Annotated in this window: 46 protein-coding genes, 2 tRNA genes and 1 riboswitch (2 of these 49 only partly in view); of the genes, 17 read left to right on the top strand and 31 right to left on the bottom strand. The window is 72.6% G+C overall.

Translation table 11 applies throughout. The annotated features are described in order from the left end of the window. Together ACTWO6_RS00525 and ACTWO6_RS00520 are read right to left on the bottom strand one after the other, a co-directional pair. Positions 1-1,136, bottom strand: the start of a protein-coding gene (locus tag ACTWO6_RS00525; protein ID WP_446217668.1) for a BTAD domain-containing putative transcriptional regulator. 2,002 nt of this gene lie to the left of the window's left edge; only the first 1,136 of its 3,138 coding nucleotides appear in the window; its start codon is at positions 1,134-1,136; its stop codon lies off the left edge, out of view. A gap of 883 nt (positions 1,137-2,019) precedes the next feature. Further along, a tRNA-Gly gene (locus ACTWO6_RS00520) sits at positions 2,020-2,093 on the bottom strand. 256 nt (positions 2,094-2,349) lie between these two features. Between ACTWO6_RS00520 and ACTWO6_RS00515 the strand changes: the two genes are divergently transcribed. Further along, positions 2,350-3,333: a zinc metalloprotease gene (locus ACTWO6_RS00515; protein ID WP_446217667.1), complete on the top strand. Its 984-nt coding sequence runs from the start codon at positions 2,350-2,352 to the stop codon at positions 3,331-3,333. 69 nt (positions 3,334-3,402) lie between these two features. Here ACTWO6_RS00515 and ACTWO6_RS00510 read toward each other — a convergent pair whose 3' ends face one another. After that, a complete protein-coding gene (locus ACTWO6_RS00510; RefSeq protein WP_446217666.1) occupies positions 3,403-3,963 on the bottom strand; it encodes a pyridoxamine 5'-phosphate oxidase family protein in 561 nt (186 codons plus the stop codon). Between the two features lie 78 nt (positions 3,964-4,041). Here ACTWO6_RS00510 and dcd point away from each other — a divergent pair, with 78 nt between their 5' ends. Together dcd and ACTWO6_RS00500 are read left to right on the top strand one after the other, a co-directional pair. Further along, positions 4,042-4,626 carry a dCTP deaminase gene (gene dcd / locus ACTWO6_RS00505; protein ID WP_446217665.1) on the top strand — a complete coding sequence of 195 codons (585 nt, stop codon included), beginning with the start codon at positions 4,042-4,044 and terminating at the stop codon, positions 4,624-4,626. Positions 4,627-5,261: 635 nt separating this feature from the next. Further along, positions 5,262-6,464, top strand: a complete 1,203-nt coding sequence (locus ACTWO6_RS00500) for a low temperature requirement protein A (protein WP_446217664.1) — start codon at positions 5,262-5,264, stop codon at positions 6,462-6,464. Between the two features lie 695 nt (positions 6,465-7,159). On the opposite strand, the gene ACTWO6_RS00495 is transcribed toward ACTWO6_RS00500, so the two are convergent. Then, positions 7,160-8,146, bottom strand: a complete 987-nt coding sequence (locus ACTWO6_RS00495; protein ID WP_446217663.1) for a C40 family peptidase — start codon at positions 8,144-8,146, stop codon at positions 7,160-7,162. A gap of 61 nt (positions 8,147-8,207) precedes the next feature. Then, positions 8,208-8,343: riboswitch (cyclic di-AMP (ydaO/yuaA leader) on the bottom strand. A gap of 231 nt (positions 8,344-8,574) precedes the next feature. Here ACTWO6_RS00495 and ACTWO6_RS00490 point away from each other — a divergent pair. Continuing rightward, positions 8,575-10,611, top strand: coding sequence for an N-acetylmuramoyl-L-alanine amidase (locus tag ACTWO6_RS00490; RefSeq protein ID WP_446217662.1), 2,037 nt, complete (start codon positions 8,575-8,577; stop codon positions 10,609-10,611). A gap of 64 nt (positions 10,612-10,675) precedes the next feature. On the opposite strand, the gene ACTWO6_RS00485 is transcribed toward ACTWO6_RS00490, so the two are convergent. The 5 genes from ACTWO6_RS00485 to ACTWO6_RS00465 all read right to left on the bottom strand — a co-directional run bounded on the left by ACTWO6_RS00485 (position 10,676) and on the right by ACTWO6_RS00465 (position 17,157). Then, the gene (locus ACTWO6_RS00485) at positions 10,676-11,677 is read right to left on the bottom strand and encodes an NlpC/P60 family protein (protein ID WP_446217661.1); all 1,002 of its coding nucleotides are present in this window, start codon (positions 11,675-11,677) and stop codon (positions 10,676-10,678) included. 179 nt (positions 11,678-11,856) lie between these two features. Next, complete coding sequence (locus ACTWO6_RS00480) at positions 11,857-12,861, bottom strand: hemolysin family protein (protein WP_446217660.1); 1,005 nt, start codon at positions 12,859-12,861, stop codon at positions 11,857-11,859. Then, a complete protein-coding gene (locus ACTWO6_RS00475; protein WP_446220864.1) occupies positions 12,854-14,161 on the bottom strand; it encodes a hemolysin family protein in 1,308 nt (435 codons plus the stop codon). Before ACTWO6_RS00475 ends, ACTWO6_RS00480 begins: the two co-directional genes overlap by 8 nt. 167 nt (positions 14,162-14,328) lie before the next feature. Then, positions 14,329-16,527: a heterodisulfide reductase-related iron-sulfur binding cluster gene (locus tag ACTWO6_RS00470; protein WP_446217659.1), complete on the bottom strand. Its 2,199-nt coding sequence runs from the start codon at positions 16,525-16,527 to the stop codon at positions 14,329-14,331. Positions 16,528-16,893: 366 nt separating this feature from the next. Then, positions 16,894-17,157, bottom strand: a complete 264-nt coding sequence (locus ACTWO6_RS00465; protein ID WP_091126805.1) for a cell division protein CrgA — start codon at positions 17,155-17,157, stop codon at positions 16,894-16,896. A gap of 230 nt (positions 17,158-17,387) precedes the next feature. Between ACTWO6_RS00465 and ACTWO6_RS00460 the strand changes: the two genes are divergently transcribed. Genes ACTWO6_RS00460 through ACTWO6_RS00445 form a run of 4 tightly spaced genes read left to right on the top strand, consistent with a single transcriptional unit; the run spans position 17,388 to position 21,121 of the window. Further along, the gene (locus tag ACTWO6_RS00460) at positions 17,388-18,194 is read left to right on the top strand and encodes a DUF881 domain-containing protein (RefSeq protein WP_446217658.1); all 807 of its coding nucleotides are present in this window, start codon (positions 17,388-17,390) and stop codon (positions 18,192-18,194) included. Beyond that, positions 18,191-20,185: a class E sortase gene (locus tag ACTWO6_RS00455; RefSeq protein WP_446217657.1), complete on the top strand. Its 1,995-nt coding sequence runs from the start codon at positions 18,191-18,193 to the stop codon at positions 20,183-20,185. Before ACTWO6_RS00460 ends, ACTWO6_RS00455 begins: the two co-directional genes overlap by 4 nt. 2 nt (positions 20,186-20,187) lie before the next feature. Then, the gene (locus ACTWO6_RS00450; protein ID WP_446217656.1) at positions 20,188-20,466 is read left to right on the top strand and encodes a hypothetical protein; all 279 of its coding nucleotides are present in this window, start codon (positions 20,188-20,190) and stop codon (positions 20,464-20,466) included. A gap of 4 nt (positions 20,467-20,470) precedes the next feature. Further along, a complete protein-coding gene (locus ACTWO6_RS00445) occupies positions 20,471-21,121 on the top strand; it encodes an aminodeoxychorismate/anthranilate synthase component II (protein WP_446217655.1) in 651 nt (216 codons plus the stop codon). Between the two features lie 147 nt (positions 21,122-21,268). On the opposite strand, the gene pknB is transcribed toward ACTWO6_RS00445, so the two are convergent. Genes pknB through ACTWO6_RS00410 form a run of 7 tightly spaced genes read right to left on the bottom strand, consistent with a single transcriptional unit; the run spans position 21,269 to position 30,144 of the window. Next, entirely contained in the window at positions 21,269-23,074 is a 1,806-nt protein-coding gene (gene pknB / locus ACTWO6_RS00440; protein ID WP_446217654.1) for a Stk1 family PASTA domain-containing Ser/Thr kinase, read from the bottom strand. Further along, positions 23,071-24,420 (bottom strand): protein kinase domain-containing protein, encoded by a 1,350-nt coding sequence (locus ACTWO6_RS00435; RefSeq protein WP_446217653.1) that lies wholly within the window; start codon positions 24,418-24,420, stop codon positions 23,071-23,073. Before ACTWO6_RS00435 ends, pknB begins: the two co-directional genes overlap by 4 nt. A gap of 1 nt (position 24,421) precedes the next feature. Then, positions 24,422-25,936, bottom strand: a complete 1,515-nt coding sequence (locus ACTWO6_RS00430; protein WP_446217652.1) for a peptidoglycan D,D-transpeptidase FtsI family protein — start codon at positions 25,934-25,936, stop codon at positions 24,422-24,424. Next, on the bottom strand, positions 25,933-27,420 hold the full coding sequence (locus ACTWO6_RS00425; protein WP_446217651.1) for an FtsW/RodA/SpoVE family cell cycle protein: 1,488 nt from the start codon (positions 27,418-27,420) through the stop codon (positions 25,933-25,935). The genes ACTWO6_RS00430 and ACTWO6_RS00425 overlap by 4 nt, the downstream gene beginning before the upstream one ends. A 28-nt stretch (positions 27,421-27,448) precedes the next feature. After that, positions 27,449-28,864: a PP2C family protein-serine/threonine phosphatase gene (locus ACTWO6_RS00420; RefSeq protein WP_446217650.1), complete on the bottom strand. Its 1,416-nt coding sequence runs from the start codon at positions 28,862-28,864 to the stop codon at positions 27,449-27,451. Next, positions 28,861-29,346 carry an FHA domain-containing protein FhaB/FipA gene (locus ACTWO6_RS00415; protein WP_074315675.1) on the bottom strand — a complete coding sequence of 162 codons (486 nt, stop codon included), beginning with the start codon at positions 29,344-29,346 and terminating at the stop codon, positions 28,861-28,863. The genes ACTWO6_RS00420 and ACTWO6_RS00415 overlap by 4 nt, the downstream gene beginning before the upstream one ends. A 6-nt stretch (positions 29,347-29,352) precedes the next feature. Further along, the gene (locus tag ACTWO6_RS00410; protein ID WP_446220863.1) at positions 29,353-30,144 is read right to left on the bottom strand and encodes an FhaA domain-containing protein; all 792 of its coding nucleotides are present in this window, start codon (positions 30,142-30,144) and stop codon (positions 29,353-29,355) included. A gap of 210 nt (positions 30,145-30,354) precedes the next feature. Between ACTWO6_RS00410 and ACTWO6_RS00405 the strand changes: the two genes are divergently transcribed. From ACTWO6_RS00405 to ACTWO6_RS00390, 4 genes are all read left to right on the top strand, one after another. Continuing rightward, a tRNA-Leu gene (locus ACTWO6_RS00405) sits at positions 30,355-30,440 on the top strand. 107 nt (positions 30,441-30,547) lie between these two features. After that, complete coding sequence (locus ACTWO6_RS00400) at positions 30,548-31,621, top strand: NAD-dependent epimerase/dehydratase family protein (protein ID WP_446217649.1); 1,074 nt, start codon at positions 30,548-30,550, stop codon at positions 31,619-31,621. Beyond that, on the top strand, positions 31,618-32,424 hold the full coding sequence (locus ACTWO6_RS00395) for a WecB/TagA/CpsF family glycosyltransferase (protein ID WP_446220862.1): 807 nt from the start codon (positions 31,618-31,620) through the stop codon (positions 32,422-32,424). Before ACTWO6_RS00400 ends, ACTWO6_RS00395 begins: the two co-directional genes overlap by 4 nt. A 233-nt stretch (positions 32,425-32,657) precedes the next feature. Continuing rightward, the gene (locus ACTWO6_RS00390) at positions 32,658-33,257 is read left to right on the top strand and encodes a hypothetical protein (RefSeq protein ID WP_446217648.1); all 600 of its coding nucleotides are present in this window, start codon (positions 32,658-32,660) and stop codon (positions 33,255-33,257) included. Here the strand turns inward: ACTWO6_RS00390 and ACTWO6_RS00385 are convergent. From ACTWO6_RS00385 to ACTWO6_RS00375, 3 genes are all read right to left on the bottom strand, one after another. Beyond that, complete coding sequence (locus ACTWO6_RS00385; RefSeq protein ID WP_446217647.1) at positions 33,225-33,626, bottom strand: hypothetical protein; 402 nt, start codon at positions 33,624-33,626, stop codon at positions 33,225-33,227. The two genes, ACTWO6_RS00390 and ACTWO6_RS00385, sit on opposite strands and share 33 nt — an antisense overlap. A 171-nt stretch (positions 33,627-33,797) precedes the next feature. Further along, positions 33,798-34,019, bottom strand: a complete 222-nt coding sequence (locus ACTWO6_RS00380) for a DUF397 domain-containing protein (RefSeq protein ID WP_446217646.1) — start codon at positions 34,017-34,019, stop codon at positions 33,798-33,800. After that, a complete protein-coding gene (locus tag ACTWO6_RS00375) occupies positions 33,989-34,870 on the bottom strand; it encodes a helix-turn-helix domain-containing protein (RefSeq protein WP_446217645.1) in 882 nt (293 codons plus the stop codon). The genes ACTWO6_RS00380 and ACTWO6_RS00375 overlap by 31 nt, the downstream gene beginning before the upstream one ends. 631 nt (positions 34,871-35,501) lie before the next feature. Between ACTWO6_RS00375 and ACTWO6_RS00370 the strand changes: the two genes are divergently transcribed. Further along, positions 35,502-35,786: a hypothetical protein gene (locus ACTWO6_RS00370; RefSeq protein WP_446217644.1), complete on the top strand. Its 285-nt coding sequence runs from the start codon at positions 35,502-35,504 to the stop codon at positions 35,784-35,786. A 100-nt stretch (positions 35,787-35,886) separates the two neighbouring features. After that, positions 35,887-36,330 carry a hypothetical protein gene (locus ACTWO6_RS00365; RefSeq protein WP_446217643.1) on the top strand — a complete coding sequence of 148 codons (444 nt, stop codon included), beginning with the start codon at positions 35,887-35,889 and terminating at the stop codon, positions 36,328-36,330. Between the two features lie 3 nt (positions 36,331-36,333). Here the strand turns inward: ACTWO6_RS00365 and ACTWO6_RS00360 are convergent, their stop codons facing one another. Further along, on the bottom strand, positions 36,334-37,104 hold the full coding sequence (locus tag ACTWO6_RS00360) for a PASTA domain-containing protein (protein WP_446217642.1): 771 nt from the start codon (positions 37,102-37,104) through the stop codon (positions 36,334-36,336). Positions 37,105-37,204: 100 nt separating this feature from the next. Then, entirely contained in the window at positions 37,205-37,888 is a 684-nt protein-coding gene (locus ACTWO6_RS00355; protein WP_446217641.1) for a PASTA domain-containing protein, read from the bottom strand. Positions 37,889-38,008: 120 nt separating this feature from the next. On the opposite strand from ACTWO6_RS00355, the gene ACTWO6_RS00350 reads away from it, so the two are divergent. Then, positions 38,009-39,367 carry a hypothetical protein gene (locus ACTWO6_RS00350; RefSeq protein WP_446217640.1) on the top strand — a complete coding sequence of 453 codons (1,359 nt, stop codon included), beginning with the start codon at positions 38,009-38,011 and terminating at the stop codon, positions 39,365-39,367. A 106-nt stretch (positions 39,368-39,473) separates the two neighbouring features. Here the strand turns inward: ACTWO6_RS00350 and ACTWO6_RS00345 are convergent, their stop codons facing one another. Both ACTWO6_RS00345 and ACTWO6_RS00340 read right to left on the bottom strand, forming a co-directional pair. Next, the gene (locus tag ACTWO6_RS00345; protein ID WP_446217639.1) at positions 39,474-40,952 is read right to left on the bottom strand and encodes a glutamate--cysteine ligase; all 1,479 of its coding nucleotides are present in this window, start codon (positions 40,950-40,952) and stop codon (positions 39,474-39,476) included. A gap of 262 nt (positions 40,953-41,214) precedes the next feature. After that, the gene (locus ACTWO6_RS00340) at positions 41,215-41,796 is read right to left on the bottom strand and encodes a YceI family protein (protein WP_446217638.1); all 582 of its coding nucleotides are present in this window, start codon (positions 41,794-41,796) and stop codon (positions 41,215-41,217) included. 101 nt (positions 41,797-41,897) lie between these two features. On the opposite strand from ACTWO6_RS00340, the gene ACTWO6_RS00335 reads away from it, so the two are divergent. Further along, positions 41,898-42,407, top strand: a complete 510-nt coding sequence (locus tag ACTWO6_RS00335) for a MarR family winged helix-turn-helix transcriptional regulator (RefSeq protein ID WP_446217637.1) — start codon at positions 41,898-41,900, stop codon at positions 42,405-42,407. 259 nt (positions 42,408-42,666) lie between these two features. Here the strand turns inward: ACTWO6_RS00335 and ACTWO6_RS00330 are convergent, their stop codons facing one another. From ACTWO6_RS00330 to ACTWO6_RS00295, 8 genes are all read right to left on the bottom strand, one after another. Next, positions 42,667-45,258, bottom strand: coding sequence for an ATP-binding protein (locus ACTWO6_RS00330; protein WP_446217636.1), 2,592 nt, complete (start codon positions 45,256-45,258; stop codon positions 42,667-42,669). 130 nt (positions 45,259-45,388) lie between these two features. Further along, positions 45,389-46,543, bottom strand: a complete 1,155-nt coding sequence (locus ACTWO6_RS00325) for an acyl-CoA dehydrogenase family protein (RefSeq protein WP_446217635.1) — start codon at positions 46,541-46,543, stop codon at positions 45,389-45,391. Between the two features lie 76 nt (positions 46,544-46,619). Next, entirely contained in the window at positions 46,620-48,152 is a 1,533-nt protein-coding gene (locus tag ACTWO6_RS00320; protein WP_446217634.1) for an acyl-CoA carboxylase subunit beta, read from the bottom strand. A gap of 345 nt (positions 48,153-48,497) precedes the next feature. Further along, on the bottom strand, positions 48,498-49,421 hold the full coding sequence (locus ACTWO6_RS00315; RefSeq protein WP_446217633.1) for a hydroxymethylglutaryl-CoA lyase: 924 nt from the start codon (positions 49,419-49,421) through the stop codon (positions 48,498-48,500). Positions 49,422-49,533: 112 nt separating this feature from the next. Continuing rightward, positions 49,534-50,901, bottom strand: coding sequence for an acetyl-CoA carboxylase biotin carboxylase subunit (locus tag ACTWO6_RS00310; protein ID WP_446217632.1), 1,368 nt, complete (start codon positions 50,899-50,901; stop codon positions 49,534-49,536). 112 nt (positions 50,902-51,013) lie between these two features. Beyond that, positions 51,014-51,640 (bottom strand): TetR/AcrR family transcriptional regulator, encoded by a 627-nt coding sequence (locus ACTWO6_RS00305; RefSeq protein WP_446217631.1) that lies wholly within the window; start codon positions 51,638-51,640, stop codon positions 51,014-51,016. A gap of 78 nt (positions 51,641-51,718) precedes the next feature. Beyond that, positions 51,719-54,571 (bottom strand): hypothetical protein, encoded by a 2,853-nt coding sequence (locus ACTWO6_RS00300; RefSeq protein ID WP_446217630.1) that lies wholly within the window; start codon positions 54,569-54,571, stop codon positions 51,719-51,721. Positions 54,572-54,578: 7 nt separating this feature from the next. Further along, a complete protein-coding gene (locus ACTWO6_RS00295; RefSeq protein WP_446217629.1) occupies positions 54,579-56,366 on the bottom strand; it encodes an HSP90 family protein in 1,788 nt (595 codons plus the stop codon). A 113-nt stretch (positions 56,367-56,479) separates the two neighbouring features. Here ACTWO6_RS00295 and ACTWO6_RS00290 point away from each other — a divergent pair, with 113 nt between their 5' ends. Continuing rightward, positions 56,480-57,366 carry the 5' portion of an MFS transporter gene (locus ACTWO6_RS00290; protein ID WP_446217628.1) on the top strand. Its footprint extends 385 nt past the window's final position, so the window shows 887 of its 1,272 coding nt (coding positions 1-887); its start codon is at positions 56,480-56,482; its stop codon lies off the right edge, out of view.

Genomic DNA, 57,366 nt, shown 5'->3' with positions numbered 1-57,366 from the left:
CGATGGGCGAACGCCGCCGCGGACTCGATCACGTGCTCGCAGTTGTCCAGGATCAGCAGCGCCTCCCGCTCGCGGATCGCGGCGATGAGCCGATCCGTCAGATCCGCGTTCGGTGCCCCGCCGAGCAGAGCATCCCGCAGGCCGAGCCCGGCGAGCGTCGACTGCGCCACGTCACCGTCCGCGCCGATGGCTGCCAGCTCCACCAGCCAGGCCCCGTCCGGCAGGTCGCCGAGCAGCGTGCGCGCGGTTTCCGTGGCCAGCCTGGTCTTTCCCGACCCGCCCGGCCCGATCAGAGTGGTGAGCCGATGGTCGGCGACGAGTTCGCCGACCGCGGCGACATCAGCGTCCTTGCCGACGAAGCTGGTCAGCTCGGCCCGCAGGTTGGTCTTCCGCTCCTCCTCCCGCCGTCCCAACTCGCCCCGCAGCAGCGCGACGTGCAACGCGGACAGCTCCGGTGAGGGGTCGACGCCCAGCGCGTCGGCCAGGGCTTCTCTCGTGCGCTGGTACACCAGCAGCGCGTCGGTGTTGCGACCGGCCGCGGCGAGGGCGCGCATCAGCGCAGCGACCAGCCGTTCTCGCACCGGATGCGCGGCCACCAGGTCGGTCAATTCGGTGACCAGCTTCACACCGTGGCCGAGGCTGATCTCCGCGTCGAACCGATCCTCCATGGCGGTCAGGCGTAGCCCCTCGAGCCGGGTGACCGCCGCGTCAAACGCTGCACTATCGGGCAGACCGACGTCCTGCATGGCGGCACCGCGCCACAATGCGAGGGCCCCGCGCAGCAGCCGTACTCGCTGTGGATCCTCGTCATTGCGGGCCTGGCCGACGAGGCGTTCGAACCGCACGGCGTCGACAGCGTCGGGTTCCACCGTCAACCGGTAGCCGTCCGTCTGCCCCTCGACCGACCCCTCCGGCAGCGCCTTCCGCAACCGGGAAACCAAGCGTTGCAAGGCATTCGCCGCGTCGGCGGGCGGGCGCTCACCCCAAATCCAGTCGACCAGCGTCGCCTTCTGGACCACGCGACCAGGTTCGAGCGCGAGGGCGATCAACAGCCCGCGCAACCGGGCGCCCGGCACGTCGGCTAAGACGCCGTCGTCCGCGCGAACCTCGAATGGTCCAAGCATCCCGATCTGCACCTAGCAGATCTTGCCACGGGCGATTGGCAGCCGACATCGCAGTCAACCCTCAGCCCCGGATAGGCAAACTGGCAGCCGACGCGATCAGGCGTGGACGTTCTCACTGACGCCTGAGTGCACCTAGAAGCCCCGTACCACTGGCCAATCCTGCCGGCCGGTGTGAACGTCCGGCTCTCGACAAAGTCACGCGACCAGCGGCAGATGAGTGTGAGTCATTGACGATTAGGATCGCTGTGATGATTGCCGAAGGCAGATTTCTACCAGGCCAGACCGCTGTTCGCCGTTACCTCCGTGGCCAGCACCCGACGTGGGCGCAAGCCACCAGGGTCATCGCCGACGACGGACGTGGGCTATTGCTGTGGCTGCCAGAAGGCGCTGACTTCGCGTGCCGAGTCAACTCAAACGGCCAGGTGCTGCGGGATGCAAATGCCATGCGGCGCCACCCAGGAAGCCAAGTGCCCGGCCTGTGCGAGACGGGCGCGGAAGCTACGGCGGCAGCAGATCCGGGAGGGCTGGCACCGTGACGAGGTCATCGGCTGGTCGGGGGCGATCGGCAAGCTCGGCGTGCCGGGTCTGCACTTCCACGATCCGCGGCACACCGGTAACACGATCGCGGCGCGCACCGGGGCGAGCACACGGGAACTGATGGCGCGCATGGGCCATGACTCGTCCCACGCGGCCATGATCTACCAACACGCCACCTCGGAGGCGGACCGGGCCATCGCCCAGGCGGTGAACGACGCGGTGAAGGCGGAGCGCAAAAGGCCAAGAAGGCGGGCAAGAAGCGTGCCTAGTGGCCCGTGGATGGCCCGCCGGGTGCTCCTGGCCGGAGGAACGTCGAAGGCCCTGGCTGAGACTTGCGTCCTGACCAGGGCCGTCACGTTGGAGCGGGTGACGGGAATCGAACCCGCACTGTCAGCTTGGGAAGCTGATGTTCTGCCATTGAACTACACCCGCAGGCGGCACCACTGTACCCGAGGTCACCGCGCCGGTGCATCCAGGTACCCCCGGGCGCGCCTATCCCGCCCTCGGCCCAGGGCGAAACCGGCCTGACACGATCTTGAAATCACGGGCGTGCTCGCATGCAGCAGAAAGTTTCCGTGCAGCAACATATGCCCGTTCTCAAATCAATCGATCGGTTGTAACGTCACCCACACGTTCTCAGCCACGGTACGACATACCCCCTGTCGTGCCGCCAGAAAGAGGTGGGCCCATGGGACTTCGTCCCAACCTGCTGACCCGGCGTTCCGCCGGTGTCGCGTCGACGACCCTCGCGCTGCTGCTCAGCACCGCTGCCGTGGGCGTCGTTCCCGCTGCTTCGGCCTTCTCGGCCGCCCCCGGCGCGTCCTGCGCGGAGCCGACCGACGTCCACTCGGACGCCCGGGTCAAGAAGGGCGGCTCGGCCAAGCTGGACCCGAACGAGCTGACCGCCAAGCAGGTCCGTGACCGCGAGGCCGACCTCGCCGCCGCGCTGCGCGAGCGGGCGAACTTCCGCGCCGGCGCCGGTGCGACGACCCTGGCCACGGTCACCATCCCCGTCGTCGTACACGTCATCCAGCGCGACACCACCCGGGCCGGCGGCAACATTCCGGACTCGATGGTCACCGCGCAGATCGACGTGCTCAACAAGGCTTACGGCGGCGCCACCGGCGGCGCGCCGACCGCGTTCGGCTTCCAACTGCAGAAGGTCCACCACGTGACCAACGCCGCCTGGTACCCGATCGTGCAGGGCTCCTCCGCGGAGCGGCAGATGAAGACCTCGCTGCGCGAGGGCGGCAAGAACACGCTCAACATCTACCTGGGCGAGCTCAGCGACAACCTGCTGGGCTGGGCGACCTTCCCGAAGCGCAAGCTGGACAGCATGGACGGCGTGGTCGCGCTGAGCGAGTCGCTGCCGGGCGGCACCGCCACCAACTACAACCAGGGCGACACCGGTACGCACGAGGTCGGCCACTGGCTGAACCTCTACCACACCTTCCAGGGCGGCTGCTCCGGCTCGGGCGACAGCGTCAGCGACACCCCGGCGGAGTCGTCGCCGGCGTTCCAGTGCCCGACCGGCCGCGACACCTGCAGCACGGCCGGCCTGGACCCGATCACCAACTTCATGGACTACACCTACGACTCGTGCATGTACCAGTTCACCCCTGGTCAGGCGAGCCGCATGCTGACCGCGTGGAACGCCTACCGCGCTGCGTAAGGCAGCCGTACGACGACTCGGTGCCGGCTCCGTCCTCGGACGGGGCCGGCACCGGCGTTTGCGAGGGCCTCAGGCGGCCGAGCGGCGGGTGTCGAAGCCGTGCCGGCCGCGCCGCCCCTCGGCAGCGGCGGCGCCGACCCGGCGCGCCGGATGGCTCGCCCGCGGATCGAGCCAGACCTGCACCGCCGGACCGGCGGAACCCTCGACCGGACCGGCCGCGCCACCCTGGTCGCGCCGGGTCAGCATCGCCACGTCGACGGTGAACTCGAAGAGCCGCCAGTCGACCTGCGGCGCGGCCCGACCGATCTCGGCGACCCGGGCCACCCGGGCCTGGTCGGTGACCGGGCGAGCGCGGCCCGCCACGTACGCCTCGTCGTCGCTCTCCTCGGGCGGGAACGAGTGCAGCGCGTAGCGGCCGTCGCGTTCGAGGTCGCGGCGTTTCGGCGAGTCGAGGACGAAGCAGAAGAGCCCCTCGTCGGTGATGACCGGCGAGACCGGGTGGACCCGGGGGCCGCCGTCGGCGCGGACCGTGGCGAGATAGCCGAAGCCCGGCCCGTACTGCTGCATGAGAAGGCGGATCTCGTCGGCGAGGCGCGGCTCGTCGGCGGCGAATTCGGACCAGGAAGCCATGGCGACATTCTATCGAACATACGTACGAACGCGCAGTCCGACACGCAGGTCACCCGTACGGGTCGCTATGGTGTTCCGATGCTGCTCTCCGACCGCGACCTGGTCTCCGAGATCAAGGCGGGCACGCTCGCGCTGGAGCCGTTCGAGGCCACGCTGGTGCAACCGTCCAGCATCGACGTACGCCTGGACAAGCTCTTCCGGGTCTTCAACAACCACCTCTACACGCACATCGACCCGTCGGTCCAGCAGGACGACCTGACCTCGATGGTCGAGGTGCCGGAGGGCGAGCCGTTCGTGCTGCACCCGGGCGAGTTCGTGCTCGCCTCGACGCTCGAGGTGATCTCGCTGGGCGACCAGCTCGCGGGGCGCCTCGAAGGGAAGAGCTCACTGGGCCGGCTCGGGCTGCTCACCCACTCCACCGCCGGCTTCATCGACCCGGGCTTCTCCGGCCACGTCACGCTGGAGCTCTCCAACGTGGCGAACCTGCCGATCACCCTCTGGCCGGGGATGAAGATCGGGCAGCTCTGCATCTTCCGGCTCTCCTCGCCGGCCGAGCACCCGTACGGCTCGGCGGTCTACGGCTCCCGCTACCAGGGGCAGCGCGGCCCGACCCCGAGCCGATCCTGGCAGAACTGGCGCACCTGGCCGACAAGTAGGCGCTGACCTGCTGTGCAATAGATCCACTCGCATCTCAGGCCGTCCCCAGGCCGTGAGCATCGATCAGGCCACGGCCGAGGATCGCGTCCACCGCCCGCCTCGTACGCGCCTCGCTCTCCGGCATGAGATGCGTGTACGTACGCAGCGTGAATCCAGGATCGTGGTGGCCGACATACTCCGCGGACGTGGGACGCAAGGTCAAGCATCTGCCGGGACACGACACGCGGTTGGCCAACGCAACTGCCGAATCCTCCTCTTTAGGATCAAGGCGGCCCGCAAAGCGGGCCGCGCCGGCCCGGCCCCGGCCTGCTGGCGACCTCCGGCCGGCATCGGCCGGGCCGGCCGGCCACATTGACGGACGACCAGGACCTAGAAGACCTCGGGACTCCGCCCCGAACCCCGGCCCTCCTCAGAGATCAGCCGGGCAGATCCCCTCGCCGGGCACCGCAAGGGCTACCAGCCTCCCCGGACGGGGAGATCCGCTATTCGGCCCGCCGTTTCGCCACCCGATCCTCTATCTGAACAGCACACTGAGCCTCACGCAGGCGACGATCTGCACTACGTCAGAGAACGCGACCGGCGGGCGCACGACCCGGAGGTGGGCAGGTGGCCGACAGGCTCTGGATCGAACGGAGTGACCGATGGCGCGGAGCGCGAGGGTCGAGGCGGAGGCGCGTGTCGATCCGCAGGTGAGGACCTTCCTCTCGCTGTTCTTCGACCTGGCCTACATTTACGCGCTTCTTCGGCTGTCGGCCACGTTGCTGGAGCACCTGACCTGGCTGGGCGCGCTCCAGACACTGATTCTGATGCTGGGCATGTGGTGGATCTGGGCCTTCACCGCGTGGGCCACCGACAAGTACGACCCGAAGCTGCCGAAAGTCCTGGCCCTGGTCATCGTGACCATGTTCGCCAGCCTGATCATGTCCACCGCACTCCCGGACGCCTTCACGACTCATGGCCTGCTCTTCGCGATCGGATACGTCAGCCTGCAGGTCGGACGGACCTTCTACGTCCTACTCGCGTTGCCCGGCGGCGGGTTGAGACGCCACGCGGCACGAGTGCTGTTCTGGTTCGCCGTCTCCGCTGTGTTGTGGATCGCCGGAGGAGCCGTCCACGGCACGAGCCGAACCGGACTATGGGCCCTCGCAGTCGCGCTGGACTACGGCGTGGCCAGGCTCAACTACCCCACCCCAGGCCTGGGCCGCTCCATCGCAGCTGACTGGAGCATCAGCGCCGACAACCTCGCCGAGCGTTACCGGCAGATCCTCATCTGCTCCGCGGGCGAAATAGTCCTCGTCAGTGGTCAGACGCTCACCCGCGTCGGCTTCGGCCGCACACACATCATCGGATTTGTTGTCGCGTTCGCCGCCACCGTCCTGCTGTGGCGGGCCTACTTCCACCTGGCTGGCCACTCACTCGGCAAGGCTGTCGCCTCCGCCAAGAACCCTGGCCGGATCGCAGCTGCGGTGACCTACACCCACTTCCTCATGGTTGCGGGCGTCATCGTGACCAGCGTCGGCGCCGAACTCGTCATCGCCAACCCCGTCGAGCACGCCCCGCTGTCGTGGACGCTCGTCATCCTCGGCGGGCCCGCCCTGTTCCTCGCCGGGCGGGCGCTGTTCGAAAAACCGGTTTTCGGCCGCGTGTACTGGTCGCGTCTGATCGGCGCGGCCGTGCTCGTCGTCAGCATTCCGGCGATGCGCGGGCTACCAGCCTTCATGATCGGTATCGCCGCAGACCTCGGCATCCTCGGCACCCTCATCGCCCCCTGGGCCATCCGGGTAGCACGCGTGCACCGTCGAGCGACGCCGTCAGACCAGCACCCCAGCGGGTCCGCTCTCTGAGGTAGGCCGGCAGAGAGCGAGGCCGACGGGCCATCCACGGGCCACAATGCGAGCGGTCACCACAGCATCGCTCCTGACCGACCAGGCGTTTCGGACATCAACCCGGTGATCAAGCATCTTCCAAACTGAGGCTCCGCAGGGACAGCGGTGTTGGGGAGCGGTGCCTATCCTCACGGCCATGGGAGCTCTCAAGCCGTGGCACCTGTTGGTCCTGACGCTCTGCTGCCTCTTGCCGACTGCTGCGGCGATCGTTGGCGGGGTCTGGGCGGTCCGCCGATCTCGTAACCGTCGCTGAGCCACTTCCGCCAACGGCAGTCGAAACTGCCGGGCCATCCACGGGCCACAAGCGGGTGCCACCAGGGGCCAAGTCAGGCCGTCCAGGACCGGACCGACCAGCGGCTGGGCTGCAGGACGATGCGATCTTGTGCGATTCCCAAGCTGACAGTGCGCTTCGATTCCGGTCAGCGGAGCAGGCCTGGCGTTCGGTGTCCGCGACCGCCAGGCCGTCTCCAGGCCGTCACAGGTTCGCGACCGGCCACCGATGTCCCCCACGCCTCACCACTCCCGCCGCAGGTGAGAGGCACGATGACCACCGCCACCAGTGACAGCCAAGCCCGCATGGCATCTCTGGCGCACCTGGCCGACCCGCTGACGGCGGAAGGGGCCCCCGCCACGCGGGAGCCCCTTCCGATGGATCAGCCCGGTCGGCCGTAGCTGTTGATCTGGCCGTCGTCGACGCGTTTCATCGTGATCGGCTTGCCGGACTGGGAGGCGTGCACCACCCAGCCGCCGCCGACGTACATGGCGACGTGGTGCAGGTCGCTGTAGTAGAAGACGAGGTCCCCGGCGCGCAGCTCGCTCCGGCTGACCCGGCGGGTGACGTCGTGCTGCTGGCGGGCGTTGTGCGGCAGCGAGACGCCGGCCTTGGCCCAGGCGGCCATGGTCAGGCCGGAGCAATCGTAGTGGTCCGGGCCGGCGGCTCCCCAGACGTAGATCTTGCCGATCTGGGCGCAGGCGAACTTGACCGCGACCCCGGCGGGGCCGCCCGGGTAGCCGGACGGACAGGGCGCGGGCCGCAGCGGACCGCCGCCACCGCTGCCGTAGACCTTCAGCCGGAGCTTGTCCAGGCGGGCGATCTCGGCGTTGATCTGCTTCTTCTTCGCCGCGAGCTGGGCCTCGGTCCGGGTCAGCTGGGCGACCATCTCGTCCAGCGGCTTCTTCTTGGCGGCCAGCTGGTCGCGGAGTTCGACGACGTTGCGCACCTGCTGCTGCTGGCGGTGGGCGAAGCGGTCGAGCAGTTCGAGGCCGGCGACGACGTCGCTCGGCGACCGGCTGCCCAGCAGCGCGTTCACGGTCGACAGGTTGTCGCCCTTGTACGCGTCGGCGGCAAGACCTCCGACCTGGCCCATGGCGAGGTCGACCTGGAGCTGCAGCGGGGTGATCTGCTTGGCCAGGGCCGCTGCCTGCTTCCGCTTGACGGCGAGGTCCTGGCGGGTGGCGTTGTGCTGCTCGATGATCGGTTCGAGCTTGTTCCAGTCCTGGTCGATCTGGCGCTCGATCTCGGCGACCGACGGTTCGGCGTGGGCCGCCGTGGCGCCGCCGGTCAGGATGACGGCGGTGCCGGCCAGGGCGGCGAGTGCGGTGGTGAAGCGGGACCAGCGTGGACGCGGCGCAGCCGTCATCCGGTCGACCGACCGGACGGACGGTCGCCGCGGGGCATGGTGTGCCACCGGGCTTCCGTACTCCTTCTTCGCTGACCGCCTACCGGGTTAGCTGACGGGTTCGGGCGGGAAGGGAGCCGCCCTACCGCAGTGCTGCGGATTCACCCCAGGTACCTGGGTTCCCGGCTCGCCCGGAGGCGACTCGGCGGTGTCGGACCGTCACCACCCGGGTTGGACGATGCACACACCGGCCGACGATTGACCAGAGTAGAGATCGCCGTTATCAATCCGCAACCCACGGCGCCGTGACACTCCGTACCCAAATTTCCGGGGATCGCGGCGGTGAAGGTTTCTTTCACTCAACATCACTGCGGGGAAAGGTATTGACCCAACACCATGCGTGGGGTGAGGGTGAGCACGCAGTGACTTCCGCCCGATCTGGAGGTTCCATGCTCCGTCCACCCTTGCCGCCGAGCAGACGAGTTCTGCTCGCCACCGCCGTGGCTGCGGCGACCGCCCTTCTCAGCACCGGACCCGTCGCCGCCGAGCCCCTGGCCGCCGGGTCCGCCGAGCCAACCGACCGCCAGCAGCAGTACGCCGCGGCCGCCGCCGAGTACGGCGTGCCGGAGAGCGTCCTGCTCGGCGTGTCGTACCTGGAGTCCCGCTGGGACACCCACCCCGGCCAGCCGAGCACCAGCGGCGGCTACGGGCCGATGCACCTGACCGACGCCGACCAGGTCGTCGCCACGCCCTCCAGCTCGCACGTCGACGAGAACGAGGACCCCCGGGGCGACGAGTCCCGGCCCCTGGTCATCGATTCCACCGCGGCGGCCGAGCCGACCGGGGACCTCCTGCCGCGGGCGTCCCTGCAGACCCTCGACGCCGCCGCCGCGCTCACCGGCGTACCCGAGGAGACACTGCGCACCGACGCCACCGCCAACATCCGCGGCGGGGCGGCGCTGCTCGCGTCGTACCAGAGGGAACTGGCCGCGCCGGTCGGCGCCGGCAGCGACCCGGCGGCCTGGTACGGCGCGGTGGCCCGGTACTCCGGCGCGGACACCGAGGATGCCGCGGCGGCCTTCGCCGACGAGGTGTACGACCAGATCAGCGTCGGCGCCACCCGGACCACCGACGACGGCCAGCGGGTCACCCTCGCCGCCCGCGAGGTGACCCCCGACGAGTCCGGGCTGCACCGGCTCGGGCTGCGCCGCGCCGAGCGGCCCGACGGCCTGGAATGCCCGGTCCGCCTCGCCTGCGAGTGGATCCCCGCGCCGTACGAGAAGTACGGCCCGAACCCGGGCGACTACGGCAACCACGACCTCGGCGACCGGCCGGCCCAGCAGAAGCTCGAGTACATCGTCATCCACGACACCGAGGGCTACTTCGGCCCGAGCGTGAAGCTGGTGCAGACCAAGACCTACCTGGGCTGGCACTACACGCTGCGCTCGGTGGACGGCTACGTGGCCCAGCACATCAAGGCCAAGGACGTCGGCTGGCACGCCGGCAACTGGTACGTCAACGCCAAGTCCATCGGCATCGAGCACGAGGGCTTCGCCGGCCACGGCACCTGGTACACCGAGGCGATGTACCGGACCTCGGCCAAGCTGGTCCGCCACCTGGCGCTGCGGTTCCAGATCCCGCTGGACCGGCAGCACATCCTCGGCCACGACAACGTTCCGGGCACCACCGCCGGGACCGTGGCCGGGATGCACTGGGACCCGGGCCCCTACTGGGACTGGTCGCACTACTTCGAGCTGATGAAGGCGCCGTTCCACTCGACCGGCACGCCGCAGACCGGCCTGGTCACCATCGACCCGGACGTCGCCACCAACCAGCCGGCCTTCGTCGGCTGCAACCAGCAGCCGCCGGGCGTGCCGAAGCCGACCCCACCGGCCGTGCCGTGCCCGCTGCGCGGCTCCTCCTCGGTCGTCCTGCGCACCGCGCCGAGTCCGGACGCCCCGCTGGTCAACGACCGCGGCCTGCGGCCGAACGGCACGCCGGACACCATGTACATCTCCGACCACGGCGCCCGCGCCTCGGCCGGCCAGACGTACGCCCTCGCGGACGTCCAGGGTGACTGGACCGCGATCTGGTACCTCGGCCAGAAGGCCTGGTTCCTCAACCCCGCCTCGGCACCCACCGCGAAGTGGGCGCAGGGCTTCGTGGTGACGCCCAAGCCGGGCAAGGCCACCATCCCGGTGTACGGCCGCGCCTACCCCGAGCAGGCGGCCTACCCGGCCACCATCCCGTACCAGACCATCTCGCCGCTGCAGTACACCTTCGCGGCGGGCCAGCGGTACGCGCTCGGCGGCGTCCTGCCGGGCGAGTACTACCGGGCGGTCTCCTTCGACGGCTCCGCCCCCGGCGACCGGACGGTGGTCCGGGGCGAGAACCGGTACGTGCAGATCCAGTTCGGCCACCGGGTGATGTTCGCGAACCTGGACGACGTGCTGATCCTGCCGGCCTCGGTGGGGGCGACCGGCTGACGCGACCCGGACACGACGAAGGCCCCCGGTCGAGCTGACCGGGGGCCTTCGTCGTCGGATCGGATCAGGTGACCCGGCGGTAGCCGGCCACCGGCATGTAGTTGACCTGCGTCACCTGGACCGGCTTGCCGGTCCGGGGCGCGTGCACCATCAGGCCGTTGCCGAGGTAGAGGCCGACGTGGTGCAGGTCGCTGTAGAAGAAGACCAGGTCACCGGGGCGGGCGTCGGAGCGGGAGACCGCTCGGCCCTCGTTCCACTGGGCGCCGGTGAAGTGGGTCAGGTAGATGCCCGCCGCCTTGTAGGCGTACTGGGTGAGGCCGGAGCAGTCGAACGAGTTCGGGCCGGTGGCGCCCCAGACGTACGGATCACCGACCTGCTGGCAGGCGACCCGGATGGCGGTCTGCGCGGCGCTGCTGACCACGCCGTTGATGGTCGGGCAGCCCGCCACCTTCACGGTGGTCTTCGGCAGCGAGGCGGTGAGGCGCTTGATCTCGGCGTCGATCTGCTTCTTCTTCGCCCTCAGCTCGGCTTCCTGCTTGACCTGGGTGGCGATCAGCGCGTCGAGCTTCTGCTTCTCGCGGTTGTACTTGTCGCGGACGGCGAGGATCCCGGCGACCTGCTTGCGCTGCTGGGCGGCCAGCCGGTCGAGGATGGTGAGCTGCTCGGCGAGCGTCCCGGGCTTGGCGTCGACCAGCAGGGCGCCGACCTCCTGGGACGGGCCCCGCATGTAGTAGCGGGAGGCCAGGTCGCCGACCCGGTTCATGGCGAGCGCGGACTCCAGCTCCAGCGGGGCCATCTTCTTCTGCAGGTCCGCCGACTTCTTCTTGTTGACCTTCAGCTGGGCGCGGATCTTGTTGTAGCCCTCGATGGTGGGCTCCAGCTGCTCCCACTGCTTGTCGATCTGCGCCTCGATCTCGTCCACTGACGGCGCGGCGTGCGCCGGCGCGGCGACGAGTCCGGCGCCGACGGCGACGGCCGCGACCAGGGTGAGCAGACGGTGTACGACCCGGCGTGCACCGACCGGTCGGACGGGCGGCTGACTCCGGGCGTGACGATGAGGGGGCATGGTTGCCACCGGCACCGACTCCTTTTGCAACCGACCGCCGGGCGCCTCGCGAGGGGGAAGATCGAGGCAGACGACCCACAGCGGTCGGTGCCCCACATTAGGGAAGGCACGGGGTGATATCAAGGCGGCCATTTGTTCAATTACGTCTGAGCAACCGCTTGCACACCAAGGGTATTCATTCACTTGCCAACGATCGCCGTCAATACGTCATCGAGGGTCACCACACCGAGCGGCCGGCGGCCGTCGCTCACCAGGACCATGTGCCGCCGCTCGCGCCGCATCGACAGCAGCAGGTCGGCCAGCGTACGGTCCGGCGGCACCACCGCCAGCGGCCGGTAGACCTCCGCCGGCACCGGCTCGCGCCGGCGCGCGCCGGCGTACCCGAGCACGTCCTTGACGTGCACGAAGCCGAGCACCCGGCGGGTGGAGCGCTGGACCACCGGGAAGCGGGACCGGCCGGTGCCGGTGGCCAGCACCTCCAGCGAGGCGGGTGAGACGTCCTCGGCCACCGTGGTCACCGTCGACCACGGCTGCAACGCGTCCGCCGCCGTCCGGCTGTGCAGGGCGAGCGCGCCGGTGATCCGGGCGTGCTCCTCCGCGTCGAGCAGCCCCTCGGTACGCGCCTGGGAGACCAGCCCGGCCAACTCCTCCGCCGTGAACACCGTCTTCACCGCGTCCGTCGCCTCGACCCGCCACAGCCGCAGCACCTGCCGGGCCGACCACTTCATCGCCAGCAGCAGCGGCTTGGTGGCCACGCAGAAAGCCAGCATCGCCGGCCCCAGCCAGAGCGCCGACGGCTCCGGCCCGGCCAGGGTGATGTTCTTCGGCACCATCTCGCCGACCACGGTGTGCAGGAAGACCACGACCCCGAGGGCGATCACGAACGCCAGCGGGTGCACCACGCCGACGGGCAGCCCGAGCGCCTCGAACGGCGTCTCCAGCAGGTGGGCCAGCGCCGGCTCGGCGATCGCGCCCAGCCCCAGCGAGCAGATGGTGATGCCGAGCTGCGCCCCGGCGATCATCAGCGGGATCTGGTTCATCGCCGACAGCGCCCACCGGGCCCGCTTGGAGCTGGCGGCGAGCGGTTCGAGCACCGTACGGCGGGAGGCGATCAGCGCGAACTCGCTGCCCACGAAGAAGGCGTTGCCGAGCAGCAGCAGGATGGCGAGCAGCAGCTCAGTCATCGTCGTCGGGCTCCTCCGGGCGGAGCACCCGGACCTGCTCGATCCGGTGCCGCTCGACCTCGACCACGGTGAACTCGTACCCGCCCTCCCCGACCGTCTCGCCGGGCACCGGGATGTGGCCGAGCCGGGCCATCAGGAAGCCCGCCAGGGTCTCGTACGGGCCCTCGGGCAGCCGGAAGCCGGTCTGCTCGGCCAGCTCGTCCTCGCGCAGCACACCGTCCACCAGGACGGTCCGCTCGCCGCCCGGCACGGTCAGCTCGGCCGGCCCGAGGTGGTGGACCGCATCCGGGTCGAACTCGTCGGCGATCTCCCCGACCAGCTCCTCGACCAGGTCCTCGATGGTCACCACGCCGTCCGTGCCGCCGTACTCGTCGACCACGATGGCGAGGTCGGCGCCGGCCGCCTTCAGCGCGGCGAGGACGCCGTCCAGGTCCAGGCTCTCCGGGACGTACACCGGTTCCCGAGCGACCGCGGCGACGGTGGTGGATGCCCGGCGGTCCAGCGGCACGCCGAGCGCGTCCGGCACCCCGGCCACCCCGGTGACCAGGTCCAGGGTCTCCTCGAAGACCGGGAACCTGGTCCGCCCGGTCTGCTGGGAGAGGCTCAGCAGCTCGGCCACCGTGGCGGTGGCCCGCAACGCGATCACGTCGACCCGGGGGGTCATCGCCTCGGCGGCCCGCTTGTCGCCGAAGCGGATGGTCCGGCGCAGCAGCATCGCGGTGTCCGACGGCAGCGCGCCGGCCCGGGCGGAGATCGCCGCGAGCAGCCCCAGCTCCTCGGGTGACCGGGCGCTGGCCAGCTCCTCCTGCGGCTCCACGCCGAGCTGGCGGACCAGCCTGTTCGCGGAGTTGTTCAGCCCCCGGATCAGCCAGCGGAACGCCCGGGCGAACCCGCGCATCGGCGCGGCGGTGGCCAGCGCGGCCGGCATCGGCCGGGCCAGCGCCAGGTTCTTCGGCACCAGCTCGCCGAAGAGCATCGAGATCAGCGTCGCGAGGGCCAGGGCGAGCAGCGGGCTGAACCGGTCGGCGCCGCCGACGGGTCGCAGCAGCGGGGTGAAGAGCCGGGCCAGGGCCGGTTCGGCCAGGTAGCCGGTGAGCAGCGCGGTGATGGTGATGCCGAGCTGCGCGCCGGAGAGCTGGAAGGAGAGCTCCCGCAGCGCCGTGCGTACGGTGACGGCCCGGGCGTCGCCGGCGGCGGCCCGCCGGTCGATCTCGGCGCGGTCGACGGTGACCAGGGCGAATTCGGCCGCGACGAAGAACGCGTTGCCGGCGGTCAGCAGCACGAAGCCGACCAGGGGCAACAGCGTGCCGAGCAACAAACCGTCGATGAGCGAGATTGTGGCACGGGTCGGCCCGGGGCACGAGTTCGCGCCCGGGCCGTGTGGCGGGCGCCTCCTGACACGACGACGGCGGCGGCACCTCGTGGGTGCCACCGCCGTCGTGCGTGAGCTGTCGCGGGGGTACGACCTCAGCCGGCGACCGGCGTGGTCTCCTTCTCGCCCGGCGCGGTCTCCGGCTTGACCGAGCGGAGCAGCACGCTGGCCACGTCGATGACCTCGACCTGCTCGCCGGCGCCCTTGCCGTTGACCCCGTCGTTGAGCATCGTCGAGCAGAACGGGCAGCCGACGGCGACCGTCTTCGCCCCGGTGGCCATGGCCTCCTCGACCCGGTCCACGTTGATCCGCTTGCCGATCTTCTCCTCCATCCACATCCGGGCGCCGCCGGCGCCGCAGCAGAAGGAGCGCTCGCTGTTGCGCGGCATCTCGGTGAGCTCGCCCTGGATCGCGTCGCCGAGCACCTCACGCGGCGCGGCGAAGACGCGGTTGTGCCGGCCCAGGTAGCAGGGGTCGTGGTAGGTCACGCCGCCGTCGACCGGCTGCACCGGGGTGAGCTTGCCCGTGCTGACCAGGTGAGCCAGGAGCTGGGTGTGGTGGACCACCTCGAACTCGCCGCCGAGCTGGCCGTACTCGTTGCCCAGGGTGTTGAAGCAGTGCGGGCAGGTGGCCACGATCTTGCGCTTGGCCTTCTCCCGACCCTCGAACGCCTCGTTGAGGGTCTCGACGTTCTGCTGGGCGAGCATCTGGAAGACGAACTCGTTGCCGATCCGGCGGGCCGGGTCGCCGGAGCAGGTTTCGCCCTCGCCGAGGATCGCGAACTTCACGCCGGCCTCGTTGAGCAGCGTGGCGACCGCCCGGGTGGTCTTCTTGGCCCGGTCCTCGAACGCGCCGGCGCAGCCGACCCAGAACAGGTACTCGAAGTCCTCGACCTCGCCGACCCGCGGCACCTCGAAGTCGAGGCCCTTGGTCCAGTCCTCGCGGGTGTTCTGCGGGGCGCCCCACGGGTTGCCCTTGTTCTCCAGGTTGCGCAGCATGACGCCGGCCTCGGACGGGAAGCTCGACTCGATCAGCACCTGGTAGCGGCGCATGTCGACGATGTGGTCGACGTGCTCGATGTCGACCGGGCACTGCTCGACGCAGGCGCCGCAGGTGGTGCAGGACCAGAGCACGTCCGGGTCGATGACGCCGCCCTCCTCGGCGGTGCCGATCAGCGGCTTCTCGGCCTCGGCGAGGGCCAGCACGTCCATGTGGGCGAGCTGCGCGGCGGTGGCCTTCTCCTCGCCGGTCAGGTCCTTGCCGCCGCCGGCCAGCAGGTACGGCGCCTTGGCGTACGCGTGGTCGCGCAGGCTCAGCACGAGCAGCTTCGGCGACAGCGGCTTGCCGGTGTTCCAGGCCGGGCACTGCGACTGGCAGCGACCGCACTCGGTGCAGGTGCTGAAGTCCAGCAGGCCCTTCCAGGAGAACTGCTCGACCTGGGCGACGCCGAACTGGTCCTTCTCCGGGTCGGCCTCCTCGAAGTCGAGCGGCTTGCCGTCGCTCATCATCGGCCGCAGCGCGCCGAGGCCGGACCCGGCGGGCTTGGCCGGCTCGCGCTTGAAGAAGATGTTGGGGAACGCCAGGAAGCGGTGCCAGGCGACACCCATGGTGACGTTCAGCGAGATCACGATGAGCCAGGTCATCGAGATGACGATCTTGATCAGCGCGGCGACGCTGACACCGGCCGTCCAGGCCGGCAGCGCGGCGCCGACCGCGTGGCTGAGCGGGGTGGCCCAGACCGGGTACTCGAAGTGGTCGGTGGCCACCTTGAAGCCCCGGATCACGAAGCCGAAGATCAGGACCAGCAGCACGACCCACTCGACGAAGTAGCCCTGCCACATGGTCGAGCCGGTGAACCGGGACCGGTTGCCGGGCCGGTTGGGCCGGTTTCGCAGCCGGATCGCCATCAGCACCAGGATGCCGACCAGGCCGAGGATGCCGATGAGCTCGGTGGCCAGGCCGAAGACCGTCCAGTGCCCGATGATCGGCAGCCCGCCGGTGGTGCTGACCACCTCGAAGTACGCCTCGAGCACCAGCAGCGACAGCACGATGAACCCGACCATCACGAACCAGTGCGCGGCGCCCACCACGCTCCACTTCAGCATGCGGGTGTGACCGGCGGTCTCCACCAGCATGGTCTTCGCGCGGGCGCCCTTGTCGGTGAACCGCTCCGGCGCCGGTTGACCCAGCCGGATGACTGCCACCATCTTCATGACCGCGCGTACCGCAAGCCCCACCGCCACGGCGGTGATGGCGGCCGCGAGGATCGTGGTGACGATCTGGACGCTGCCCATCGAGTTGGCCTCCCGGTCTGCTGCCTGTCGAGCGGCTCGGCGACCGGGTACGGCTCACGGCGCGGGTGGCGTTGCGCCGCTCCCGCTGCCCCGACCCGACCGGTCGATGACCTCGCTCCGCTCGGTCATGCAGTGCAGCCTACGCGCAAGGTTACCCAGCAGTAACGTGAGTCATCTCGCATCCGGCCACGCCGCCCTGCGGACACCTTAGGTGGACCGGGCCGCGCGCGCCGGGCAGGGGCGTCGTGGCGTGACGTACATCCAGCGCCGACGCGGCGGCGGGGCCGGCCGGCGGCGGCCGACCCGGCGCACCACACGCCGACGGCCCGGCCCCCGGACGGGGAACCGGGCCGGACGTCGCGCCGGTCAGCGCCAGCGGGAAAGCAGGATCAGCGAGGCGACCATCGCGCCGAAGCCCACCGCGAGGTTCCAGTAACCCCACGACATGACCGGGTACGCCTGCTCGGAGAGGTAGTACACGACCAGCCAGCCGATCCCGGCGACGATCAGCGCGACGGCGGTGATCGGCAGCCAGACCGGGCTAGGCTTGCGCGTCGCCGCCGTCGCCGTCGGACGCACGTCCGTCGGCGGGGTGTACACCTTCTTCTTGCGGACCTGAGACTTGGGCACGACGCTCTCCAGAGGGGGTGACGACCTCGTCCGGCCTGACAACCGGGCGCGGGGGCGACGGTCCATGGCCAATAATGTTCGACAGCTAGCGTAGTCCCGACGGACCGTCCCGGCCACGAATGGGGTCAGGCCGGTGCACGGAGTGACCGAAAAGGGTGGGACTTTTCGGGTCGAGCAGCGCGGTCCGCCCCTCGCGGACCGGCCCGAGACGACGGGGAAGGAAACGCCCGGTGGAGTACACGTCCGGCGCCGCCTCCTGGCAGAAGGTCCTCCGGCGGGCCGTTGCCGGACTGCTGCCGCGGCGGCCACGGCAGCGACGACCGGGTTGGTCGATCGGGGTGCCGCTGATCGCCGCCGCAGCGGGACTGCTCTTCACCACCACCGCGACCACCGCCGGCGGCACCGCGCTGCGGGAGGACCGGCGACCCCAGCTCACCCAGCTGATCGAGGACCGGCGCGAGCAGGTCGAGGCGAGCGAGCAGCGCGCCGCGCGGCTGCGCGCCGAGGTCGAGAGCCAGACCGCCGCCCTCGCCGACACCGACGGCCCGATCAAGGACCAGCGGGACCGGGCCGCCGCCAGCCGGCAGGCCGCCGGGTTCACCGCGCTCACCGGCACCGGGGTCACCGTCGAGCTGAACGACGCGCCTCGGCGTAACGACCAGGCGCTGCCCAAAGGTGCCAGCAACGACGACCTGGTCGTCCACCAGGGCGACGTCCAGGCGGTCGTGAACGCGCTCTGGGCGGGCGGGGCCGAGGCCATGTCAATCATGAATGTCCGCGTGCTCAGCACCAGCGCGGTACGCTGCGTCGGTAACACCCTGCTGCTGCACGGCCGGGTGTACTCCCCTCCTTTCAAGATCGTTGCGATCGGCGATCCCGCTGCCCTCCAGCAGGCGCTCGCCGCGTCCGAGGGAGTCCGGTGGTTCAGGGAAGCGGCAAACCACTACCAGCTCGGCTACTCCGAGAAGGTGTCCACGGTGACCGTGCCGGCGTTCGAGGACTCGACGGCACTCCAGTCCGCGACGGTGCCCCGGTGACCGAGGACGGCCGCCCCGCGGGGCAGGACGGGCGCCACCGCGACCAGAGCGAGGACCCGACCGCGTTCCTCCCCAGGATTGACCGCCCGACCCCGCCCCGACCCGCGCTCGACCTGCCCTGGCCGGAGCCGACCGGGCCCCACTCCCCGGCGACCCGTCCACCAGCGCCCGCCCCCGCGCCGGCGCACCGGCCGGACACCCCGGGCCCGACCGGCGGCCCCGCCGCCCCGGCCGACCCGTACCGGTCCCCGCCACCCCCCTGGCCCGGAAATGCCCAGGCACGACCGTCGGCGCCGGCCGCCCCTGCCCATGAGCCACGCCGGTCGGCTCCCCCTGCCTGGCAGGTCGCCGCCGAACAGACCGGGCATCGTCCCGCCGACGAGCCCGCGTCCCGGATTCCTACCGCCCCGCCGGCCGACCAGGTCGCCCGCCACCCCGCCGACCAGGTTCCGGCCCGCCGGGCGGATCTGGCCCCGGGCCACCCGGCGGAGCGCGGGCCCGCCGAGCAGGCCCCACGCCGTCCGGGCGAGCCGGTTATGCCCAGCGCCGCGACCCCGTTCGTCGAGCAGCCGGACCGCCGACCGGCCGGCCCCGGCCCCGCCGAGGCGCCACCGGCCCGCGCCGCGGCTGCCCGGACCGCCGACGAGCCCACCGCCCATCCAACCGCGGACCAGCCGACCACCCCGGGCGTACGTCCGGCGACCGTCGGCGACGCGCCGACCGCGATCATTCCCAAGGTGAGCAGCCGGGCGGAGAACCGATCCGCGGCGGCCCCGGACGGCGGCTCACCCGCCACCGGGAACGCCGGCCGGACGCCCGGCGCATCTCGTGCCGGAACGCCCGCCGACGCCCGGGCCGGGCACGCAACCGCAGCTGGAGCGCTGGCGGGCGGCGTCCTGCGGGCCGGAGCGCCGGGCGAGGGCGTCACCCGGGCCGGAGCACCGGCCGACGGCGTGGCCCGCGGAACGCCGGGCGTCGGCGTCGGACGGGGTGGAACGCCCACCGACGGCGTCACCCGCGCCGGCACGCCGGCCGACGGCGGCCCGACGCGGCCCGGAGCCGGTGCGGGTCCGGTGGACCCGGCGGCCACCGCCGTGATCCCGGCCGTCACCGGTCGACCGGCCAGCCGCCCGGGGCTGGACTCGACCGCGCTGATGGGCGCCGTACCGCCCGTCCGGGACACCGGCGACGGATCCGAAGGCGAGACCGACACCCCGGCCGAGCCGCCGCGCCCGCGCCGGGGCGAACGGGTCGTGCAGCTCCGCCCCGAGCAGACCGGCGAGGGTTACAAGAGCGTCTACTCCGAGCTGACCCGCCCCTCCCTGGCGTCCCGGCTGCGGACCGGTGTCCGGCTCACCGGCGAGGTGCTGATCACCTTCGGCCTGGTGGTGCTGCTCTTCGCCGGCTACGAGATCTGGGGCAAGTCGGTCATCGTCGGCGCCCACCAGGACGACCTGACCAGCCAACTGGCGCAGGAGTGGGCGCCCGACCCGACCGTCGGGCCGACCGCGCCCAGCGAGAAGCCCGGGCCGCTGGCGGAGGGCAAGCCGATCGCCGGCCTGTACCTCCCCAAGTTCGACAAGCACTGGGTGGTGGTGGAGGGGGTCAGCCAGGACGACATCCGGTACGCCCCGGGCCACTACCCGAAGAGCGCGCTCCCCGGCGAGGTGGGCAACTTCGCCGTGGCGGGGCACCGCATCCGGGCCACCTTCTGGCGGCTGGACGAGCTGAAGGCCGGCGACGACATCGTGGTCGAGGGCAAGACCGAGTGGTTCATCTACAAGGTCTACCAGAGCCACATCGTGAAGCCGAACCAGGTCGAGGTGGTGGCGCCGGTGCCGATGAAGCCGAACGCCGAGCCGACCGAGAAGCTGCTCACCCTGACCACCTGCAACCCCAAGTTCGACAACTACCAGCGCCTGATCATCCATGCCCGGCTTGACCACGCCCAGGCCAAGTCCGCAGGTCGCCCGGCGGAGCTGGGAGGCTGACCATGTACGCGTGGATCTGGCGCAAGCTCCCGTTCGGGCTGGCCGGCAAGCTGGTCGGCTCGGTGCTGCTCACCGCCGCGACGGTGGCGCTGCTCTGGTTCGTGGTGTTCCCGTGGGCGGAGCCGCTGCTCCCCTTCGACGACGTCCAGGTCACCCAGGACTCCGGCGACACCGGGGGTCAGGAGGGCGACCTCACCGTGCCCAGCAGCGCGCCCACCGACGAGGAACTGCCGTACAGCACCGAAACGAACAACGCCCCGCCCTCCACCCCGAGCAGGTGAGCCGATGCGCGTCCTGGTGATCGACAACTACGACTCGTTCGTCTTCAACCTCGTGCAGTACCTGGGCCAGCTCGGCGTCGACTGCGAGGTCCGGCGCAACGACGAGATCGACGTCGCCGAGGTCGGTCGGGTGGGCGCGGACGGCGTCCTGCTCTCCCCGGGGCCGGGCAGTCCCGATCGCGCCGGCATCTGCCTGGACGTCATCCGGGAGTACGCCGGCAAGCTGCCCCTCTTCGGCGTCTGCCTCGGTCACCAGGCCATCGGCGAGGCGTTCGGCGCAACCGTCACCCGGGCGCCCGAGCTGCTGCACGGCAAGACCTCCGAGGTACGCCACCAGGGGGTCGGGGTGCTCGCCGGGCTGCCGGACCCGTTCACCGCGACCCGGTACCACTCGCTGGCCGTGCTGCCGGAGACGCTGCCGGACGAGCTGGAGGTCACCGGCCTGACGGAGTCCGGCGTGGTGATGGCGATGCGGCACCGGACGCTGCCGATCGAGGGAGTCCAGTTCCACCCCGAGTCGGTGCTGACCGAGGGCGGGCACCTCATGCTGGCGAACTGGCTGGCGGTCTGCGGCTACCCCGAGGCGCTGGAACGGGCCCCGGAGTTGGCCGCCGAGGTCGATGCCCGCCGCCGGGCCGCCTTCGCCACCGCCTGAGCGGCCCGCTCAAACTGGCGATGCCCGCCACCACCCGTGGCGGCCGGCGGGCATTCGCTTGATCCACTCCACTTTCCGCCACGTTGCGGTATCCCGGTCGGTCAGATACCGCAACGTGCGGGACAAGGAGCGGATCAGGGGCGGCCCTTACTGAGTGGCCGCTCCGGGCGGCCGGGTGGTCGGCACCGGGAACCCACCGCCGCCACCCGGCGTGGTCGGTGAGCCGCTGGGAGTCGGGGGGGTCGGCGTGGGGCTCTCGGTCGGCGGGGGCGCGGCGAAGTCCACGTAGATCGTCACCCGCTTACCCTTGGCCAGGGGGGACTTGGCGTCGGGGGTCTGCCTGCTGACCTTCCCGACCTGATCCGGCTCTGTCACCTCGTCGCCGTCCAGGACCCGCACGTCGTAGCCGGCGGCCTTCAAGGTCCTCACGGCCAGCTCTCGGGTGAACCCGTTAACATCGGGCACCTCGTTGATATTGCCCAGGGACACCTCAACGATGACCTCGGAGTTCTCCGGCACCTTCGTGCCCGAGTCCGGCGTCACCCTGGTGACCTGCCCCTCGGGCGCACCGTTGTCCACGGGCTTCTTGGTGACCTTGAGCTTCAGATCCACGAGCTGCTGCCTGACGCTTTCGAAGGTGCCGCCGACCAGGCCGCGCGGGATGGTCACCTGCTGCGGGCCGGCGCACAGCTGGTAGGTCACCTCACGGTTCTTTTCCAGCGGGCTGCCGGAAGTGGGGGTCTGGTTGACCACCGTGCCCTTCGTGCAGTGGCCGGCAACCGGATCACCGAGCAGCGGGGTGAGCCCGGCCTCCTGGATCTTGGCCCGGGCGGCGGCCTCCGTCTGGCCCTTCAGGTCCGGGACGGCGACCTTGTCGTTGCCGCCCTGGTTCAGCAGGAGGGCGGCGACCAGGGCGATCACGGCGAGCACGCCGAGCGCCGCGAAGGTGGCGATCACCCAGGAGGAGCTCTTGCGCTTGCCCGAGTCGCCGACCCGGGCCGGGACCTGCCGGGTCTGCGGCCTCATCACCTGGGTCTGGTAGCCCGCCGCGGCCGGGGCCATCGGGGCGGTCTCGTCCTCGCGCAGCACCGGGGTGGCCATCACCGGCCGGCCGGCGGCCGCCCGCAGCAGGTCGGCGCGCATCTCGCCGGCGCTCTGGTAGCGGTTGAGCGGGTTCTTCGACAGCGCCTTGAGCACGATCGCGTCGACCGCCGGGTTGACGTCCGGGTTGATGTCGCTCGGGGTGGGCGGTGCCTCCCGGACGTGCTGGTACGCGACGCTGACCGGGCTGTCCCCGACGAACGGCGGGTGCCCGCAGAGCAGTTCGAAGAGGACGCAGCCGGCGGCGTACACGTCGGAGCGGGCGTCGACCGCCTCGCCGCGCGCCTGCTCGGGGGAAAGGTACTGCGCGGTGCCGATGACCGCGCTGGTCTGGGTCATCGTGGTGGCGCCGCTGGCCAGCGCGCGGGCGATACCGAAGTCCATCACCTTGACCTGGCCGGTCTGGGTGAGCATCACGTTGCCGGGCTTGATGTCCCGGTGGATGATGCCGTGCCGGTGGCTGAACTCCAGCGCCGCGCACATGTCGGCGCAGATCTCCAGCGCCCGGCGCGGCTGGAGCCGCCCCTCGACGCCGAGGACCTCCTTGAGGGTCCGCCCGTTGACGAACTCCATCACGATGAACGGCAGCGTCTCGCCGGTCGGCGCGGTCTCCTCGCCGGTGTCGTACACGGCGACGATCGCCGGGTGGTTGAGCGAGGCGGCGTTCTGGGCCTCCCGGCGGAACCGCATCTGGAAGGTGGCGTCCCGGGCGAGGTCGGTCCGGAGCATCTTGATCGCGACATCCCGACCGAGCCGGAGATCGCGACCGCGGTGCACCTCCGCCATGCCGCCGTAGCCGAGCAGCTCGCCGACCTGGTACCTGCCACCGAGCAGGCGGGCCTGCGCTGTCATCGCGTCTCTCGTCCTTCGCTCGTCGTCGTCTCGCCGCCACCGGGCTGGAGCCGTACCCCACGACGGTACGACGTCCGGACCGGATCGTCGGCTCCGTGGGCCCGCACCGCGCCGGAGGTCACGCTCACCGGAGCGAGCGCGCCGGTGTCACCGGACGCCGCGCCCTTCCGGAGGTTGTAGGAAATCACGCCGGAGCACAGCAGGACCAGCGCGGCCACCAGGATGGCGGTCCACCACAGGCCGGCCCGGGACCGGCGGGGCGCCGGCAGCGGCGGAGCCGGGGCGACCGGCGGCCGGGCGTACGCCAGGGGATTGTGCTGGCGGGGCGGCGGAACCGGCGCCGCCCCACGCGGGGCGACCGGCGCCGCCGCCGTCGGCCGGGCCGCGACCGGCGGGCGCGGCGCGACCGCGGACGGACGCGGCTGCTGCCGGGACGCGGTGGGGACCTGGGCGCGGGCCGACGGCCCGGCCGGCGACGCCGGTACGCCGGAGATCGGACCCGGCTGGCCACCGCTCCGCGCCTGCTGCGACAGCGCCAGCTTGGCCTGGCGGGCGACCCCGGCCAGCGCGGCGGCGCTGGGCCAGCGGGCCGCCGGGTCCTTCGCCAGGGCCCGCTCCACGATCGCCTTGACCTGCGGCGGGATGTCGTTGGGCAGCGGTCGGGGCGTCTCGCGGACGTGCCTCATGGCGATCTCGAGCGGGTTGTCCCCCTCGAAGGGACGCCGACCGGCGAGGCACTGGTACGCGACCACGCCGAGCGCGTACACGTCGGAGGCGGGGGTGGCGACCGCGCCGGTGGCCTGCTCGGGCGAGATGTAGGAGGCCGTGCCGAGCACCGAGCCGGCGGCGGTGAGCTGGCCGACCAGGTCGGAGCGGGCGATGCCGAAGTCGGTGAGCACCAGCGTGCCGTTCGGGCGGACCAGCAGGTTGCCGGGCTTCACGTCGCGGTGCACGATGCCCTTCTCGTGCGCGGCGTGCAGCGCGTCGGCGGCCTGGGCCAGCAGGGCCATCGTCCGGGCCGGGGTGAGCCGGCCGACCCGGCTCAGCGTGGCGGAGAGGGCGTCGCCCTCGACGTACTCCATCACCAGGAAGGCGATGTGCTGGTCGCTGCCGAAGTCGTAGACGTCCACCACGCCGGGGTGGTTGATGGTGGCCATGGTGCGGGCCTCGCCGCGGAACCGCTCGGCGAAGCCCGGGTCGTCGAGCAGCGCCGGGAGCAGGCTCTTCACCGCGACCGTACGGCCCAGCACCTGGTCGGTGCCGCGCCAGACGTCGCCCATGCCACCGCTGGCGATCCGCTCGTCGAGGCGGTAGCGGTTGCCGAGCTGGACGCCGGGGCTGAGCATGTCAGCGGCTCCTGGAGTCGGCGATGGCCGCCTGCATGATCTTGCCGGCGATCCGGGCCGCCTCGGCGCTGCCGCCGCTGCCGGCCTGCTCCAGCTCCACGCAGACCGCCGAGACCGGGGTGCCGTTGTTGTCGAGGGCGAAGCCGATGAACCAACCGTGGTCGGGGGTGTTCGGCCCGGACTGGGCGGTGCCGGTCTTGCCGCCGACCGTGTAGCCGGAGAAATCCGCCTTCTGGCCGGTGCCGCTCTTGACCACGCTGACCATCATGTCCCTCAGGTCGCTGGCGACCTGGCCGCTCACCGGCCGCCGCAGCTCCCGCGGCTTGGCGGTGTAGTAGCTGGTGGTGCGGTCCGGGGCGAGCAGCTGCTTGACCAGGTACGGCCGCATCTGGCTGCCGCCGTTGGCGACCGAGGCGGCGATCAGCGCGCCCTGCAGCGGGGTCATCCGCACGTCCCGCTGCCCGATGGAGGACTGGGCCAGGGCGGCCGGGTCGGTGGCGCCGCCCGGCGCCTCCATGTCCCCGGTCCGGCTGGCCGCCACGCCGAGGCCGCCCTCGCCGAGCTGCCCGACGGTGAGGTCCTCCTGCTCGAAGCCGAACTGGCGGGCCTTATCCTTCAGCTTGTCGGCGCCGAGCTTCACGCCGAGCTGGGCGAAGCCGGTGTTGCAGGACTCGGTGACCGCCTCCTTCAGCGTCACGGTGGTGCCGGGCGGCCCGGGGCAGATCGAGGGCGCGGCGTTGCGGATCGGCTGGCCCGAGGTCGGCGGGGTGTAGCTCGTCCCGGCGGGGATCTCGGTGCTCTGGCCGATCCCGCTCTCCAGCGCCGCCGCGGCCACCACGATCTTGAAGGTGGAGCCAGGCGGCAGCGTCTCCGACAGCGCCCGGTTGGCCAGCGGCCGGTCCGGGTCCTTCTCCAGCTCGTTGTACGCCGCCGCCGCCTCGTTGGAGTCGTGGCTGGCCAGCGGGTTCGGGTCGAAGCTGGGCATGGAGACCAGCGCCTGCACCGCCCCGGTCCGCGGGTCGATGGCGATGGCCGCGCCCCGCTTCGCCCCGACCTGGTTGTCCTGGAGCTGCTTGAACGCCGTCTCCTGGGCCCGCTTGGAGAGGGTGAGCAGCACGTTGCCGCCACCGGTCTCGTCCCCGGTGAACATGTCCTTCACCCGGTTGGCGATCAGCTGGTCGCTGGTGCCGGCGAGGAAGTCGTTCTCGGTGCGCTCGATGCCGGTCTCCGCCAGGTTGACCGGCTTGTAGCCGAGGACGTGCGCGTACGTCTCCTCGCCCGGGTAGGTGCGCAGGAACTTCAGCTTGCCGCCGGTCTCCTTGCTGAGCGCGAACGCGGTGCCGCCGACCTCGATGTTGCCGCGCTTGCGCTCGTACTCGGCCACCTGGACCCGGCCGTTGTAGTCGCTGTTGCGGTACTCGTCGGCCTTGTAGGCCTGGATCCAGTTGAGGTTCGCGAAGAGCAGGCCGAAGAGGATCATGACGACCACGCCGACGCGACGCAGGGGTGCGTTCACGGCCGGATCACCTCCGTCTGAGCCCCGTGCAGCTGCTCCGGCGGACCGCCGGACGGCCGCGCCGCCGGGCCACCCCCGGTCATCGGCCGGCGGGCCCCGTCGGAGACCCGGAGCAGCACCGCGATGAGCAGCCAGTTCGCCATCAGCGACGAGCCGCCGGCGGAGAGGAACGGGGTGGTCTGGCCGGTCAGCGGAATGAGCTTGCTGATCCCGCCGACGATCACGAAGACCTGGAGGCCCAGGGTGAAGGCGAGGCCGCCGGCGAGCAGCTTGCCGAACGAGTCCCGCACCGCCAGCGCCGCCCGCAGGCCCCGCTCGACGACCAGCAGGTAGACCACGAGCAGCGCGGAGAGGCCGAAGAGCCCGATCTCCTCGCCGATGCCGGCGAAGATGAAGTCGGTCTGCACCTCGGGCAGCAGGGTCGGCTGGCCGCCGCCCGGGCCGGCGCCGAAGAGGCCGCCGGTGCCGAGGGTGAGCAGGCCTTGGACGAGCTGGTAGCCCCGGTCGTACGGCTCGGCGAACGGGTCCAGCCAGATCTGCGCCCGGTCGTAGAAGTTGAGGAACGGACCGCCCACCGTGCTGCCCAGGAGGTACGCCAGGTAGGCGCCGCCGAAGAAGAGGATCAGACCGATGAGCAGCCAGCTCACCCGTTCGGTGGCGATGTAGAGCGTCACCACGAACATGCCGAAGTAGAGCAGCGAGGTGCCCAGGTCCTTCTCGAAGACCAGGACCAGCAGGCTGATGATCCAGACCACGAGGACCGGGCCGAGGTCCCGCCCGCGCGGGAAGTCGATGCCGAGCACCCGCCGGCTGGCCAGCGACAGCACCTCGCGCTTGCGGACCAGGTAGTAGGCGAAGAAGGCGAGCAGGGCGAGCTTGGCGAACTCACCCGGCTGGATCGAGAAGCCGCCGATCCGGATCCACAGCTTGGCGTTGTTGATCTCGGAGAACCGGGACGGGAGCACGGCCGGGATCATCACCAGCACGATGCCGGCCAGCCCCAGGGTGTACGCGTACCGGGAGAGCGAGCGGTGGTCCCGCATGATGGCCAGCAGCCCGGCGGCGAGAATCACCGCGCCCAGCGTCCAGGCGAGCTGCCGGCCACCCGTACCGGCGAAGATCGCCAGCGTCTCCCGGTCCGCCGGGGCCGCCTTGGCCAGGTCGTACCGGCGCAGGAAGCCCACGCCGATGCCGTTGAGCAGGGCGACCGCCGGCAGCAGCGCCGGGTCGGCGAACGGCGCCAGCCAGCGGATCACCAGGTGCAGGCCGAGGAAGACCAGCCCCAGCGCGGCGGCCGGCATCCAGAAGTCCGAAGTGACCGTGTCCAGCACGTTCGCCTCGACCGTCGCCGCGTACGCCGCCACCAGGACCATGGCGAGCAGGAGCAGCGACAGCTCGGCGTTGCGCCGGGACCGGGCCAGGCGTACGCCGGGCTGCTCGCCCGTCGAGGCGGGCGAGGCTGCCGGTACGGCCGCTGCGGTCACGGATGGGTCCTCGGTGTCGAGCCGACGCTCACTCCGGCGACCGGCAGCCCGCCGGGTCGACCGGCGGGACGGTGTCGGAGGGGACGGCGTCGGGCGTGGTGGTCGGCGCGGGGGTGGCGGTGACCGGCGGCCGACCGCTGGCGCTGACGGCCGGGGCCACCGCGGAGGCGGTGACGGCCGGCGTCGGGCTGACCGCGGCGGCCGTCGGGCTCGGCGGGCAGATCGGCTTGAGGTTCGGGTTCGCCGGGTCGTCGCTGGTCAGCTCGGCCAGCCGGCGCTGCGCGTCCGGCTCGCTCTTGGCCTGGATGCCCTGCTTGACCTGCTCCTGCGCGGCCAGCGTGAGGTCGTCCAGCTTGGCTCCGCTGGTGGAGTGCACGCTGGACAGGTCGAGGCCGGCGATCTGGCCCGGCACGCCGCGGAAAACGGCGAGCTGACCCTGCTCGGTGGTGCCGACGTAGTACTGCCGCTGGGTGTAGCTCCACCCGGCGAAGAGGCCGCCGCCGAGGATGACCAGCAACGCCAGCAGCATCGCCGCGCTGCGCAGCGGCCGGTGCCCGCTGCGCTCCGACTCGTCGTCCCGGTTGTCCGCCGGCTCCTCGGGGGCCGGCGGCCGCGGGGCCGACAGGGCCGAGGCGCGGGCCGCCGGGGTGGTGACGTCGGCCGAGGTGGCCATGCCGCGGTCCCGGGCGGCGGCGCCGCCGACGATCGGGGAGGCCTCGACGATGTCCTGGTCGGTGGCGTCGGCGATGATCACCGTGATGTTGTCCGGGCCGCCGCCGCGCAGCGCGAGCTGCACCAGGCGCTCGACGCACTGCTGCGGGTCGGTGTACTCCCGCAGGGTGTCGCCGATGGTGTCCGCGCTGACCACACCGGAGAGCCCGTCGCTGCAGATCAGGTAGCGGTCGCCCGGCAGGACCTGGCGGACGCTGTACTCCGGGTCGATGTCGCGGCCGTCCAGCGCGCGGGTGAGCAGCGAGCGCTGGGGGTGACTGCTCGCCTCCTCCGCGCTGATCCGACCCTCGTCGACGAGCATCTGGACGTACGTGTCGTCCTTGGTGATCTGCGCGAACTCGCCGTTGCGCAGCAGGTAGGCCCGCGAGTCACCGATGTGGACCATGCCGAGCTTGCTGCCCGAGAAGAGGGTCGCGGTGAGCGTCGTGCCCATCCCCTCCAGCTGCGGGTTGGCGTCCACGGTGTCGCGGAGTTGTTGGTTGGCGGTGCCCACGGCCGAACGCAACGCGTCGACGAGGGCGTCCCCTGGGACGTCCTCGTCGAGGGGCGCCATGGCACCGATGACGATGTTGCTGGCGACGTCACCGGCGGCCATACCGCCCATGCCGTCGGCGACGGCGAGAAGCCGCGGCCCGGCGTAGACGGAATCCTGGTTACCGTCTCGGATCAGACCGCGGTCGCTGTGGGCCGCATAGCGCAGGGTCAGAGTCATGGCCGTAATTCGAGAGAAGTGCGGCCGATCCGGATCGGCACGCCGAGGGGGACGGGGGTTGGTCCGGTGACCTTAGCGCGATCCAGATAGGTGCCGTTAGTCGAGCCGAGGTCCTCGACGAACCACTGCCCGTCGCGCGGCACGAGCCGGGCGTGCCGCGCTGACGCGTAGTCATCGGTGATCACCAGGGTGGAGTCCTCGGCGCGCCCGATGGTGATCTGGGCTTCACCGAGGGTGATCCGGGTGCCGGCCAGCTGGCCGGCGGTGACCACGAGCTGATGCGCGGCCCTGCCCCGCTTCACCTTCGCCGGCTTCGCCGCCTGACCGGTCGAGGCGCCGACCGCGCGCGGCGCGGCCACCAACCGCCCCGACCGGGCCCCGGCGAAGAGGTCCCGGCGGATGACGCCGACCACCGTGAACACGAAGATCCACAGCAGGATGAGGAACCCGAACCGGGCGACGGTGATGACGAGTTCCGGCAAGGCGGGTCAGCCGTCCACGCGGAAGGTCAGGGTGGTCGTGCCGAGCTGGATCATGTCGCCGGGGTTGAGGGCGACGGCGGAGACGCGCTGGCCGTTGACCATCGTGCCGTTGGTGGAGCCGAGGTCGGTCAGCACGACCTGGCCGCCGTCGAAATCCAGCCGGGCGTGTCGCCGGGAGATGCCGACGTCGGGCAGGCGCAGGTTGGCCTGGTCGCCGCGGCCGATCACCGTCGAACCCATCTGGAGCGGGTAGGTGCGACCGTCGCCGGAGACCAGCCGCACGTTGCGACCGCCGCCGTGGCCGGGCGGGGGGCCGTAGCCGCCGCCCTGGTCGTACGCCGGGTACGCCGGCGGGCCGGCGTCGTAGCCGCCGGGCGCGGAGACCGGGGCGACGTCGCCGCCGGTGTAGACCTCGGCGGTGACCCGGAACATGCCGGTGTCCAGCCCCTCGCCGCGCTCGATCTCGACGATCACGTCGCCGTAGACCGTCCAGGCCTGCTCGCCGATGAACTCCGCCTGCGACTGGGCCAGCTCCTGGGCCAGCGCGGCGGCGTACGGCGCCAGCCTGCTGTGGTCGTAGGGCGAGAGATCGATCACGTAGCGGTTGGGCACCAACGTGCGCCCACCGGCCAGGATCGCCTTGTGCGCCTCGGCCTCCCGCTGCATGGCGTTGAGGATCTCCACGGGGTGGACAACCCCCTTGAAGACCTTGGCGAAGGCTCCCTCTACCAGGCCTTCCAGACGCTTCTCGAAGCGTTGCAGCACGCTCACCGGCTCCTCCTCGGGTCCCGAGGCAATGATGGTATCTGGACACCGCCCTCGCAGCTCACATGCCGCTCGGCCGGCCGCCGGCGGTCCGTTCGAACGGACCCCTCGGATCGTGCTACAGTTTCGTCCGCCACGAACGGTGATCGCTCGTGGCGATGACCGGTGACAGCGTAATATGTCCGGGCACCCGCCGCAGGATGCGGGCCCCGCGATGGGATACGGTGTTGCAGGTCAAGCCACGGGGAAGTGGCGGAATGGCAGACGCGCACGGTTCAGGTCCGTGTGTCCGAAAGGACGTGGGGGTTCAACTCCCCCCTTCCCCACCATCACGAGGGCTCCGCAGGCCGCGGGGCCCTCGCGCCGTATCGGGGCGTGCCGGACGTCACGCTATGCTCCGATGGTTTCCCTGCCTCCTACTGACCAGGAGTGGCGTGTGACTGTCGCGTTGGTGACCGGCTCGGGCGGTCTGATCGGCTCCGAGGCGGTCCGGCACTTCGCCGGCCTCGGTCTCGAGGTGGTCGGCATCGACAACGACATGCGGCAGGAGTTCTTCGGCGCCGAGGCGTCGACCGCCTGGAACGTCCGCCGGCTGACCGACGAGCTGGGCTCGGCGTACTCGCACCACAGCATCGACATCCGGGACCGGGACGCGCTGGCGAAGCTCTTCGCCCGCTACGGCCGGGACATCGCCGTGGTGATCCACACCGCCGCGCAGCCGTCGCACGACTGGGCCGTCCGGGACCCGTTCACCGACTTCGACGTGAACGCCGGCGGCACCCTCAACGTGCTGCAGAACGTCCGCGAGCACTGCATCGAGGCGCCGGTGATCCACTGCTCGACCAACAAGGTCTACGGCGACCGGCCGAACAGCCTGCCGCTGGTGGAGCTGGAGACCCGCTGGGAGATCGAGCCGGGGCACCCGTACGAGCAGGGCATCCGCGAGGACATGTCGATCGACGCCTGCCTGCACTCGGTCTTCGGCGCCTCCAAGGTCGCGGCCGACGTGATGGTCCAGGAGTACGGCCGCTACTTCGGCATGAAGACCGCCTGCTTCCGGGGCGGCACGCTGACCGGCCCGGCGCACTCGGCCACCGAGCTGCACGGCTTCCTCGGGTACGTGATGCGCGCGAACATGGAGCGCCGGACGTACAAGATCTTCGGCTACCAGGGCAAGCAGGTCCGGGACGCCATCCACAGCTCGGACGTGGTCTCCGCGTTCGAGGCGTTCTTCCGCAACCCGCGCTCCGCGGCGGTCTACAACCTGGGCGGCGGCCGGCACTCCAACATCTCGATGCGCGAGGTCTTCGCCCTGGCCGAGGAGATCACCGGCCACGAGATGATCAGCGAGTACGTCGAGGCGAACCGGATCGGCGACCACAAGTGGTGGATCGGCTCGACCGAGGCGTTCCAGGCCGACTACCCGGAGTGGAAGCAGGTCTACGACGTGCCGATGATCGCGCGCGAGATCTACGAGGCCAACGTGGACAAGTGGGTACCGCAGGCATGACCACCGGCACCAAGCGGAACGTGCTCGGCGTGCTCGTCGACGCGACCGACTACGCCGCGGCCACCGAGGCGGTCGTCACCGCGGCGCGGGAGCGCCGGCGGATGGCGCTGACCGCCCTGGCCGTGCACGGGGTGATGACCGGGGTGCTCGACCCGGCGCACAACGCCCGGCTCAACTCGTTCGACGTGGTCACGCCGGACGGCCAGCCGGTCCGCTGGGCGCTCAACCTGCTGCACGGGGCGGGCCTCACCGACCGGGTGTACGGGCCGGAGCTCACCCTCCGGGTGCTCGCCCGCTGCGCCGACGAGGGGCTGCCGGTCTACCTGTACGGCTCCACCGAGGAGACCCTGGCGCGGCTGATCCCGGCGCTGGAGGAGAAGTTCCCGGCGCTGAAGATCGCCGGCGTCGAGCCGTCGAAGTTCCGCCAGGTGCAGCCCGGCGAGGATGTCGAGATCGCCGACCGGATCAGGGCCAGCGGCGCCCGGCTCGTCCTGGTCGGGCTCGGCTGCCCCCGGCAGGAGGTCTTCGCGTACGCCATGCGGCCGCTGCTGGACATGCCGCTGATGGCGGTCGGCGCGGCCTTCGACTACCACGCCGGCCTGCTGCGCAACCCGCCGCCGTGGATGCAGCGCGCCGGACTGGAGTGGTTCTGGCGGCTCGGCCTGGAGCCGAAGCGGCTCTGGCGGCGGTACGTCATCCTCAACCCGGCCTACCTGGCCCGCCTGGCGGCGCAGAAGACCGGCCTGTGGAAGGCCACCCCGCCGCCCCCGGCCACCGAGCGCCCCGCCACCTTCGCCGTCTGACGCCGGCACGACGCGCGGCGGTCACCCGTGCTGGGTGACCGCCGGACGCCGGTGGGAAGGTTGGCTCGGTACCGCTTGCGCGGTCTGGACATGAGGCTAGGCCGGAACGGCACCGCCGGGAACATGCCGAATCCGCAATAGCACTGGTGGGATGCCCCCTACGGGACGACGTACGGGACGGACCGGGGACGGCCCCGGATTCGGTGAACGTCGAACTGGGCAAGGCTGGCGACATGGATGACCATCTCGCCGTGCTGCTCCCGGTCGCCGCCGTCTGGGTGGTCGCCGCCGTCGTCGCGGACGGACTCCCCCGGCTGGACCGCGCCCGCGCCCTCCGGCGGCGTACCGGATGGTTGTCCGCCCTGATCCTCACCGGCCTGGCGCTGACCGCCGCAGTGCTGCTCACCGGCCTGCAGAGCGCGGGCGGCACGCCGGTCGACCGAGCCGCCGGCAGCCTTGCCCTCGCGGCGGTCCCGGCGCTGGTGGTCGCGGTCTGCACGCTCCGGCGGGTCCGGCGGCTGCGGGCCGGCGCCGGGGCGTTCGCCCGGGCGCCGGAGACCCCGGCACCGCACGGCCTGCGGGCCGCCGCGGCGCACCCGCTGATCGGGCTGCCGTTGCAGGTCACCGCGCTGGCGGCCGTCCCGGCCGTGGTCTCGGCCGCGGGCCTCGACCTCTTCAGGGGAAGCGGCGCGACCGGGGCCGCGGTCACCGTCGGCACCCTGGGGATCGCCGCGATCGGGGTACGCCACGCGCTGCGGCACAACCGGCTCGCCGAGCGGGCGATGCCGGCGGCCGTCAGCTCACCGCGAGCGGCCGGTCCCCTGCACGTATAGCAGTTCGAGGATCGCCCGGGTCGCGTCGAACCAGCGGTCCAGCCAGCCGGGCGGCGGGACGCTGCCCCTCGGCGGCAGCTCCATCAGCAGGCCGCGCAGCAGCGGATGGTCCACCAGGGACTCGGTGGGCTCCAGCGGCCAGCCAGCCGGCGGGAACGACGGCTCGGTGAGCGGGTTCGGGTCCAACGACGGCAGGGACAGCGGCGGACCGGCCTGCTCCGGCGGGGCGGCGTCCCGGCCGCCCACCTCGCTGTCGGCGGAGACCACCTCGGTGAGCACGGTGTCCCGGCGGGCGCCGCGGTATTTGCCGCCGAACCGCTCCGGCTTGCCCGGGCCGTTGGTGAGGTTATCCGAACCGATCGTCGTCATCCGTCTCGCCTGCCTCGCTCGGTTGCCGATCTGTGCGGTTCAACGAGGCGGAGCGGAAGTGGCGACGGGTGACCCGCGCCGGCCGTGCGTGGGCGGGCCCGAATGGACGGAATGGTCCCGCCCGGCCACTCTGCCGGGCGGGACCACGCTTTCCAAGTCCGGGTCGCCGGGTCAGACCCGGGCGAACACACCGTCCCTGGCACCGGCGACGAAGGCGTGCCAGTCACCCGGGGCGAAGACCAGGGCCGGGCCCGTTCTGTCCTTCGAGTCCCGGACGCCGACCGCCCCGGTCACGTACGCGACCTCCACGCAGTTGTCACAGTTCGGTCCGCTCTTGGAGCTCTTGAACCAGGTCGCCTGCGTCAGGTCCACGGGGAACTCCTTGGTCGCCATTTCCACAGTGGCTCCTCTGCCAGTTTCGCGATGTGTGCGATGGATTCCTCCGGGCGGATGGCCGCCGCTCGAATGTGATCGAAGATGAAGCTGTACTTCTGCAGTTCGTCGCTCTTCTCCAGGAAGAGCCCACCCGTGGCGTTCTCCGCGTACACGACATCGGGATCACTCGGTTCGGGGAAGCTGAGGATCGTGAAGGTCCCGTCCATGCCGGCGTGCGCGCCCACCTCGAAGGGCAGGACCTGCAACGTCACGTTCGGCAGTTCGGCCACCTCCACCAGCCGCTTGAGCTGGCCACGCATCACCGCGTCGCCGCCCACCGGCCGGCTCAGCACCGCCTCATCGAGCACCACCCACAGATCGACCGGATCGTCCTGCGTCAACAACGACTGACGGCCCAGACGGACACGCACCCGCTGGTGGACCTGGTCGGGGCTGAAGTCGGGCCGGGCGGCCCGGATCATCGCCCCCGCGTACTCCTCGGTCTCCAGCAGGCCCGGCACCACCTGCTGCTCGTACGCCCGGATCGAGCTGGCCGCGGCCTCCAGCCCCACGTACGCCCCGACCAGCACCGTGCTGTACGGATGCCACCAGCCCTTCTGCCGGGCCTCCCGGGCGATCTGCACCAGCTCGTCGCTCTCGGCGCCCACCACCCCGTAGATCCGGAGCATGTCCCGGACGTCGCGCGGGGTGGCCGTGGTGTGGCCGGTCTCGATGCGGGAGATCTTGGAGGCCGAGCACTCGAGCTGCTCGGCGACCGTCTCGATGGTGATGCCGGCGGCCTCCCGCTGGCGGCGGAGTTCCGCCCCCAGGCGACGACGCCGGATGGTGGGGCTGCGCCGCTCGCTCACGACGCCGCCCCGCGGGTCGTGGTGCGGGAACCCCGGCCCCTCGCGTCCACCCGGCCACCTCCGGTCGATCGCGCCCGGTTCGACCCCCGCCTGGGACGCGACCGTGGTACGGCGGGCGATCGTTCGCGGCAGGGGTGGTGCGGTCGTCGACCGGCCGCGACGGGCGAAACCGGCGTCCAGTGTGCCGTCCCGGTACCGAGGTCATCAAGCATGCCGTTCACGTGTCCCGCTCCCGTATCGGCAAAAGTCGACGTGCAACTTGCATATGGCACGTCGCTGGTGCACTCTGTCGGTATGGCACGGGTTACTCACCGTCTCCACTTGATCTCCCGACGTGGTGATCCCACCGGCCGCTGGCCGGCGGAGGGTGAGCCGGCCCGGGCTGCGGTAACGAGACCTGCCCCGGGTTGAAGACCCCGCCGCTGCACGCCCGATGGCTGCGGCGGTGGGAGCGGTAACCGGGAGCAGCCGGGTGATGGTCGGGTGGCGGCGCGCCACCGCGGGTACGGCCCGACCAGCACCGAAACGTGATCAGCCGGTCCACGAGGCACGGCCCCGTCGCCGGGCCCCGAACTGTCCCCCGATCAGCGCCCGCCGGCTCGCCCGCCGGCCGACATTCCCAGGAGCCAATGTGCTTCCCCGCTCCGGTGACGTACTGCACGTGACTCGCGCGGCGAGTGTCCAGTTCCTTCGACCGATCATGTTCCGGATGATCCGGGTGCTCGACTGGCCGACCTACGACGGCTGGCTGTGGCTCGACGGCTACGAGTTGAACGCGGCGGGGGACGCGGTCAACCGGCGGTCGATCTTCGTACAGTCGGAGGGGCTGCGTCAGGTCCAGGCCGCGCCGGCGCCCCGCCCGCACACCGTACGCACCCGGCGCCCGGTCGCCCGGACCCCGGTTCAGGTGGGCTGACACCACGATTGCCAGGTCGGGGGGCCTACCGCCGCCATAGAATCGGTACGCCCACCCCGGCAAAGTCTCCATCCCGCGCGTCCCGGACCCTGAACCTGGGATGGCCATGGTCAATCTGCCCGCCGCGCGGCGGCACCACCGGTCCCGTGTCGGTTACGCCTTCGGGCTCCTCGCGCTCCTTGGCGCAGCGACCGCAATCGCGGTCGCGGTCAACCACCCCGCTCTCTCCTCCACCCAGCAGCTCAGCGAGCCGGTACCGGCTCCGGAGATCACCGTGGTCGGGGAGGGCTCCGCACCGCCCGACGAGCCGGACGAGCCCGGCTGGGCCGCCGGCGACCCAGCCGGCGCGCCGCCGCGTACGACCCCGGACCGGGCCGGCGGCGGGGCCGGGGAGGGAGCGGTGGCCGAGGGGCCGGCCGGCCCGACCGGCGTACGGACGCCGGCGGAGGAGCTCAGCCGGTCACTGTTCTACTCGGGCCTCCTGGGGCTCGCCATCTCGCTGGCCGGGCTCGGCCTGGTCGGCACCAGACGACGGCAGTGGTGAGGGTCAGGGGGTTCCGGTGGCCGAGGGGCCGGGCGTGGGAGTGCCGGCGCCGGTCGTCGGGGCCGCGGCCTCGGCGACCACGACGGTGACCTGGTCACCCTCGGAGATCGCCTCGCCGGGGCTCGGGTCGGTCTCGATCACCGTGCCGGCCGGTCGGTCCGACGTCCGGCGCACCACCCGGTAGTCCACACCCAACCGGTCGAGGACCGCCCGGGCGGCCGCCTCCGGCAACCCCACCAGCGGCGGCATCGGCACCCGGGCCGCGGCGGTGGTGGCGGGCGGGGTGGTCGGCGGCTCGGTGCTCGGCGCCGCCGAGGTCGGCGCGGCGGTGGTCGCCGGGGCGGTGGTCGGCGCGGGCGTGAGCGAGGGGGACGGCGCCGGACCCCGGTCCGCCGCCCGCAGCGCCAGCCAGACGCCCACCCCGATCAGCGCGATCAGCAGCAGGGCGAGGATGCCCAGCAGGATCGGCATCCACCAGCGTCGGCCGGCCTGCTCCTCGGTGTACCACTCGGCGCCGGCCTCCTGGTAGCCGACCGGCCGGGGCGGCGGCACCCCGGCCCGCCCGGACCAGGCCGCCGGCATGGGCGCCGTGCGGTCGACGGGCTGCTGCGGCGCGGTGGCGTCCCCGGGCTCCGGCCGCGCGCTCCGGTCATCCGTCGGCGACAGCCTCCGCGTGGCGTCAGCGTCCTCCCCACCGGCGGCGCGATCGGGCGGCAGCGCGCGGGTGGCGTCGGCGTCGTCCCCGGCGGGTGGTTCCTGGCGGTCGTCGCTCATCGCACGTCCTTTCCCCACCGGGGCGGGCGCCCTGGCCCTCGATCATCCAAGTTAGCGGTCCGGACCGCCATCGGCGGGGATCAGCGCGGCGAGCCGCCGGTCAGGGGGTCGGTGCGGGACTGGCCGGCGGGGTCGACGGCGGGGCGCCGCAGACGAGGGCGACCGGGTCGTTCCACCGGACCGCGCCGCCGGCGGCCGGATCCTGCGCGGTGACGGTGCCGCGCCGACCGGTGCGGTAGCGCGGGTAGAGGCCCGCCTCGACCAGGTCGTCCGCGGCGTCGTCGCAGTCGTCGCCGACCAGGTCCGGTACGGCCACGGCCGGCGCCGGCCCGGCCACCCAGAGGGTGACGGTGACACCCCGCCGCACCGTCGTACCGGGCTCCGGCGAGGTGCGCTCGACGTTCCGGCCGGCGCCCGCGCCGAAGACCAGCCGCCAACCGAGCTTCCGCTCGTGCAACTGCCGGCGGGCGTCCTCGAAGTCGACGCCGACCAGCTCCGGCACCGTCAGCCCGCCGGCCCCGGTGGTCGTCCGGGTCACCGGGGGCGTGGTGCGGGGCGCCTCGGTGGTCGGCGTCGCCCCGGTCGGGGCCGGCGCGGTGGTCGCCGCCGCGACGGGCCGGTCGGCCCGACGGGAGTCGCCACTGGCGAGGATCCAGCCGCCGCTGGCGCCGATCACGGCCAGCAGCACCACCGCGAGGCCGCCGCCGAGCAACAGCCTGACCCGGTCCGGCCCCTGGTCAGCCGGCCCGGGTGAGCTCTGCCGCTCCGGGTACCCGTCCGTCATCGCGTCCACCGCCTCATCACCGGCGACCGTAGCCGCCGCCACCAAGCCCCCGGCCGCGAGCCGGTCCCGGCTGCCCGCCACGACTCGCCGCGCCGACGCTGGGACGCTACGCTCCCCGACATGGCCAGACTGGGCTGGGGAGGATCGGTCGCCACCGCGATCGGCGTCGCTGCCGGTGCGGGCGCGGCGCAACTGGGCTTCGGCTACGGCCTGGGCATCATCGACTGGACGCCGACCGAGGCCGCGACGGTCGAGGCGGCGTGGGTGGCGAGCCTCGCCTGGGCCACCTGGATCTCCGCCACCTCCGTGGTCGCGGGCGCGGTCTGCGCCCAGCGGCTGCGGGAGCGGGGCGGCGAGGACGAGGAGCCGGGCGGGACGCTGGGGAAGGTCACCCTCGCCGTCGCCGGGGCGGTCGGCGCGCTGATCACGGTGCTCCTGGTCGCCGTACCGGCCCGCGCGGCGCGGGTGCCGGACACCTTCTCCCCGCAGACCGTCGCCGCGGGCTACGCCGCCGTCGGACTGCTGGTCGGCGTGCTGGTGGCGAGCTGGGCGCTGCACTCGCGGGCGGCCGCCACCAACCTGATCGCCACGACCGGGTGGCTCTGGCTGCTCGCCGTGGTCTCGGTGGTCGACAGCGTGCTCGCCGGGCGGGGCCTGACCAGCGCGCAGCTCGGCATCTGGCAGATCAGCGCGGACAGCGACCGGTTCTGGATCCGGGACTACTTCTACTGGCCGGGGGCGCTCCTCGCGATGGGCTCCGCGCTGGTGATCGGCGCGCTGGCCGCGCGGCGTACCGCCCGGCTGCCGGAGCGGCGGGTCGGGGCGGTCGCGTCGGGAGCGGCCGGACCGCTGCTCGTGGCGGTGGCGTACCTGCTGGCCGTGCCGAGGCTCGCCGCGATCGCCGCCGAGCAGGTCTCGGCCCACCTGATCGCCCCGTACGCGGTGATCGCCGGGGTGGGCGGCTCGGCGCTGGTGGCCGCGCTGGCCCAGCGGGCGGAGCGCCGCACCGCCGCGCCGGCCGGGGTGACCCTGCCCCGGCAGCGCACCGCCGAGCCGGACGACCTCTCCACCGGCACCGACCGGGAAGCCCTCGACCTTCCGCCCGCCGACGAGGCAGCGGGGAGCGCCGACGTGGCAGCGGGGACCGGTGAGCCGACCGCCGCCGCCCGCACCGGCCGATCGGGCCGGCGGCCCGCCGGAGCGACCCGCGGCACCGGGGCGGCCAGACCGACGCCGGAGACCGCTGCAGGGCTGGCGGTGGCGGAACCGGGCACGCCCCCCGGTCCCGCCACGGCTTCCGACCGGAGCGTCCCGCGGCCACGCGACGGGGCGGCGGCGGACGTGGCGCCCGCGCCGGACCCGGCGGCGGCGGACGTGCCGTCGGCGGGCGAGGCGAGCGGAACCGGCCAGCCGAAGAGCGGCCCGACGACCCCGCCGACCACCGGCCCGAAGACCAGGCCCGGCCGCCGCAACCGCTGATCCGGCCGCGCGTCGACGCCGCGACCTTTCCGGTGGAGTCGGCACGGCCGGGCCGGCGCGGTCGGTCGTACCGGCGGAGAGGCTGGCGTGGCGGGGACCCGGCGGGTCAGTCGACCGGCCAGGTGTGCACCGGCTCGTTGCCGCGCTGCAGCTCGGCGTAGCGCTGGAGCATGTCGTGCAGCGCGGCGTCCCGGTCCATGCCCCGGTGCCGCTCGGCCGCCCAGACGGCCTCGGTCTGCCAGACCGCCCCGTTGCGGCCGGTACGGCAGCGCTGCTCGATGATGCCGAGCAGCCGGTCCCGCTCGGCCGGGGCGACGCCGAACCGGTCCAGCCCCTGGGCGGCCTTCGGCAGCAGGACGTCCAGCACCAGTTTGGTCACCGGGACCTCACCCAGCCGGGGCCAGTGCAGCACGGCGTCCATGCCGCGGCGGGCGGCGGCGTGGAAGTTCTCCTCGGCCGAGCTGAAGGTGAGCTGGCTCCAGATCGGCCGGTCCGACTCGGCCAGCCCCCGGGCCAGCCCGAAGTAGAAGGCGGCGTTGGCCAGCATGTCCACGACCGTCGGGCCGGCCGGCAGCACCCGGTTCTCCACCCGCAGGTGCGGGCGGCCGTTCATGATGTCGTAGACCGGCCGGTTCCAGCGGTAGACGGTCCCGTTGTGCAGCCGCAGCTCGCTCAGCTCGGGCACCCCGCCGGCGTGCAGCACCTCGACCGGGTCCTCGTCCGCGCAGATCGGCAGCAGCGGCGGGAAGTACCGGACGTTCTCCTCGAAGAGGTCGAAGATCGAGGTGATCCACCGCTCGCCGAACCACACCCGGGGCCGTACGCCCTGCGCCTTGAGCTCGTCCGGGCGGGTGTCGGTGGCCTGTCCGAAGAGGGCGATCCGGGTCTCCGCCCAGAGCTGCCGGCCGTAGAGGAACGGCGAGTTGGCGCCGATCGCGACCTGCACCCCGGCGATCGCCTGGGAGGCGTTCCAGTAGTCCGCGAAGCTGTCCGGCGCGACCTGGAGGTGGAACTGGAGGCTGGTGCAGGCGGCCTCGGGGGCGATCGAGTCGGTGTGCGTCCGGAGCCGCTCGACCCCGCGGATGTCCAGCTCGATGTCCTCGCCCCGGGCGCCGACGATCTGGTCGTTGAGCACCCGGTAGCGCTCGTTGGTGGAGAGGTTGTCGGCCACCAGGTGGCGTTCGGTGAGGGTGGGCAGGATGCCCACCAGGACGATCTTGGCGTCCGACTTCGCCGCGCGCTCGTCGGCACGGCTGAGACTGCTGCGCAGGTCCTGCTCGTAGTCGGCGAAGCCGACGCCCTCGATCAGCCGGGGTGGGGCGTTCAGCTCCAGGTTGAACTGCCCCAGCTCGGTCTGGAAGAGCGGGTCGGCGATGTCGGCGAGGATCTGGTCGTTGCGCATGGCCGGCTCGGCGGCCGAGTCGACCAGGTTGAGTTCGATCTCCAGCCCGGTCATCGGGCGGTCGGCGTCGAACCCGAAGTCGTCCAGCATCAGCGCGAAGACGTCCAGGCACCGCCGGACCTTCTGCCGGTAGCGGACCCGGTCCTCCCGGGAGAAGGCGCCCTGCTCGACGTCCCTGCCCATGTGTCCTCCCGGCGCGAGGCGCAACGGAACAGTACCGTTCCGGAACGCATTGTGAACCATTCACGTTAAGAGCACGCGCATGGCCGGGACCAGGGGGACCGGTCCCGCGATGCGCTCCCGGAGGCATCACTACCCAGCCGGTGCCCCGAACACCGTTGGCCGGAGACGAATGAGTCGTGACAATTCGCACCCTCACCGGCGTACGCGAACGGGCCCGCGCCGTCGGTGAGACAGCGCGGGCCCGTCGGATCGTACGGGGGGATCAGGCCTGGCGGACGGCCTCGCCCTCGATCTCGATCTTGATCTTCTTGCCGACCAGGACGCCGCCGGTCTCCAGGGCGACGTTCCAGGTGAGGCCGAAGGCCTCGCGGTCGATCTCGGTGCTCGCGGAGAAGCCGAAGATGTCCTGACCGAACGGGCTGCGGCCGACACCCTCGAACTCGACCTCCAGCTCCACCGGACGGGTGACGTCCTTGATGGTCAGCTCGCCGGCGAGGATGAACTCGTTCCCGTTCCGGGACTTCACACCGGTGCTGCGGAACTCCAGCGTCGGGAACTTCTCCACGTCCAGGAAGTCCCCGCTGCGCAGGTGCGCGTCACGGTCGGCCATTGCGGTGTGGATGCTGGCCGCCTGGATGGTGGCGGTGACGGAGGACTCCATCGGGTCCTCCGCGATGGTGATCGTGGCGGTCGCGTCCGCGAACTCGCCGCGCACCTTGCTGACCATCATGTGCCGCGCGACGAACCCGACCCGCTTGTGAGCCGCGTCCAGCAGGTAGGTGCCGGCAGCCGGGATGGTCAGACCCTCCCAGTCGCGGGTAACCGCTTCGGTGCTGCTGGTCATGGTGCTGTCCTCCAGGGGAGATTGTTTAGTAACCCAACGACTGACTGAGCAACTATAGGCACAGCAATATTCCATGTGTCAAGTACTGCTAGGATGGCCACGTGGACGAGAACGTGTTCGCCGACCCCCGGATCACCGCCGTCGGCCTTTTCTACGAGGTGCACGCCGGCCTGACGACCCGCTTCGCCGCCCAGTTCGAGGAGCACGGCCTCTCCCCGGTCGAGTTCGAGGTGCTGACCCGCCTCGCCCGCTCGCCCGGCAACCAGCTGCGGATGACCGACCTCGCGGCGCAGACCTCCCTCTCCACCAGCGGGGTGACCCGGGTGGTCGACCGGATGGAGCGCGACGGCCTGCTCTGCCGCAGCGCCTGCCCCTCCGACCGGCGCAGCTCGTACGCGGTGGTCACCGGCGCCGGCCTGGCCCGGCTGGACGAGACCCTCCCCGGGCACCTGCGAATCATCGAGGAGTGGTTCACCGGACAGCTCGAACCGGACGCGCTGGCGGCCCTCCTCGACAGCCTGCGCCGGATCCGGGACGCGGTGCACCCGGGCGCGACCGCGGGGAGCACCGGGTCCGCGCCGGCCGAGGCGCCGGCGGAGACCGCCTCCTGAGCGGAATCCGCCGTTCCGCCCGCCCACCGGCAGAAAGACCGGCAGAACCGACCTACCGCCGGTCTATATCGGGCGTAAAAGCCACCAAATCGCCCAGCAGGTGCGGATAGTCTTCGCTCAGCGGGGGCGCACCGGGGGGTGCCGGCGCGAGCGAGGAGCGAGGGGCAACACCAGGGGGCTTTTTCGCTCGCGCCACCCCCGCGCCTCCTTACCCGCGGGAGACCGTCCGGGGTCGGTCCCCGCGCGGCAAACACCAGGATCAGCCGGGCGCACCCCTTCGGGTGCCCGCCGTGCGGCGCGCCACCAACGCGTACAGCAGGGCCTCCTCCTGCGGCAGCAGACTGACCCCGCCCGCCCGGCGGACCTCGTCCAGCCGACTCAGCACCCTCACGTCGGCCGTACTCGCCGCGAGCCCGACCAGCGCCTCCACCACGTCCCGCCGGTCCTGGCCGTCGACGCCCGCCTCGGCTGCGGCGGCGAACCACTCGGCCGCCAACTCCCGGTCGCCCTGGTACAGGGCCAGGTTGCCCTCGATCAGCGCGCAGACCGCGTCCTCCGGTCGCCCGGCCGCGGCGCCCTCCGCGCCGAGAGGCGGACGGCGCTGGCCGGGCACCGGGGAACCGGCCGTCCCCGACCGCAGCTCGGCCACCACCTCAAGCGCCTCGGCGGCCCGGCCCTCCTGGGCCAGCGCCAACCCCACCGTGCCCAACACCCGGCGGCGGTGCCCCGGGTCGCCCAGCTCGGCCAGCGTCGCCGCCACCCGCCGCCCCTGCGCCACCGCCTCGGTGTACCGGCTTGCCAGGCGCATCACCTCGGCCAGGTTGGCGCGGGCGAGCACCCGCAGCCGCCGCTCCCCGCACTGGGCGGCCAGCCGATCCACCGTGGCCAGCCGACGCCGCGCCCCGGCCAGGTCGCCCACCCGGATGTCGTGCCAGGTCAGGTTGTTCTGGGCGACCGCCATGTCCCGCACCCGGCCGTGCCGGGTGGCCAGCTCCAGCACCGCCTCGGCGTGGTCCCTGGCCTCGTCGTGGCCGCCGGTGGCGTGCAGCAGCGCGCAGAGCACCGACCGTGCGGAGAGCTCCCCGGTCACCTCGCCGGCGTCCCGGAAGACGTCCAACGCGGCGCGCGCCGCCGGCAGCTCCTCCGCCCCCGCGCCGTGCTCGGCGGCCAGCTGGGCCACCCCGAGCAGCGCCCAGGCCCGCAGCACCGGATCGGCGTCGGCGGTACGCGGATCGGCCAGCAACCGGTGCAGCCAGCGGCGCCCGGAGACGTCCCGCCCCCGGAACCGCCACCAGCGGGGCAGCGCGGCCGCCAGCCGCAGCGCGGTGACCGCATCGTCGACGGCGGCGTGCGCCAGGGCGGCGATGATGTCGCCGGTCGCCTCGTCGAGCAGGTGCACGGCGGCGGTGAGGTCCGGACCGACCAGATCGGGGGCGGTCCGGACCGCCAGGCCGGTGACCACCTCCGCGTGCCGGCGCCGGACGCAGGTCAGCTCCCCCTCGCCGGCCGCCTGCTCGCTGGCGAAGTCGCGTACCGCGTCGAGGAGGCGGAACCGGAACGGCCCCGTGCCCCGGACGCTGAGCAGGCCGAGCTCGCGCAGCCGGTCCAGCAGGGGGACCGCGTCCCGCCGCTCGCCGCCGTCGGCGAGCAGCTCCTCGGCCAGCTCGACCGACCAGCGGTTGCGGAACGCCGAGAGCCGGCGCAGCGCCGCCCGCTCGGCGGGCGCGAGCAGGCGGTAGCTGGTCGCCACCGCCTCGCGCAGGGTCACCGCGCGGTCCACCGGGTCCCAACCGGGCCGGCCGCCGGGCGGGGTGGCGAGGTCGAGGACCCGGTCGCCGTACCGGTCGAGCAGCTCGGTGACGTCGAGGATCCGGCCGCGGGCGGCCATCAGCTCGATCGCCAGCGGCAGGCCACCCAGCCGACGGACCAGCGCGGCCAGCGCCGGCAGCTCGGCCGGGGTGGGTGGCTCGCGGCGCACCTGGGCGAGGCGGGCGATGAAGAGCGCCGCCGCCGGCCAGCGGTCCAGCTCCGCCGGTGCCGCCGGGACGGTCCCCGCCGGCGGTACGTCGAGCGGCGCCACCGGCCGGACCAGCTCGCCCGGCAGGCCGACCGGGTGCCGACCGGTCACCAGCACCCGCAGGGTCGGCGCCGCGGCGACCAGCCGGCGCAACGCCTCGGCCACCGGATCGGGTGCCCGCTCCGCCGCGTCCAGCAGCAACAACGCGGGTTGCCCGCCGAGCCGGGCGGCGAGGTCGGCCAGCCGGTTCACGCCGAAGACCCCGGCCGAGGCGGCCAGCACGTCCGCCGTGTCGGAGCCCTCACCGACCAGCACCCCGGCGACGCCGGCGGGGTGGTCGGCGGCGACCGCGTGGGCCACGGCCAGGGCCAGCGCGGTCTTGCCGACGCCGGCCAGCCCGACCAGGCTCACCACCGGATGGTCGGTGCTCAGCAGGGCGCCGATCTCGGCGACGTCCCGGTCCCGGCCGATCAGCGGGACCGGCTGCGGGAGCACGATGGGCGTACCGGAGGGGGCGGCGCCGGGGCCGGTGACCGGGAGGTGCCGCGGTGCCGGACCGGTCGTGCCGGCGGCGGGCGACGGCCGGGCCGCGGCGAGGAAGGTCGTCCGGGCGGCGCCGGTCAGCCGGAGCGCGTCGGCGAGCAGCTCGACGGTGGTGCGCTGGGGTCGCGCGGACCGGCCCCGCTCCAGGTCACGGACGGTCCGCACCCCGACGCCCGCCCGGCTCGCCAGCTCCGCCTGGGTGAGGCCGGCGGCGTGCCGGTGCCCCCGCAGCAGATCCGACAGCACGGTGCGACCGGCCGGGCTCCGTGAACGATCATGATCCGGAGTCATGGGCACGAAGAGTACGGATCGGGTGCGACGGCCGGCAGGTCATCGTCGGCCAGCCGACGGTCCGCCGCGGATATCCGACAGCGGCGGCACCCGTCCGGGCCTCGACCGGCCCGGACGGGTCTGCTTCACCTCACATGCCCAGATCGCGGGCGATGACCATCCGCTGCACCTCGCTGGTGCCTTCGCCGATCTCCAGGATCTTGGCGTCCCGCCAGAAGCGGGCCACCGGGTACTCGTTCATGAAGCCGTAGCCGCCGTGGATCTGGGTGGCCTCGCGGGCGTTGTCCACCGCGATGGTGCTGGCGTGCAGCTTGGCGATCGCGGCCTGCCGCTTGAACGGCTCGCCGGCCAGCATCCGGGCGGCGGCGTCGTAGTACGCCAGCCGGGCGGTGTGCGCCTTCAGCTCCATGTCGGCGATCTTGAACTGGATCGCCTGGTAGTTGCCGATCGGTCGGCCGAAGGCCTGGCGCTCCTTCGCGTACTTGATCGACTCGTCGACGCAGCCCTGGGCGAGGCCGACGGCCAGGGCGGCGATGGCGATCCGCCCCTCGTCGAGGATGCGCAGGAACTGGGCGAAGCCCCGGCCGCGCTGGCCGAGCAGGTTCGCCGCCGGCACCCGGCAGTCGTCGAAGGTCAGCTCGTGGGTGTCCGAGGCGTTCCAGCCGACCTTGGAGTACGCCGGCGCGACCGTGAAGCCGGGCGTCCCCGACGGCACGATGATGGTGGAGAGCTCCTTCGAGCCGTCCGACTTGATGCCGGTGACCGCGGTGACGGTGACCAGCGAGGTGATGTCGGTACCGGAGTTGGTGATGAACGCCTTCGAGCCGTTGATCACCCACTCGTCGGTGCTCTCGTCCAGCACGGCCCGGGTCTGGGTGCCACCGGCGTCCGAGCCGGTGCCCGGCTCGGTCAGCCCGAAGCCGGCCAGGGCCTCACCGCTGAGCAGCTTCGGCAGCCACTGCGCCTTCTGCTCGTCCGTGCCGAACCGGTAGATCGGCATCGCGCCGAGGGAGACCGCCGCCTCCAGGGTGATCGCCACGCTGGAGTCGACCCGGGCCAGCTCCTCCAGCGCCAGGCAGAGCGCGAAGTAGTCGCCGCCCATGCCGCCGTGCTCCTCGGAGAAGGGCAGGCCGAACAGCCCCATCTTGCCCATCTGCCGGACGATCTCGTACGGGAAGGTGTGCTGCTCGTAGTGCTCCGCGATGGTCGGGGCGATCACCTCGCGGGCGAACTCCCGCACGCTCTCCCGTAGCGCTTCCTGTTCCTCGCTGAGCCGGAAGTCCATCGGTTCCTCCTGTGTGGACGGGACGGGCCGCCGGGCGCTCGTGACGCCGGGACGGGTCGTGCGGGTTGCCCGGGACTCAGACCGGGGTGACGCCGTGCCGGCGCCGGGAGAAGTGCCGTTCCTTGGTGCGGGCGGCGGCGAACCGGCGGACCAGCTCGTCGCGGAGCTCGTGCGGTTCGACGATCGCGTCGACCACCAGCTCGCTGGCGAGCCGGACGACGTCGATGTCCCGCTCGTACTCCTCGCGCTTGGCGGCGACGAAGGCGGCCCGCTCGGCCTCGTCCGAGATGGCGGCGATCTTGTTGGCGTAGACCGCGTTGACCGCAGCCTCCGCGCCCATCACCGCGATCTTCGCGGTGGGCAGGGCGATTGTCGCGTCCGGCTCGAAGCCGGGCCCGGCCATCGCGTAGAGACCGGCGCCGTACGCCTTGCGGACCACCACGCAGATCTTGGGTACGGTCGCCTCGGAGATCGCGGTGATCATCTTGGCGCCGTGCCGGATGATGCCCTGCTTCTCCACCGCGCTGCCGACCATGAACCCGGGCACGTCGCTCAGGAAGAGCAGCGGCACGTTGAACGCGTCGCAGAGCTGCACGAACCGGGTCGCCTTGTCGGCCGAGTCGACGAAGAGCACCCCGCCCTTGAACATCGAGTTGTTGCCGACCACGCCGACGACCTCGCCGTTCAGCCGGCCGAAGCCGATGGTCAGCTCCTTGGCCCAGAGCGCCTGGATCTCGAAGAACGAGCCGTCGTCGAGCAGGCCCTTGACGTACCGGCGCATGTCGAACGCCTGCCGCTCGCTGGCCGGGACCAGCGCGGCCAGGTCCACCTTGTCGGAGGCGGGGACGGCCTCGGCGGCGGGCGGCTGCTGCGTCCAGTTGGCCGGCAGGTACGACAGGTAGGTCTTCACCACGTCGAGCGCGTCGGCCTCGGTCTTGCAGAGGAAATGCCCCACGCCGGACTCGGCGCAGTGCACCTTCGCCCCGCCCATCGCCTCCAGCGTGGTCTTCTCGCCGGTGACCATCTCGACCATCCGGTCTGAGCCCAGGTACATGCTGGCGTTGCCGTCCACCATGGCGACCACGTCGCAGAACGCCGGGATGTACGCCCCGCCGGCCGCGCTGGGCCCGAACAGCGCGCAGACCTGCGGGATCGAGCCGGAGGCGCGGACCTGGTTCCAGAAGATCTTGCCGGCGCCGCGCCGGCCGGGGAAGAGGTCGACCTGGTCGGTGATCCGGGCGCCGGCCGAGTCGACCAGGTAGACCATCGGCACACTGGTCGAGTACGCCCGCTCGATGATCCGGATGATCTTCTCGACGGTACGCGCGCCCCAGCTGCCGGCCTTGACCGTGGAGTCGTTGGCCATCAGGCAGACCTGGCGGCCGTCGATGGTGGCGGTGCCGGTGACCACGCCGTCGGCGGGCAGCCCCTCGGCCATCGCGTTGGCGTAGAGCCCGTCCTCGACGAAGGAGCCCTCGTCGACCAGGAGCGCGACCCGCTCGCGGGCGAAGAGCTTGCCCTTGGCGGCGTTCGCCGCGTGGTACTTGTCCGCACCGCCGGCCCGGGCGCGCTTGCGCAGCTGCTCCAGTGCCTCACCGTCGAGCGTCACGCCGACTCCCTCGCCGCCTGGGCCGGCCGCCTCGTGAGCGGGCCGACCGACCTGAACGATCGTTAGGTTAGCGCATCGACGACCCCTCCGGCGACCCACCGCCACCGACCCGCCAAGCACCTCGGAGAGCGGCCCGGACCGACGGACGACTGACCACTGGTGGAACACCACGGGTGCATCCGGGGCCGGAAGACACCCATGCCGTTCCACCACAGGAGCGCCCGGTGCACGTGCGCGGTGGACCGCAGAAGTGATCAAGAGGTTTGCGTCAGGTCCAGGGCCGGATCCTGACGCAAACCTCTTGATCAACCGGGCGGAAGCGGGCCGGGTGAGTGGGGCCGGGGGTCAGGGGGTGGGGCGGGGGGTCAGGCGGGTGCGGGGGCCGGCGCGGAGGACGCCGGAGGGGAGCTTCTTGCCGAGCAGCTCCTCGGCCAGCTCGGCCGCCTCGATCAGGGCGTCCAGGTCGATGCCGGTGTCGATGCCCATGTCGTGCAGCATGTGCACGGCCTCCTCGGTGGCCAGGTTGCCGCTCGCCCCCGGGGCGTACGGGCAGCCGCCGAGGCCGCCGACGCTGGCGTCGAACTCGGTGATCCCCAGCTCCAGCGCGGTCAGCAGGTTGGCCAGCGCGGTACCCCGGGTGTTGTGGAAGTGCAGCAGCACCGGGATGTGCGCGTTGCGGTCGCGTACCGCGGTGATCAGCTCGCGGACCCGGCGCGGGGTGCCCATGCCGGTGGTGTCGCCGAACGCCACCCGGTCCGCGCCGTCGCGGACCACCCGGTCCACGATGCCGGCGACCCGCTGCGGGTCGACGTCCCCCTCGTAGGGGCAGCCGAAGCTGGTCGCCACGATCACCTCGGCCCGGGCGCCGGCGCCGTGCAGCAGGTCGATCAGCTCGGCGATGTCGTCGAGCGACTCCTCGGTCGAGCGGTTGACGTTGCGCCGGTTGTGCGTGTCGCTGGCCGAGACCACCACCTCGATCTCGGTGAAGCCGGCGGCCAGGGCCCGCTGGGCGCCCCGGGTGTTCGGCACCAGCGCCGAGTAGCGCACGCCCTCGGCCCTGGTGGCCCGTTGCCACACCTCGTCGGCGTCCGCCATCTGCGGGATCGCCTTCGGGTGCACGAACGAGACCGCCTCGATCCGCTTGACGCCGGTGCCGGAGAGCGCGTCGAGCAGCCGCACCTTGGCGTCGGTGGGAATGGGCTCCTCGTTCTGGAGCCCGTCCCGCGGCCCGACCTCCCGGATGGAGACGAAGTCCGGCAGTTCCGCCATAAGGGGTCACCTCACTGTGACGGGGTTACGTGGTGGATGCCTCCAGCCTCCCACCCCACCCCACCCCTCCGCACCCGCCCGCCCCCACCCCGCCCTCACCGGGGGTGGGAGGTCAGCGCATCCGGCCCACGATGCCGGTGTCGTAGTCGCCGGAGAGGAACTCCTCGTTCTCCAGCAGCTCCGCGAAGAACGGCAGGTTGCACTTCGGGCCGGCGATCTCGAACTGGGCGACGGCGGCCTTCGCGCGGTCGACAGCCTCCGCCCGGTCCTTGCCGCTGACGATCAGCTTGGCCATCAGGCTGTCGTAGAAGGGGGTGACCGTGTTGCCGGCGACGTAGCCCGAGTCGACCCGGACCCCGGTGCCCGTCGGCTCGTTCCAGGTGGCGATCGCGCCCGGGCCGGGCAGGAAGCGCTTCGGGTCCTCGGCGTTGATCCGCAGCTCGATGGCGTGGCCGCGCGGGGCGAGCGCGTCCGGGTCGAAGGCCGGGGCCAGGCCCGCCGCCACCCGCAGCTGCTCCTCCACCAGGTCCACCCCGTAGACCAGCTCGGTCACCGGGTGCTCCACCTGGAGCCGGGTGTTCATCTCCAGGAAGAAAAATTCTTCGGACGCGGGGCCCTCACCCTGGAAGTCCCGCGGGCGCGGGACCAGCAAGCACTCCACCGTGCCGGCGTTCCGGTAGCCGACCGCCTCACCGGCGCGGACCGCGGCGGCCAGGAAGCGTTCCCGCAGCTCCGGGGAGACCGCCGGGGACGGGGACTCCTCGACCAGCTTCTGGTTGCGCCGCTGCACCGAGCACTCCCGCTCGCCGAGGGCCACCACCCGGCCGTCGGCCAGGCCGAGGATCTGCACCTCGACGTGGCGCACCCGGGGGAAGTACCGCTCCAGCAGCACCGAGCCGTCGCCGAACATCCGCTCCGCGAACGAGCGCACCTTGTCGTACTCGGTGCGCAGCGCGGCCTCGTCCGTCGCCACGCCCATGCCCATGCCGCCGCCGCCGGCCGCGGCCTTGACCATCACCGGGTAGCCGATCTCCGCGGCGGCCGCGACCGCCGCGTCCAGGTCGGCCGCCGGCTCGGTGGTCCCGGGCGCGACCGGGACCCCGGCCGCCGCCATCAGGTTCCGGGCGTTGATCTTGTCGCCCATCGCGGTGATCGCGTCCGCGCCGGGTCCGACCCAGATCAGGCCGCTGGCCTCGACGGTACGGGCGAACTCCGCGTTCTCCGACAGGAAGCCGTACCCGGGGTGGATCGCCTGCGCGCCGGTGGACTTGGCGGCGGCGAGGATCGCCTCGACGTTCCGGTAGCTCTGCGCCGGGTTCGCCGGGCCGACAGAGACCGCCTCGTCGGCCTCGGTCACGAACGGCAGGCCGGCGTCGGCCTCCGAGTGCACCGCGATCGCACGGATGCCGAGCCGCTTGGCGGTACGGATGATCCGGCGGGCGATCTCGCCCCGGTTGGCGACCAGCAGTGACTCGATCATGTTTCCTCCCAGCGTCCAGGGGTGGGGACGGCTGTCAGGTAACCACGAGCCGCCGGTTACTCACGAGTCGCGAGGCGCCCGTGACCCGATCGGTGACCGGGGTGGGGTGGGATCAGGCGGGGGTGGTCGGGGCGAGGAGGGCGGCGAGGGTGGCGGCCCGGAGCAGCTGGGCGCGGCGACGGCGGTCGACCTCGCCCCCGAGGAACGGGGTCGAGTTCATCAGGCCGAAGGCGGCGTGGGCCAGCACCCGCGCCTCACCGTCGGGCAGGCCCGGGTGCAGCGCGGTCAGCACGCTCACCCACTCCTCGACGTAGAGCCGCTGGAGCCGGCGGATCCGGCGGCGCGGCTCGTCTGGGAGCCGATCCAGCTCGTGCAGGTGCAGGGCGATCACCGCCGGGTTGGCCAGCGCGAACTCGACGTGGAAGTCGATCAGCGACTCCAGCGTGCCGCGCGGATCGTCCGGGTGGTTGGCGGCCCGCTCCCGACCACCGGCGAGCAGCCCCTCGCTGACCGGGATCAGCGCGGCGGCCAGCATCGCCTCCTTGCCGGCGAAGTGGTGGTACAGCGCCGGACCGGTCACCCCGGCGGCGGCGCCGATGTCGTCCATCGACACGCCGTGGTAGCCGCGGGCGGCGAAGAGGCCGACCGCGATCTCCAGGATCTCGTCCCGCCGGGACCGGCGCCGGCCCGCGCCCGTCGCGCCGTTCGCCGCACCCCGCGCCTGCTGTTCCACCGCCACCGGGCAAGCCTAGACCGCGGGCAGCGCGCGGTGGAGTCTCGGTTACCCGTCGGTTGCCTCACGTTGCCCCGGTCAGCCCTACTCGATGCCGTGCTCCGCGCGCAGCTTCGCCGCCTCCGCCGGGCGGCCCAGCTCGTCCAGCGCGCGGGCCAGCAGCCAGGCGCCCTGGGCCGCCGGCCGGGACCCGGTGGGCAACCCGCCGAGCACCCCACGCAGCAGCCGCTCCGCCTCGGCCGGCCGGTCGTCGCGGAGCAGCAGCTCCCCGGTGAAGAGCTCGACCTGCGCCGCCTCGCCGAACGCCTCGATGCCGCGCAACCGGCCGGGCACGCCCGCCACCCGGTCCAGCGCGGCGGTCAGCCGGTCCTCGGCGGCCAGCACCCGGGCGCCGGCGTCGGCGGCCATCGCCCGCTCGTACGTCACCACCGGCGGCTCCTCCGGCAGGTCGGCGAGCGCCCCGGCGGCCGCGTCCAGCACCTCGATCGCGGCCATCGCCGCGGGCAGGTCCCCGGACCAGTGCAGGGCCAGCAGCTCCCGCCGCCGCACCCGCAGCTCGTCCACGGGATGCCCGGCCAGCCGGTACGCGGACGCCGCGGCGGCGAACCGCTGCGCCGCCACGGCGTCCCGGTCCGCGTCGTAGAGGATGCCGCCCGCCTCCTCCAGCACCTGACCCCGGTGCGGCAGGTTGTCCGGGCCGTCGAGGTTCTCCGCGAGCTGGTCGAGCAGGGCGAGGGCGGGCTCGATCTCGCCGAGGCCCTCGTAGACGCCGGCCAGCAGGTGCCGGCACCGGTCGGCCTCCGCCTGGGCGCCCAGCCGGTCCAGCCCGATGACCGCCTCCTCGGCCACCTCCGCGGCCTCGCCGAGCCGGCCGGCCAGCCGGTAGGCGTCGGCCAGCTCCCAGCGCAGCAGCGCGTCCCCCGGGGCGCCCTGCTCCACGCAGAGGGTGACCGCCTCGGCGAGGTCGTCCACCGCCTCGCCGGCCCGGTCGGCGGCGAGCAGGGCCCGGCCCCGGGTGACCCGGAGCGGCAGCCGGCCGCCGGGCGGGACCACCCCCAGCACCTCGTCGCAGGCGGCGACCGCCTCGGCCGGGTCGTCCGCAGACCGGGCGTACGCCAGGCAGGCGGCGGTGCGCAGCTCCGGGTCGCCCACCTCCCGGCTGAGCCGGCGGGCCCGGTCGGCCGCCTCCCGGAACTCGTCGGCCCGCTCCATCTGCTCCAGGACGTGCGTGCGGTGCAGCGCCACCCGGGCCGCCAGCCACGGGTCGACGTCCGCCTCCGCGGCCGCCCGGTCGCTCGCGTCGAGCGCCTCCGTCCAGCGCTCCCGGTGCACGTACGCCTGGGCCAGCCGGTCCCACGCGGCGGCCCGTTCCCGCTGGTCGCCGTGGCGGGCGAGGTGGTCGGCGGACTCCCGGGCCAGGGCCAGCCCCTCCTCGGCGCCCTCGTCGGTGAGGCAGAGCAGCGCGCCCAGCCGGCCGGCCACCACCTGCGCGCGGACCGGGTCGGGCACCGCCCGCCAGGCCGCCAGCGCGGCCCGGTTCATCTCGACCGCCGTCGCCGGATCGGCGGCCCGCTCGTCCAGCTCACCCGCGCGCAGCTCCAGCCGCCGGGCCCGGATGGCGGCCGGCAACTCGGCCCCGCCGAACCGCTCGTCGTACGCCCGCAGCGCGGCGAGCAGGCCGTCCCGCCGGTGGGTACGCCAGCACTCGTCGGCGAGTTCGAGCAGCTCGTCGGCGGTCGCGTCGGCCGGTACGACGACCTTGGCCGGCGTGACCGTCGGAGCCGGCTGGGCACCGCCCGGGGCGACCGCCGGCGGCGTCGCGCGGACCGGGCGGCGCAGGCTGGCGGAGAGCGGCAGGTGCTCGCCGACGGGCTGGGCGGCGAGCCGCCGGGCGATCAGCCCGGACTGGTGCGACGTGCCGTTGCGCGCGTCGAAGCGGGCGGCCAGCGCGGTCGCCGTGTCGGCCAGATCGTCGGCCAGGGCGCCCACCGGCACCTCGGTCGCCGGCCGGTCGCCGAACGCCCGCCGGTGCACGGTCAGCTCGCCGGGCACCTGCCGCAGCGCGGCCGAGGCGGTGGCCGCGAAGTGCATGGCGGCGGCGGGGGTGGGCGCCCGGTCCAGCCAGTCGAGGTGCCGTTCGACCAGCTCCAGCGCGCGGGCCTCGTTGGCGGTCAGGGTGCAGAACTCGACGTGGTCGGCGATCTCCCACAGGTCGGAGAGGCGCCCCCGCAGCCGCCGGTACGCCTCCCGGTGCGCGTTCCGCGCGGCGTCGGCCCGGCCGGTCTCCAGGTAGGGCCGGAGCAGCGCGGTGAGGATCGCCTGCGGCTGCTCGGTGCAGGTCAGCCGCCCGGCGAGCACCGGCTCGGCCAGCGCCACCGCCTCGTCGTGCCGGCCGGTCGTGGCCAGGTGCTCGACCTGGGTGGTCGGGTCGCAGCCGGCGCAGTCGGAGAGCGCGTCCCGGGGCGTGGTCATCCAGCGCCGGTACCACTCGGCCGCCTCCTCCGCCGCGCCCAGGTGGGCGGCGACCAGGTAGCGGTGCTTGTGAACGGCCTGGAGGCTGTGCCCGGACTCCCGGTACCGCCGCTCCATGTCGTCGAGCACCGCGTAGGTGCGGTCCAGCGGCAGCTCCGGGAACTTCAGCATGGCGTTGACCATGTACTTGAAGAACCAGAGCAGCTGGTGGGTGTAGCGCTGGTGATAGGGCTGCGGGTCGCGGTCGTACTCGGCGAGGCACCAGGAGAAGGTCACCACGGACTTCGCCGGCTCGCCGCCGTAGACGTACGCGGTGGTGCCGGTGATCCGGGCGGCGAAGGCCAGGTGCCGGTCGTCGCCGGCGTCGGCCCGCCGGAGGAGCTGCTCCAGCGCGGCGATCTGCCCGGCGCCGTACGGCATGTTGTCGATCTCGTGCAGCATCCGCCAGAGGTCGTCGTCGCTCACGGTCGGCTCACTCCCGTCCCGGTACGGCCCGGCCGAGCAGGCCGAGGAAGGAACTGTTCAGCAGCGCGGCGTCGACCGCGCGGATGGGGTGGTGCCCGAGCAGCAGCGCCTGCCCGTAGAGCGCCTCGACGGCGAGCCCCACCAGCTCCGGGTCGGTCAGCGTGGTGACCCGGCGGACCAGCGGGTTGCGGTGGTTGAGCACCAGCTGCGGCCGGTCCGGCGGGGCGGAGGCGGCGAGCGCGTCGAGCACCCCACCCCACAGCTCGTCGGCCCGGTCCCGGCTGGCGGCGAGCTGGTCGTGGAACGCCGCCGAGCGGCTGACCAGGTAGAGCGCCGGCAGCGACACCGGGTCGTACGCCCGGACCACCACCTCGCAGCCCAGCCGTTCCAGGGCCCGCTGCCCGCCGGCCAGGAACGGCCGCAGGGCCAGCTCGTCCCGCGGGTCCAGGCTGTCGAAGCGGGTGGTCAGATCGCTCGGCTCCAGCCGCTCGATGAGCACCGACCGGTCCACGGTGGGCAGTCGCTCGATCAGCTCGGTGTCGTACGTGTAGCCGCCGTTGACCAGCGCCAGATCCTGCGCCGCGGCAACCGCGGCGAGCTGGCGGAACTCGTCGAGGCTGGCGGCGTACCGGATCAGGCCGTGCCGCTGGCGGAACTCGGCGAGGGTCAGGGTGCCGACGTTGGTCTCCATCGGCCACCACTGGTCGACCAGCCGGAGCATCTCGTCGTCGTGCAGGGCGAGTGCCTTGACCCCGAGGTGGTGCACCTGGAGGAAGTCGCCGAGCCGCCGGGGGTCGTGCTTGGCGAGCCGGACCAGCCAGCCGCGCACCTGGTCGCCGAGGGCCTCGCGGACGGCGGTGAGCAGGGCGTCCTCGTAGAGAGCCTCGCGGCTGGCGGTGGGGCGCAGCTCGCTGGCGTCCACCACGCAGTGCGCGAAGAAGGCCCACTCCGGCAGCAGCCCGTCGGCGTGCTCGGTGAGCAGCATCCGCTTGAGGTACACCCGGTGACCGGCCCGGGCCGCCGGGTTCACCGGGGTGGGCAGGATGAAGGCGACGCCGGTCAACCCGGCCTCCGGCACGGACAGCGGCACCACGTCGAACGGGACGAAGCCGAGGAGCTCCTGGGCGTACCGGTGCAGGGCGGCCCGGTCCACCGGGGCGCCCGGGGTGATCGGCCAGGGCGGCGGCCCGGCGGTCGTGGGGGTGTCGCCGACCCGGACGTCGACCGGGAGCAGGCTGCCGTAGAGGCGGGCCAGCTCGGTCACCGTCGGCAGGCCGAACCACTGGTCGGCGTCCCGCCGGGGCACCAGCGTCACCGTCGTGCCCGGCTCGGCCCGGGCCTGGTCGGCCGGGGCGACCTCGACCGCGTACCGGCCGTCGGACCAGCCCGTCCAGTGCACGGTGGGCTGGTCGCCGTGCCGGGTGACGACCCGGATCTCGTCGGCGACCAGGAAGCAGGAGAGCAGCCCGATGCCGAACTGGCCGAGGAACTCGTGCCGGGAGAAGCCCAGCTCGTCGCGCTTGGAGCTGCGGCCGATGGTGGCCAGCAGCTCGTGCACCTGGGCCTCGGTGAGGCCGACGCCGGTGTCGTGCACCCGCAGGGTGCCGTCCCCGGTCAGCTCGGGCGGTTCGATCCGCACCCGGCCGGGAGCGTCCGGCTCGGTCGCCCGGCGGGCGGTGATCGCGTCCACGGCGTTCTGGAGCAGCTCCCGGACGTACACCCGGGGGCTGCCGTAGAGATGATGGCTGAGCAGGTCGACCACGCCACGGAGGTCGACCTGGAAGGTGCGGTCCACTTGCGCTCCCCGGTCCGATTCCGGCGCTCACCGTACCGGTGATCACCGACACTGTCCGTCCCGTTTCGGCCGGCTTGACCCTCGACCGGGTGCAGGCCGCAGGGTCCGTCGGCATGACCGCTCTCCCGCTCGGCCGCGATTACCGGCTGCTCTGGTCCGCCGCCGTCGCCTCCCGGTTCGGCGATTCCCTGCGTACACCGGCGCTGGCCCTGCTGGCCGCGACGCTGACCCGCGATCCCCGTTCGATCGCCGCGGTGACCGTGGCGGGGCAGCTCCCGCCGCTGCTCTTCGGCCTGCTCGGCGGCGTGTACGCCGACCGCTGGGACCGCCGCCGCACGATGGCGGCGGTGGACGGCCTGCGGGCCGCCGTGGTGGCCGCCCTGGCCGTCCTGGTGGCCACGGACCGGGCCGGCGTCCTCGTGCTGGCGGCGACGGCGGTGCTGCTGGCGACCCTCGGCACGCTCTTCGACGCCGCCTCCTTCGCGGTGCTCCCGGCACTGGTCCCGCCGGCCGCCCTACCCACCGCCAACGGCCGCCTCCAGGCCGGCACGGCGCTGGCCGGCGGCTTCCTCGGCGCCCCCCTCGCCGGCCTCCTCTTCACCCTGGCGGCCCCCCTCCCCTTCACCCTCGACGCCCTAACCTTCGCCGCGGCGGCCCTCCTGGTCCTCTCCCTCACCCCCACCCCCACCCCGACTCCGCGATCTTGCACTTGTGGCCCCGACGAAACTGGCGAAAAGGGGCGAGTCAGGGGCCACAACTGCAAGATCGGCGCGAGGAGTGGGGTGTGGGCGGGGGTGCGGTTCATTCGGGGGGAGCCGGTGTTGTGGCGGGTGGCGGTGCTCAGTGCGGGGACGAATCTGGCGATCAGTGGGTTGATGGCGGTGCTGGTGCTCTATGCGCTGGAGGTGCTGCGGGTGCCGGCGGCGGGGTACGGGCTCTTCATGACGGCCGTGGTGGCGGGCGGGCTGGGCGGCGCGGTTGGGGCGGGGCGGATCGCCGG

It is taken from the genome of Micromonospora sp. IBHARD004, from assembly GCF_052814115.1.
This window is presented reverse-complemented; position numbering and strand designations above follow the sequence as displayed.

What these genes read in the sequence shown, in the direction of transcription:
- ACTWO6_RS00485 (WP_446217661.1), bottom strand. Translation starts at nt 11,677, where the DNA reads ATGCCCCCTCATCGTCACGCCCGGAGTCAGCCGCCCGTCCGACCGGTC.
- ACTWO6_RS00330 (WP_446217636.1), bottom strand. Translation starts at nt 45,258, where the DNA reads ATGACTCCGGATCATGATCGTTCACGGAGCCCGGCCGGTCGCACCGTG.
- ACTWO6_RS00380 (WP_446217646.1), bottom strand. Translation starts at nt 34,019, where the DNA reads ATGGCGACCAAGGAGTTCCCCGTGGACCTGACGCAGGCGACCTGGTTC.
- ACTWO6_RS00490 (WP_446217662.1), top strand. Translation starts at nt 8,575, where the DNA reads ATGCTCCGTCCACCCTTGCCGCCGAGCAGACGAGTTCTGCTCGCCACC.
- ACTWO6_RS00325 (WP_446217635.1), bottom strand. Translation starts at nt 46,543, where the DNA reads ATGGACTTCCGGCTCAGCGAGGAACAGGAAGCGCTACGGGAGAGCGTG.
- ACTWO6_RS00500 (WP_446217664.1), top strand. Translation starts at nt 5,262, where the DNA reads ATGGCGCGGAGCGCGAGGGTCGAGGCGGAGGCGCGTGTCGATCCGCAG.
- ACTWO6_RS00495 (WP_446217663.1), bottom strand. Translation starts at nt 8,146, where the DNA reads ATGACGGCTGCGCCGCGTCCACGCTGGTCCCGCTTCACCACCGCACTC.
- ACTWO6_RS00445 (WP_446217655.1), top strand. Translation starts at nt 20,471, where the DNA reads ATGCGCGTCCTGGTGATCGACAACTACGACTCGTTCGTCTTCAACCTC.
- ACTWO6_RS00360 (WP_446217642.1), bottom strand. Translation starts at nt 37,104, where the DNA reads ATGAGCGACGACCGCCAGGAACCACCCGCCGGGGACGACGCCGACGCC.
- ACTWO6_RS00480 (WP_446217660.1), bottom strand. Translation starts at nt 12,861, where the DNA reads ATGACTGAGCTGCTGCTCGCCATCCTGCTGCTGCTCGGCAACGCCTTC.
- ACTWO6_RS00340 (WP_446217638.1), bottom strand. Translation starts at nt 41,796, where the DNA reads ATGACCAGCAGCACCGAAGCGGTTACCCGCGACTGGGAGGGTCTGACC.
- ACTWO6_RS00350 (WP_446217640.1), top strand. Translation starts at nt 38,009, where the DNA reads ATGGCCAGACTGGGCTGGGGAGGATCGGTCGCCACCGCGATCGGCGTC.
- pknB (WP_446217654.1), bottom strand. Translation starts at nt 23,074, where the DNA reads ATGACAGCGCAGGCCCGCCTGCTCGGTGGCAGGTACCAGGTCGGCGAG.
- ACTWO6_RS00385 (WP_446217647.1), bottom strand. Translation starts at nt 33,626, where the DNA reads ATGACGACGATCGGTTCGGATAACCTCACCAACGGCCCGGGCAAGCCG.
- dcd (WP_446217665.1), top strand. Translation starts at nt 4,042, where the DNA reads ATGCTGCTCTCCGACCGCGACCTGGTCTCCGAGATCAAGGCGGGCACG.
- ACTWO6_RS00345 (WP_446217639.1), bottom strand. Translation starts at nt 40,952, where the DNA reads ATGGGCAGGGACGTCGAGCAGGGCGCCTTCTCCCGGGAGGACCGGGTC.
- ACTWO6_RS00315 (WP_446217633.1), bottom strand. Translation starts at nt 49,421, where the DNA reads ATGGCGGAACTGCCGGACTTCGTCTCCATCCGGGAGGTCGGGCCGCGG.
- ACTWO6_RS00470 (WP_446217659.1), bottom strand. Translation starts at nt 16,527, where the DNA reads ATGGGCAGCGTCCAGATCGTCACCACGATCCTCGCGGCCGCCATCACC.
- ACTWO6_RS00355 (WP_446217641.1), bottom strand. Translation starts at nt 37,888, where the DNA reads ATGACGGACGGGTACCCGGAGCGGCAGAGCTCACCCGGGCCGGCTGAC.
- ACTWO6_RS00435 (WP_446217653.1), bottom strand. Translation starts at nt 24,420, where the DNA reads ATGCTCAGCCCCGGCGTCCAGCTCGGCAACCGCTACCGCCTCGACGAG.
- ACTWO6_RS00395 (WP_446220862.1), top strand. Translation starts at nt 31,618, where the DNA reads ATGACCACCGGCACCAAGCGGAACGTGCTCGGCGTGCTCGTCGACGCG.
- ACTWO6_RS00515 (WP_446217667.1), top strand. Translation starts at nt 2,350, where the DNA reads ATGGGACTTCGTCCCAACCTGCTGACCCGGCGTTCCGCCGGTGTCGCG.
- ACTWO6_RS00420 (WP_446217650.1), bottom strand. Translation starts at nt 28,864, where the DNA reads ATGACTCTGACCCTGCGCTATGCGGCCCACAGCGACCGCGGTCTGATC.
- ACTWO6_RS00365 (WP_446217643.1), top strand. Translation starts at nt 35,887, where the DNA reads ATGGCCATGGTCAATCTGCCCGCCGCGCGGCGGCACCACCGGTCCCGT.
- ACTWO6_RS00390 (WP_446217648.1), top strand. Translation starts at nt 32,658, where the DNA reads ATGGATGACCATCTCGCCGTGCTGCTCCCGGTCGCCGCCGTCTGGGTG.
- ACTWO6_RS00310 (WP_446217632.1), bottom strand. Translation starts at nt 50,901, where the DNA reads ATGATCGAGTCACTGCTGGTCGCCAACCGGGGCGAGATCGCCCGCCGG.
- ACTWO6_RS00450 (WP_446217656.1), top strand. Translation starts at nt 20,188, where the DNA reads ATGTACGCGTGGATCTGGCGCAAGCTCCCGTTCGGGCTGGCCGGCAAG.
- ACTWO6_RS00510 (WP_446217666.1), bottom strand. Translation starts at nt 3,963, where the DNA reads ATGGCTTCCTGGTCCGAATTCGCCGCCGACGAGCCGCGCCTCGCCGAC.